This is a genomic window from Brevibacterium sp. CBA3109, assembly GCF_040256645.1.
Lineage (GTDB): Bacteria > Actinomycetota > Actinomycetes > Actinomycetales > Brevibacteriaceae > Brevibacterium > Brevibacterium koreense.
Genome location: NZ_CP158281.1, coordinates 2,175,304 through 2,232,974, shown reverse-complemented (window position 1 = coordinate 2,232,974; position 57,671 = coordinate 2,175,304). Strand labels below are relative to the sequence as shown.

Sequence of the window (57,671 nt, the reverse complement as noted above, 5' to 3'; positions counted from 1 at the left end):
ACGTCGAGTCGTCCCGACTCCGGCACTCCGTCTTTGGTGTGCTTGTCATCACTCTCGCGGCAATCTGGTTCCCGCTGAAGTCCCAGTCCGTTGCGAGTTATTTGGTGCCAGAGGGGTATGAGCGTTCAGGCACGGTGAAGGACTGAGGCGATGGCCTCGCCGAGGAGGCGGACTCCGGGCTCGATGGCCTCACAAGCGATGGCGGCGAAGCCGAGGCGGAAGAAATTGAGGTTGGTCTCCGGCGAGAGGAAGAAGGGGTCTCCGGGTTCGATGACGACGCCTCGGCGCAGGCATTCTTCGGCCAGTTCGCGGCAGTCGAGTTCCGGTGGAGCCTGGATCCACACGCTGACACCACCGGCCGGGAACGGCACGGTCCAGGGCAAGTGCTCCTCAAGCGCGCTGGTCAGGGTCTCCCATTTCTTTCGCAGTTGGGTTCGTCGGCGTGAGATCGTGCGGTGGAACTGTCCGGAGTCGATGAGCAGTGCCATGGCGCGCTGAGTGTGGCCCGGGACGTGGCGGATGGAATAGCGCCGATGGGTGCGCATGCGCTCGATGAGCTCGGGTTCGGCGACGATGTAGCCCAACCGCAGTCCGGGGGCGAGGAATTTGCTGAAGGAACCCAGGTAGATGACATGGTCGGAATGGGGGAGGGCTTTGAGCGCGGGGGTGGGTTTGCCCTGGTACCGGAACTCGGAGTCGTAGTCGTCTTCGATGATGAGGGAATTGGTCTGGCGCATGTGTGTCAGCAGCTGCAGTCTGCGGGACGGGTCGAGCGTGACGTTGGTGGGGCTGTGATGGCTGGGGGTGACGTAGACGATGTCGAGCTGTTCCTCGGGCGGGATCATTCCCTGGGCGTCGACGGGCAGAGGGATCAGTTGGCCGCCGACACGGGTGAAGGCGTGTTTGGCATCGACATAGCCGGGGTCTTCGACACCGACAGTGGTGTCGGGTCCGACGAGCAGTTGAGCCAGGAGGTCGAGTCCCTGTTGGGATCCTGCGGTGATGAGCACATTGTCGGCGTCGACGTGGATGCCGCGACTGGGCAGCACGCGCTGACACAGCAGTTCTGTGAGCAGCGGGTCGTCTTCGTCGATGGCGTCGCGGACCGAGAACGGCAGGTGCTCAGGGTCCATGGCGGTTCGCAGGGCCTTGACCCAGGCGAGCCGGGGGAACTCTTCCGGGTCGACTTGGCCGGCGACGAATGGGTAGGGATACGACTGCCAGTTCTTCGTCTTGGTGATCTCCGGCAGATGCCTGTCCGGGATCGGGCGGATCTTGGACTCCCAGTCGATGGGCCCGTCGGAGAGGCGAGCCCGGTCATGCGTCTTCGGTTCGTCGTTGAGCAGGTTGGTGTTGATGAAGTGTCCGCTGCGAGAGCGCGCTTCGATGAGTCCGGTGGCGACGAGCTCTTGGATTGCGGCATTGACCGTATTGCGGGAGAGTCCGAGCTCGTGGGACAGGGCGCGTGACGAGGGCAGGGCGATGTCCGGATTCATCACCCCGGAGAGGATCTGATGCTCAAGAGCTCGACGCAGCTGCCGGTAGAGCGGCTCACTCGATTCCAGCGAGATCTCAATCGGTGATCGGGCAGGAGTGCCGTGTGCGGATTCGGGAAGATCGTCGTGGGAGGTCATATAGGCATCAGCTCAGATGGAGATGTCTTTTTCGGGGGTGACATCAGGCGCGTGATAGCGGGGGATGACGACCATCGGAACCGGCAGACTGCGAAGCATCTTGTTGGCGGTCGTGCCGAGGAAGATCGACCGATTCTGGGCCAACCTGTTCGAACCGATGAGGACGATCTCGCCGTCGTCCCAGGTCAGTTTTTCGATCGCCGACTCGACGGATCGGCCGTGCGCGACATCGACCATGACCTCGGTGGCGTCTGCGACTGACTGGGAGGCGCGCAGGAGAAGCGTCTTCGCATGTTCGCGGGCAGCGTGGGTGCTCTCCGCGGCCCCGGAACGGGCGTCGAGGGCGATGAGCGAGATCAACCGCAGGGGTACGTCATGAAGAACCGAGGATTGGACCGCGACGTTGAGGGCCACCTCGGCGCCGGGGCGCATCCCCAGTGCACAGGTCAGACGTGTCAGGCGGCTGGGCGGCAGATAGCCGGAGGGCGCCAAAGCGACCGGAACCGGGGAGGAGTGCAGGAGGGCATTGGCCACCGACCCGACGGTGAATCGCCGCAGGGGGCCGTGACTGGCCGCACCGACGACGATGAGATCGCAGGGACGTGAGGTGGCCTTGTCGATCAGGCCCGCGGCCATGGAATCGGCGAAATGGATCGATGTCGTCGAATCGATGGTCTTCGGGACGAGATCATGGGCCTTCGCCATCCACTGCCGGGCTTCGGTGAGACAGAGCTTCTGGTACTCGCGTTCCGGTTTCGACCCTGCCTGTTCCGGCGGGACGCCGCGGATGACGTGGACCAGGTCGAGTTCGACGGGGTGATGCGCACGCGTGGATCGGGCAAGTGTGAGGGCGAGGGAGACGGCGTCGCGTCCACGCTTGTCCATGGTGATCCCGACGACGTATCGCATACAGTCTCCTTCGACCCGATTCGTTTCTCAGTTGGCGCAGCCTTCCCGTTGACTATAGGACAAGCGGATGACGGTGAACAAAGACTCCTGCGGATACGAGGCCCCCGCTGTCCGTGATCTCGGAAATCATCGAAATCCGCGGCGTTCCGTTCTGTTTTCTATGCGATTGTGTGTGCTGCACGCGACTGGTGCCGATCCAGATCAGGAGGTTACTGACTGTCATCGCCGGTGTCTGCGCTCGCTTCCTCCAGCAGTCTCTTCCGACGTTTGAGGTTGGCCCGGCTGACAGAGAACGCGATGAGCGCGAGCAGGGCGATCTTCGCTGTCGTCCACATCCAGTCGGGGATGTCGAAGGGCAGATGAATGTTGGGCAGCCACCCGAAGAGGAGGTCGAACAGCCAGCCGAAGAAGCCGCCGATGGCAGCCAGCAGGAATCTGAGTGGTTCGAGCACACGTGCCACCCAGTCGAACATCGGTTCGAGCAGCGGCGTGAGATGTCGAGAGAGCCACGCCTTGACCGGTTCGGTGAGGAAGGACAGGAGCGCTCCGAGTCCCAAGAGCGGGATGGCCAGACGCAGGATTGTCGTCAGTCCGGCGATGAGGGCGAATGCTGTCGGGTGTGCCGTGCGCTTGAGATCGCGTGCTTCGGATCGGCTGCCCGTCTCCGGGAGCAGCGGGACGATGTCGTCACCCGAGTGCACCTCTGCCTCACCGGCGCCGCCGAGCGCCGAGGTGGTCACATGGATCTCTTCGCGATTGACCACCTTCCCCTCGACGGTCGGCCTCCGGACGACGATGCGAACGGTGAGCCAGCCGCGCACGCGGGCTTCGACCCCGTTCGCCGCTGTCTCACTGCTGTCGGCTTCGAAAGGATGGTCGACGCCATCGATGTTCAGGGCCAGAACCTTCGTCCGCCAGGGGCAGTGGCGAACCGTGACGGCATAGCCGTGGCGTCGCGCATGGCCAGAATAGGTCGTGACAGAGTGGAGTCGTGGATGCAGCCCAGTCATTGCCCCAACTCTACAAGTCTGGTTGTCGGGAATGAGCGAGGGGGTCTCGCGGAGGAACCGAACGAAAACCGCTCCAAGTCGTACAACGCCCGAATTCTCGGCCGGTTCGTCGATGGAGTTCCCTTTCCCCAGTTGCAATCAGGAAACGTTCCAAAGAACAGAGCACGACACGTGCAGTCGCGTCAGTCTCTCCTGTTAAATTGACGCAGTATGAGCGACAACCCACATTCTCCTGGACCACAGCTGCCTCCACCTCAGCAGCAGGGCGCAGCTAAGAGATCCAAGTCCACACCAATACTGCTCGGCATCGCCGCGGTCGTGACCGTGGTTCTCATCGCGGGAGGCTCCTTCGCCTTCTTCTCCGGGTTCAATCCTTTCGGCGACCCGGAACCTGATTACGCCCAGACGCCCAGCCAGTCCGATGTCATGGATTTCAGCGGATTGAGTAAGGACATGCGCCTGCGCGGCGCACCGATGTCCCGGTCCGCCGAGGCCACTGACGCCACTCCTCAGGTTCTGCGCTTCATCGGTTCGACCGCATCGATTCTCACACGGGTGGGTGAAGGCGATGAACCGTCTTGGACGGTGTCCGTCGCGCATCAGGACATCGACACCAGCGACAAGGATCCGCTGGATGCGTCTCTCGACTCGGAGGAAATTGCAGAGTCATCCGTCGATGAGGCGAAGCTGTTGGGCACACCAGTCGCCTGCCGCCTTTCCGAGGACGCTGTGCAATGCGGAGACCGATCAGTCTCTCTCAGCGACGGATCGATGACGACCGCTGAGCGTCATACAGACGTCGATCCCGATCCTGCGTCGTCAAGCGTGCCCATCGATGTCGACGACGATGGAACTCTGGCCGGCCCGAACGGCAATGCATATGAGGATCTGAGTCTTGGCCCCGAGGCTCATGTCTCGAAGATCGCAGGTTCTCAGGCAGGGGAGACCGGACTGTGGGTGGTCTCCGATGGCCAGACCCTCGCCGCAGTCAACACCGATAGCGTCCTCTGGACGCAGAAGCTCGATCCCTCCGCCGCCGAGGTGACCGGACTCGGCGACAAGCGTGTCACTCCATCTTGGGTAGCCGTCGAGGGCACCTTGATCATCGGCGCCTCGGACGGAGTGAAAGGTCTCGACACCTCCACCGGGGACCAGCTGTGGAAAGTCTCTGCCCCAACCGAGGGTTTCATGGTCGCCGGGAGCCAGCTGCGGATCCAGCACGAGGGCGCGGTGAGCACTTTCGACTTCACGGACTCGTCGAAGGACAGCGTGGTGACTGCTGACAAGGGATTCGATGAGAACATCACGGTGCTGCCGGCACCGAAGCTCCCCTCGAAGGACGACGTCCGAAACGCGACCCTGGACGTTCCTCCTGCCTGCGCAGACTTCGCTATGCGAACGGATTCGAAGCAGGCCTTCACTGATGGCAAGACCGCAGAAGGAGAATTCAGAGAGTCGGTCGCCATGCACGACATCACACCCTCGATAGGGACGCCGAAGCCGCTGGTAGCCATCGAATTCGTCTGCTATTCGGGTGGGAACTTGGTGACGGATTCGGTCGGCGTCTACGACCAGAAGCTCGATCTTGTCACTTCGATCGAGCCGTGGAGCGGGGACTCTGACTTCCACCAGCTTGCAGACTTCAAACGGAGCATCTTCTCCACAATCGACCTGACCGGGCCTTATATGACAGCCACTCTGGACAATATCGCCGTCTACGGGGACGAAGATTACAACGCCGCTGAACGCAAAGGCGCGGCGGAACTGCGATTCGCTTGGTCGAAGGGCGGGTATGAACCTCAAGATGTTCTGTTCACAGCAGATGGAAAGTCTGTTCGGGTCCCGAAGGTCGAGGACGTCCAGAAGTTCGTTGATGCTGCCTCTAAGGGTGACGACGAAGCCGCCGGCGCTATGGCCACCGAAGAAGTGATGCAAGGGCTGAATGAGGTCATCGGTGACGAGTCATCCAGTGACCCGCTGACCTATCGCAACCTGGCCCTTCAAGACGGGGCAACGGTCGACACCTGTGAGCTGATGGGTGTCGTGTCCGAGGAGTTCGGGGATTACACCATGAGCAATGGGGTGCCTCTGATGGAGGGAATCGGTGGTTTCGGAGCTGATTCCCTCAAAGCCGGTGACGTGATCTGCGGACTGAAAGCGCAAGGCGAGACGATTGATCCGGATGACGACGGCAGCTGGTACACAGCACATCTGCTGCTCAGAGGAAATGAGGCAGGAGCGGTCAAGGTGTATTCGGTGTCTGCGTATACGGGGTGACTAGTAAATCGGCAGAAGCGATGCCGGGGCGAGGGCGAGAGCATGAATCCGGACCGAGGCGCCAGCAGTATTCGACCGCTTCTCAGCGGCGGTTTGCTGGCTCATCCCAATCGGGGGTGTAGGAGTTGGGGTCTGAAGCCGCCGGTCTCGAGCAGGCTTCGGGCGATGTAGTTGGTCAGGTTGCGGAACCCGAGTGCGGAGCCGCGCAGGTGTTCGAGCCGTCCGTTGAGCGCCTCGGTCGGCCCGTTGCTGGTGCCGGGTCGTTCGAAGAAGGCGAGCACGTCAGTGGCTCGCTTCTTCAGGGTCCGGCCCAGGGTGGTGAGCTCGGTGAGCACCTTGGGGACGCCGGCGCTGAGGTCGGTGATCAGCTTCTCCATGAGTTCGCGGCCACGTTGCCGGTCCTCGTGGCGATAGGCGGCGATCATGCGCTGGTAGACACCCCAGGTCGCCTCGACCTCGACGTGAGCGTCATCAACGAACAGCGCGCGTAGCCTGTCGCTCTGCTTGTCGGTGAGCAGGTCCGCGCCGGTGTGCAGCGTGCGCCGCGACTTGTAGAGCGGGTCGTCCCTGAACCCACGGTGCCCGTGGATCGCGAGTTGGACCCGGCGCCGGCACCTGTCGAGGGCGTCACCGGCCAGGCGCACGACGTGGAAGGGATCCATCACCGTGACCGCGTCCGGGATCTCCTCTGCAGCGGCGGTCTTGAACCCGGTGAAGCCGTCCATCGCGACCACCTCGACCGCGTCACGGAAGGCGTCGTCGCGGTCGGCGAGCCAGGTCTTGAACGCCGCCTTCGACCGGCCTTCGACCATGTCCAGCAGCCTTGCTGGGCCGGCGCCATCGCGGACCGGGGTGAGGTCGATGATCACGGTGACGTACTTGTCGCCACGCCTGGTGTGGCGCCAGACGTGCTCATCGACGCCAATGATCTTCACGCCCTCAAACCGCGTGGGGTCGTTGATCAGCAGCCGCTTGCCTTCAGCCAGGACCGCGTTGTTGGCGGTGTCCCACGCGACCCCGAGTCCCTCGGCGACACGGGCGACGGTGAGGTGTGCGACCACGATCCCTTCCAGCGCCCACCGCAGCCCGGTGCGCGAGAGCTTCGCGCGTGGCTCCGCCGCGGCGCTGATGTCTTGGCGCCACACGTGTCTGCAGTCGGCACAGCGGTAGCGGCGCACTACAACTTCCAGCACGGTCGGTCGCCAGCCCAGCGGCTCGTGGGCCAACCGCCGGATCACGGTGTCACGAGCAGCGCCTTCGCTGCCGCACCGTCGGCACCACTGATCTGGTTCCACCACGCGGCACGCGAGGACCGCACGATCCGGTTCAAGTCGTTGTCCGGTCACGCTCAGACCGAGGCCGTCGAGTCGAGCGAAGGCGGTCAGGTCAGGGCGGCCGAAGCCGGCCGGCGGGGTAGCGTCGGACACGTCGAGGTCTTTCGGATGGATGGCGTAGGAACCTCCGTCGTCGGGAGACCTCGACGTCTATCTGCGGACCGACGCGCCCGGCCGACCTACACCGTCATCTGAGAAGACCCCTGAAACGTCTTCGACGACGACGGGACCGGCGAGGAGGAGGGCGCGGTGAGCTAAAGGAATGGAGCTTGCTCGGCTTCGACGCCGCCGCAAGCTCCGGTGAAACGATCGGTACTGGTCGGTCGTCGTCGGTCACCACCGGATGGCGGCGTCCCCCACGCTCGGCGTTTGCGCAGGTCAGCGGTCCGTTCGCCCAGTGGGCGCATCAAGCGATAGACGCAAAGCCGACGTGATTAGGTCGTCGATTCGATTCCGACAGGCGGCTCCGGCGAACAGCCCCTGACCTGCGGAAACGCAGGGCAGGGGCTGTTCGGTTCTGGTGGTCGCGCGATGCGCTGGCCTCACGGCTCTGCCCGACACCGACGTCGCTCTCCTCTGCGACGGACCCTCGCCGGCTGAGCGCTTGCGGCCGGCATCCTGTCCGTGTGCCGATAGGCCTCGCACCGCTCGGCAACGCAGCGTGGCGTTGCGTCGCGACCTGGCGACGGCTCGGCGGGGCGCGATCGTCTCGTGCGTTGGCGGACTACGGGAGCTTGGACGCGAGGACGTCGGCCGCCAGGATCTCGGGTGCTGCGCTGAGGAGGTGCTGGTTGGCCATCAGGGCTGCGACGATGGCGCCGTTGGCGTGGGCGTCGCGAGCGGCCTCGTCGGGGAATGCATCGAAGATCCAGAAGGTGTCGGCGTGGGTCCTGACCGCGAACCAGACAATCGTTCCTACTTCTTCGTTGGCGAGTGCGACAGCGCCGGCGAGCAGATCGGCGACCGCGTCGTGCTGTCCATCGGCCGCGACGATCTTGGCGACGAAGGCGTACGGAAGTGATGCGGGTGTGGACATGAGGGACTCTCCTTGACGTCGGGGTTCTTAGTGGGACGAGTTCAGCGTATGACGAGCGAGGGCCGGTGGGTAGTGGCGTATACGGCAGTATTGCTATTGTTTACGTCATGCGTATCGGACTTATCGCGATCGACGGCTGCTTCGGTTCGGCTATCGCGTCGATCATCGACATCGTGCGGGTGGCCGACGGAGCCCGCGGCGATGTCGACCCGCGGATCGACCCGATCAAACTCGCCATCCTCGGACCGAAACGGCGAGTGACCACGACGGCATCGATGACCCTGTCGGTGGACCACCCGCTGTCGGAGTCCGCAGAGTTCGACGTGGTCGTCGTCCCTGCGCTTGGAACCCTTACGGCCGCCGCTACCAACGACGCCCTCCAGAGCCGAGATGCTCGTTCGGTCATCGCCTCGCTCGGGCGCCTCGACGAGGCGACCACCCGGATCGCCGCGGCGTGCACCGGCGTGTTCGCTGTCGCCGAGACCGGACGGATGCATCATCGGCGGGCGACGACCAGCTGGTTCCTGGGGCCGGAGTTCCTGAAGCGCTATCCGACCGTCGCCCTCGATCTCGACACCATGGTCGTGGTCGACGGGAACCTCGTCACCGCCGGCGCCGCGTTCGCCCACATCGACCTCGCGCTCTCACTCGTGCGATCGATCAGCCCCGACCTGGCCCAACATGTCGCCAAGCTCCTCATCATCGACGAGCGCCCGTCGCAGGCAGCCTTCGTCGCCTACGAACATCTCCGGCACGAGGACCCGATCGTCGTCGAGTTCGAACGCTTCGTGCGCGCCCGCCTGGACGAACCGTTCAACGTCGCCTTCGTCGCGCAGTCGCTCGGCACCAGCCGGCGCACCCTCGAACGACGAGTCCGTGCGGCGCTCAACCTCACTCCGCTCGGCTTCGTCCAACGGCTTCGCATCGAGCGAGCTCGGCACCTCTCAGTAACCACGGACCTCACCTCCGCCGAGATCGCGCTACGGGTCGGCTACGCGAACGCCGAGACTCTGCGCTCCCTCCTGCGTAGGGAGCGACGCCGTTCCTGACCTATCGCCATGACTGTAGCCGGTGTGCTAGTGCTCGACTGGAACCAGCTCTCAGCACGTCGCGTCGACGCTCCTGCGTCGCCCCTGGACGACCCACTCGACACGCCCGCAGCACAGGCCATGTGACGTGTCCCGGCTTCCCGGACGGTCGGGGTTGGGTGGCTGTGATGTCGCTGCGTTCTCGTCGAGAGGATCAGCAGACCCGATCAGAGTCGATTGGGATAAGACGCGAAGGCGGTCAGGTCAGGGCGGCCGAAGCCGGCCGGCGGGGTAGCGTCGGACACGTCGAGGTCTTTCGGATGGATGGCGTAGGAACCTCCGTCGTCGGGAGATCTCGACGTCTATCTGCGGACCGACGCGCCCGGCCGACCTACACCCTCATCTGGGAAGAGCCGGTTTGCTCCAAACTATTGTCCAAGATCATAGAATGCGTTGAAGCAGTTCATTCGCAATTACAGCTTCCGCTTTGCGTTTGTGGATGCAGATATTCCGAGTTCACTCGGAATATCTGCATCGCTGTCGTCCTCCTCCACTGATGGGCGCAACCCCTTATGTGATCTCGTGGAAGCTGCCGGGTAGCTGGCTGTCAATGCCTAGGCGGCCTGGACGTCTTTGGCCTCGCCCAGGCTGTACGGGCGGTCCTTTGGTGCAAGTACCAATGGGCGCGTAACCTGGACGTCATAGGAGCGAGCAACATCGAGAGCCGAATGTCAGTCGACAAGCTCCCGCCCCGACGCTGCTCTCCACGCAATGTGGTCAAGAGCGCGAGGATCGACATTCATCGTCTTCGCGGTTTCTGTGATCAGCTCGACCGCCCGCTGCCCGTCAAGCTCAGTCTGTTCTCCCAGAGCGTGCGCAAGGAATCGGAGAATCATTCGGTCAGGTTTGACGGAGGGCATGCCCGCCAGGATGAGCAGATAGTTATAGGTCACACCGGAGCTTTGGCTGGGGAGCCGCTTCCATTCGCGCAGAACACCATTGTCGAGCGGGCTGTCCTTCACTTGGGAGACCAGGTCGGGAACCGTATCGATCTCGAGTTTGCTCATGAGCTCGGTCGCCTGTTCGATGATCTCAGCTTTCAACGGCGCGCCCGGCCGAGTATGAGCAGGTTTGAGATTGTGGGCGATCGACGTTGCCCACTTCCGTGCGCCACCAGCGTTCCGGATCGAGTCTGCGAGAGCTTTCGCTCCATCCCGTTCTCCACCTGACGCTTTGTATCGTTCGATCACGTTGACAACTGACGAGTAATGAGAACCCGTGGAATAGAGAGAATCGATAATACACAGCGCCAGGCTGTTCGGGTAGCCGTCCGGCGTTGTCCAAAGGTGTGGATCGCCGAGGTGGGTTTCGCAGTATTCGACCAAGGTCTTGATTTCGGTTTCGGTGACAGCCATGCTTCAATCCGTTCTCTTGGAAACTGGTTGCCGCTAACGCTACATCTGACCTCTGACATGAGGCCGCGGGGATACGCTCAACAGCGTTCCGGCTGCATCTGCCCACTCCAACGACCCCGTTTGGTGAAACCGCACCACCCTACTACTGTCGTGATCAGTGTGGTGGGGAGGAGTAACGATGCGCATCAAATTCGGGTGGAACTTCGACAGGGCGCCATGGGCGTCGGATCGCAGCACCGGCACGACGGTCGTCACAGGTCCGCTCGGCCTTCTCGGCGTCCTGCAGACCCGGCTGGGGACAACACGTCCGAGCGTCAACCGTCCGATCCGCATTGCACAGTACCGATCGCTCATGGCCGAGGCCGATCACCCTTGGTATCAACGTTCCTTCGCCGACGATCCGTGGAATACCGCCCACCATCTTCTACGACTCCGTGATGATGCCGTCGAAGCCGGCTGGCAGCCGACCCCAGACGGTGAGACCTACACCGAGCACCCACGACTCGACGCTCTGGCCGCGGTGGAACGACTAGTGCGCCTCGGACCAACCCACGACTCGAGCGCGAATCTCGCACCCGGCAGGGCCGATGATCTGCGCGAAGTTCTCACTCTCCTCCGCCAGCATGGCTCGAGCTGGCCGCTGGGCATCGACACGATCGAGTTGCAGGACCGAGCGACCGATCTCCCGAACACATGGCAGACCATCCTCGAAGTCCTGGACGCCGCAGGCGTGACGATCACCGAGGCAGCTCCAAAGTCCGGAGTGCCCGAGCTGACCATCGTCCGCGGGCCAGATGAATGGTCGACCGCCGAGGCGGCCGCGCGCTGGCTGTCCAACACCTCTGACCACGACAAGCTCTGCATCATCGCCGGAGACTCCACCAGCATCCTCGACCACGAACTCTCTCGCCGAGGCACCCCGACACTCGGCATTCCCCGCTCCTCGGCAACGAGTCCGGCCGGACAGGTCCTGCCGGTCTTCCTCAGCGCCGTTCTGCCACCTACCGATATTCGTCGCGTCGCGGAGTTCCTCAACCTCTCCTTCGGTACCCCGGACGCGGAATCACCGGCGAAGGCTCTCATTCCCCGCTCGGTCTCCACTGCGCTCCTGAGCGCGCTGACAAAAGAACCGGGAATCTCCGGTGATCCCGACTCTGCCTGGATGTCAGCACTGGGCGACCTCCAGGACCGAGCCGCCGCGGCACCTGAAACCAGAGCAAAGGCAGCAGAGACCGCACACACCATCGACAGCCTCATCCGTCTGACACCACCGGTCATCGACAACGAACTCCTCGTTCTCACAACACTCCATCCAGCGCTGAATTGGCTTGCAGATCGTCTGCGCGCACTCTCGCACCGCCCCGACGACACGGTGCCAGACAGCACGAGGGTCGAAGCCTTCATCACGGGGGCCGCCGGCCACGTCGACTCGTTCCGTGAGGCGCTGGCCCACCTGCCTGCAGAAGAACTTCGCGTCCGTGAGCTCTTCGACATCGCCGACGCCTGCGCGCCCACACCATCACACACCACCGCAGAGGCGATCGCGGCGAAGTGGACAGTGGTCTCCGATCCGTCCGAAGTTCCAGCCGACAGCGACACGATCCTCTGGTGGTCCTCTCACCGCAGCGAGGGCGATGAGACTGAAGTGTGGGATCCCGAGGAGGCCAATGCTTTATCCCTCGCCGGCGCTCGGATCTCGACCGCGACCGAAAGGGAACGCCTCCACCAAGCCGCTGCGTTGCGTGGCATTCGCACGGCGGCCACGGTGATCTGTTTCTGCCCCGATCGCATTCGCGGCCAGGAGACGTCGCTGCCTCCCTCCCTCTCCCGTTTGGCCGAGGACATCGCCGTCACCCATCCCGAACGATTCACCACCACGGGCGTTGATGCGGTCCTCGACGAGGCCTCAATCACCCGCCCGGTCTCCACACTGCATGAAACCGGAACCTGGAGACTGGGTGAGGTCGCTGCACCCCTCGACGAGGTGGCTGCACAGACCATCACCCCGCCGAGCACCGTTTCTCGTTCCCTGGACGGCGACTTCACCCATCTCCTTCCCGAAAGGCTGTCCTTCACCCAGATCGAACAGCTGCTCAGCGACCCACTGGGCTGGACACTGGAGCGCGCCCTCGGTATCAAACGCGGCTTCTCCTTCGACGTTCCGACCGGCAATCGCATGATCGGCACGTTCGTTCACGCAATCGTCGAGGAACTCGTCAGCAGGGGAGAACCGGCGGATGGGGCAGTCCCGTCAGCCCGGGAGATTACTGAGATCTTCGACCGGTTCGTTCCGCGTTTCGCCTCCGAGCTGCTCCTTCCTGGGCAGAAAGCTCGGCTCGGGACGATCCGCTCCACCGTGCTGGCCTCACTGGCAACCATGTTCACCACTGTGCAGGAACGCGGCATCACCCTCACCGGCGCTGAGACAACCTTCACCCACGTATGGGAGCTCACCGCCGATGGCGCGCCTTGGACCGTGGAGTTGGGTGGAATGCGCGACCTGGAAGGGGCAATCGACGATGCCCGCCCCGTGATCATCGATCTCAAATGGGCGAATTCGGGCAAGCGATACCGCAACATGGTTGATGACGGCGAAGCCGTGCAGCTGAGCGTCTACTCCCACACGGCCGAAGGCAGTGGCGACGGGAACCCGATGACCGCCTACTTCCTGCTCAAGCAGGGTCGTTTCGTCTCCACCGGCTCCGCTCTTGATCCGGACTACACCGGCGGATCAGGCGAGACGGATGATAGTGGGGCCAACCTCGGCGGGGACCCGACTGGCCTGTGGTCGCGCATTGAGGCTTCCGTCGAAGACGCCCTGACGAAGATCGCCACTGGACGCTTCGAATCGCTGAGTGCCGATGTCTACGCCGACTTCGGCATCAGACCGGGGGAGAAGAACACGGAACTGAGCAAAGCGATCAAGTCGATCAAAGAGGCGATAGGCGAAGAGGGCCGACTCTTCATCGACAAACCGCAGACATTCAGTGCCTTCAACCTCATCTACGGCATCGCTGGAGACCACTCATGAGCGTTCACGTCATCACCGCCTCGGCCGGTTCGGGAAAGACCTACAAACTCACCGAGGTTCTCTCTGCGCGGCTGACGGACAAACCCGCCGATGGCGGTACCCCATTGCGGGCCAGCGAGGTCATCGCAACCACCTTCACGGTTCGTGCCGCAGCGGATCTGGTTGAGAAGACACAGAAGCGGCTCCTCGACGACGGGAACATTACCGCGGCTGAGGAGATCGGCACGGCACTCATCGGGACGATCAACTCGTGCTCCGGCCGGCTCGTCACCGATTACGCGATCGATGCCGGGTATTCTCCCGAGCTGCGCGTGCTCGACGAGACCGAGCAGGCAATGGTCTTCACCGCGGCCGTTGATGACGTCATTGCCGGCGCCGAGGCGACCCACCGGGATCTTCTTCTGCGCACCGGTCACAATGGCAGCCCAGGTGAGGCCAACCAGTGGGGACACGGTCCCGTCGTGTGGTCCGATCTCGTCAAGTCCGTCGCCGCAGCCGCACGGGCAAACCACCTCGGCGAGGCAGAACTGCGAGAGTCCGCAGAAGCCTCGGCGGGGCTCTTCCTCTCGGCGCTGCCCGAGCGACGGAGTGATGGTCGACAAACCTGGCGAGACTGCTTGGCCAGCGATATCGACGAGCTCCGTGGTGCACTACGCATGGCCCAAGGCGAAGAGTCTGACCCGACAGTGGAGCCACGGGTGACGGTGGCCAAGGGAAGCATCGGCAACGTCGAAGGCAGCATCATCACCCTTGACCGTTTCCTCCGCGACCTCGACACCCACACCGAGGCTGACGATCCCTTCGCACGGATTCCCTGGTCGACGTGGGCCAAGGTCGCCGAAGCGAAATACCCGAAGGCCCCTGGCGGAAAAGAGCCGGGCAAGGTCCCCAAGCAGGTGCTCGAGCCATCGAGTGCCGCTCTTGTCACCGGTGAACTGTTGGCCAACGCTGCCTTCCGCGACGATGTCGAGGCCCTCATTCGCCTCGTCATCGACACTGCGATCGCTTCACTGAGCGCCTATGAGGAGCACAAGAACCGGCTGGGAGTCATGGACTTCGTCGACCAGGAGGTCCGTGCCCTCGACCTGCTGCGGAGGAACGATCGGGTTCGGCGTTCCGTCGCCTCCCGGTTCCGGCTGCTGGCGGTTGATGAGTTCCAGGACTCCTCGCCGATCCAGCTGGCGATCTTTATGGAACTGGCCGAACTCGTCGACGAAGTCGTCTGGGTCGGAGATCGGAAACAGGCGATTTATGGGTTCCGTGGGGCGGACCCGGAGCTGATGAACGACGTCTTCTCCGCCCTCATCGATGGAGAGACCGAACTGGGGACGGCGACGACGGAGAACCTCGGCGCGTCATGGCGGTCGACCGACCCGCCGCTGGAACTGTCGAATGCGATCTTCAGTTCGGTCTTCGCTGAACAGCCCGAGGGAGAAGTCGTCCTCAGCGTTCCGCCCCAGCGCCAGGCCCACCGAGCGATCGGTGGCCGTGAGCTTTGGGTGCCGAATACTGACAAGGGCGGGGCCACACGCTCGAACAGCAGAATGGTGCAGGCAATTGCCGAGGGTGTTGTCGACTTCCTCTCCCGCTCACCACAGTTGCCGGGCCGTGACGTCGGCGTCGGTGACATCGCTGTCCTCGTGCGCACGAACACTCAGGTCGAGAGGTTTGTCGACGAGCTCCACACGCGAGGAATCCCCGCCGTCGGTTCGACCACGGATCTGCTCGCGACTAGGGAAGGCCAGCTCGTTGCCGCCGGCCTGGCCGCCGTCGTCGATCCCGAGGACGGCGTTGCGCTCGCCGAACTCGTTACGCTGCTGGAAGATCACGAAAGCCATGACACGTGGTTCGACGACGCCGTACACATCACCGACAAGCAGCAGCGCCGGACTCAACCGGCAACCTGGTGGTCCGATCCCGCGCTCGCCGCACTGGCAGAGCTGGCAACTCATGCTTCTCAGCACACATCGGTCGAGCTGCTGCTCGCCGTCATCGATGCCCTTGACCTGCCACAGCGGATCAAGGCGTGGTCGACCCCGGAGACGAGGCTTGCCACCCTCGATGCGCTCAGCCAGATCGCCGCGGAATACGAGGACGCCTCTCACCAAACACGGATGCCGGTGACACCGGCAGGACTGCTCGAACACCTCGACGAGGCTGCACGAGCATACGAACAGACGACAGCTCATGATGCCGTGCTCGTGACTACGATGCACCAGTCGAAGGGCCTGCAGTGGCCGGTCGTCATCGTGGGAATCTCCGGTGCCAAGGATTACGGCCACCGCGAGGTCACTGTGGAGAAGGCTCCGGTCTTCGACGCCAGGCGTCCCCTCGCGAACCGATCCCTGCGGCTGTTGCCGAGAATCCTCAGCAATTACGGGCCGTTAAAGGAACGGTTGGCGCAGACCGGCACGGTACGTCGCAGCACCGAATCTGAACGCAATGAGACAGCACGCCTGCTCTACGTCGCCCTGACCCGAGCCGAATGCCACAGCATCATGGCCTTCGGTGATCCCACCGGTCAGAACAATGTGCTCGGCGCGGCAGCCGATGAGGAGCTGTTGACCTGGGATCTGCCGGAAATCGGCGATGATTCAACTCCCGCTGCCAATGAAGCAGGGGAGGTGCGGATCGCGAATCGTCGTGCAACAGGAATCGGAAGCGAGTCAGTCCATACAAGTCTGCCGATCCGAATCGGTGCATATCCAGTTTCTTCCGAAGCTCCACAAGAGACGGTGCCACCACCGCAGTCCTTCTACGCCCTTACCGATATCCCAGTGCGCCGGCTCGCACAGGAGGTTGTCGGTCCTCCTGCCCACTTCACTGCCAGCCGCGTTGGGTCAGCGGGCAGTGATGCCGAGGTGAGTGTCCTGGCGAACCTGGGGGAGCCGCTCGTCGACAAGGGCGGGAAGGACTCGGACCGCATCGGTGATGCGGTGCATGCCTATCTTGGGTTGCCGTTGGCATCCTTGCCTGAGGCGGCAGCGAGCGAGGCCGCTGAACGAATTCTCGACCGGTGGAATGCCGGCACAGTTCTCTCGGCGGAGGTACTAGTCGAGATCGGTCGACGCTGGACCGCGTGGATCGAGGCAACGTTCCCCGGCGCCGAGGTGCTCACCGAGCAGCCGATCGCCTGGCGTAACGATGGCGAACAAGTGATGGAAGGGTGGATCGACACTCTGCTGAAGCTCCCGACCGGCGAGCACGTTCTCGTCGATCACAAGAGCTATCCAGGCACCGACCCCATCGGTCATGTCCGCGAGAACTACCTCGGGCAGCTAGAGACTTATTCACGCGCGATTGGGCCACTCGTAGGACGTCCCTCCCGGGTGCTCGTGCACCTGCCGTTGTTGAGCACCGTGATCGCGGTCAGAACGTTTCTCCGGACTCGGTGAATGGAACCTAAAGAATTCGTGTCATGGTGCGGAACCGGTGAATGAGAATCAATAACAATCTGCTCGCATGAGACATCTTCACTAAGTTGGCGGGCGCGACCAGGCCGGGCCCTGCCTTTCGAATGAGATTCGTTCCAATCGAGTACTGCCGACATGCGCGTCATAGCCTTCGACGTGAGATCCAGCGACGAGGTCGTGCGATCGCGAAAAGACATGCCGCACATGGATGACCTGATGATCTGATGGCCTGTGTTCGTGCGTCCTCGCCGATTCCTGCGCTCTTGCCGCTGGCTCACTTGGATGGGCGTGTGAACGTCGATGGCGCGGTGAGCGAGGATAGTGGAACCGCACTAAGTGAGGCCCAGCGGGCAGGTTTTGAGAAGTTCGTCATCGTGCTGAGACAGGAGCACTCATACAGGAAGATGCCGCAGTGATTCCCGGCTTTCTACCGCAACTTGTACCGCCGGTATCCAGCGTTGGGGGAGGTGCTGATGACCAGCTGGGGCTTCCGCGAGGTGATCGCTTCCGGTGCTGTAGACATCATCCAGCCGGACGTCTCCCACGCAGGAGGCATCACCGAGACACGGAAGATCGCGATGATGGCCGAAGCCTACGATGTCACGCTCGCCTCCTGCCTGCAGGTCGATGCCGGCAGCTACAACGCGTTCATCCAGGAACAGAGCCTGGGCATCCACTACAACACGAGCAACGACCTGCTCGACTACGTCACCGACCCCGCGGTCTTCAACTATGAAGACGGCATGATCGACATCCCGTCCGGGCCTGGGCTGGGCATTGAGGTCAATGAGGAATACGTCATCGAACGTGCCGCTGAGGGACACCGCTGGCGCAACCCCATCTGGCGTCACAGCGACGGCTCCTTCGCGGAATGGTGAGTAGCCGGATTCGGTAAGAGAGAGGGACGTTCAAGGATGAACTCACAGACTGCAGTGACAAAGCAACGTCGTGCTGCCTCGCCGGGGCGAGCCCGGTGGTGGATCCTCGGCTGGCTGCTGGCTGCTGGCAGCGATGATGATCAACTACATGGATCGATCGTCGTTGTCGATCGCAGCCCCGCATATGATCGACGAACTGGGGCTGACCGCTGCCGACATCGGGCTGCTGGGCACGCCGTTTTCCCTGACGTACGCGTGCTTCCAGCTGCCCGGCGGATGGCTGACTGATCGACTTGGCGTAAAGCCGGTCTACGTCATTGCACTGGGCTTCTGGTCGCTGGAGACCTCAGTCATGGCATTCGGCCACCACCTGTGGCACTTCATGATTGCACGCGTCCTGCTGGGCGTCTTTGAAGCCCCGGTCTCACCCACCTCGGCGAAGATCGTCTCCGAATGGTTTCCGCCGAGAGAACGTGGAGCGGCAGTCGGAGTCTACGACTCGGGAAGCAAATGGGGCCCGGCAGTGGCACCACCGATTCTCACCTTCCTCATCCTCGGGTTCGGGTGGCGTGCCATGTTCGTCATCCTCGGCGTGCTCGGCATCATCGTGGCGGTTGGGTTTTGGGTCTTCTATCGTTCCCCGGAACACGACCGCAGGGTCTCAGCGGCTGAACTCGAACACATCCGAGCGAGAGAAGAAGACAACAACGCTCCGACAGGCCACATCCCATGGCTGCGTCTCTTCACCAAGCCACAGACCTGGGCGATGGTGCTGGGATTCGTCGCTGTGGTGTGGACCCTCAACATCTTCGTGACTTTCCTCCCGCTGATGCTGGGCGACATCTATTCCGTCGCTGACGAGGAGCTTGGGTGGTACACGGCGATCCCGTTCGCCGTCGGCGGCATCGGCGGAATCCTCGGCGGCTGGTTCACCACGAAGTACTCGAGGATGCGGGCTCATCTGGCGCCTCTTGCCTGCAAGCGGCGGATCGCTGCAGTCTACGGTGGGGCGCTCGCCATCTGTTCGATTCTCGTCGGAGTCACCACCGGCCACTTCGCTTTGCAACTGGCGGCGATGAGCCTGGCGCTGTTCTTCTGCGGAGCACTGAGTGCCGTGGGGTGGTCGATTCCCGCTGATGTCGTGACCGGAAGTCGTGTCGCATCGTTGGGGTCCATCCAGAACTTCGGCGGCTACTTCGCCGGCTCGCTCTCGCCCTGGCTCACCGGCGTGCTGGTGACGACAACGGGCTCCTACCTCATTCCATTCGTCCTCGGCGCCGTTGTTGCGGTGATCGCGGGGATCGCTTATCTGCTTCTGCTGCGTGCCCCGATTCGGGTAGACAGCGCCGCCACAGAGATCGGAGACACCAGCTCATGACGAAAATCGCTGAGCACACGGCCACGCGGCCGACACGGATGCGCTACATCATCGCGCTCCTGCTTTTCATCACCGTCGTCATCAACTACATGGACCGGGCCAACCTGTCCATCGCGATGCCGGCGTTGTCCCAGGAGTTCGATCTCACCACGGGCCAGCAGGGACTTCTGCTCTCGGCATTCGGGTGGACCTATGCCGCGATGCAGCTGCCCGGCGGGTGGCTCGTCGACCGGGTGAGGCCGCGGGTGCTCTATGCCTCCTGCCTCGTGCTGTGGTCCCTGGCCACACTGTTCATGGGTATGTCCGGCGGGTTCGTCGCTCTCATCATCCTCCGGCTCTTGGTCGGCGGGTTCGAAGCTCCGGCATACCCGATCAACAACAAGGTGGCCACGGCGTGGTTCCCGGAGCGTGAGCGCGGACGAGTCATCGCCTTCTACACCTCGGGGCAGTTCATCGGCCTGACGCTGCTCACCCCCGTGCTGTCCTGGCTGCAGACGGTGCTCACGTGGCACTGGGTGTTCATCCTCACCGGTGTCGTCGGCATCATCTGGGCTTCTATCTGGTGGTTCGTCTATCGCGAGCCGCGTGACAAGTCGGGAGCCAACCAGGCTGAGATCGATCTCATCGCCTCCGGTGGGGGACTGGTCGATGTCGAATCCGGTACGACGAAGGGGACCAAGCCGAAGCTGAAGTGGTCGGATGTGAAGGTGGTGCTCTCTAGACGGAAGCTGTGGGGCATCTACCTCGGCCAGTTCTGTCTGACTTCGACCCTGTGGTTCTTCCTCACCTGGTTCCCCACCTACCTCGTCGACTACCGCGGCATGGACTACATCGAGTCGGGCTTCATGGCATCACTTCCGTTCATCGCCGCCCTGGTCAGCGTACTGCTTTCCGGGTGGGTCTCGGACCTCATGGTCAAGAAGGGACTGACGCTGGGCACTGCCCGCAAGCTGCCGATCATCATCGGCCTGGCGCTGACAGTGTTCATGCTCGGAGCGAACTACACGGAGTCGACTGCGTTGGTCATCGTGTTCATGTCGATCGCGTTCTTCGGCAACGGGTTCGCCTCGATCACGTGGTCGTTGGTGTCTGCATTGGCGCCGGAACGGCTGCTCGGTCTGACCGGAGGCATGTTCAACTTCATCGGCAACCTCTCTTCGATCGCCACCCCGATCGTCATCGGCTTCCTCGTCACCGACATCGACTTTGCCCCAGCGTTTGTTTACATGGCTGCGATTACCATCGTGGGTGTGTTGTCGTACGTGTTCCTAGTTGGGAAGGTTGAGCGGGTGGAGGAGTGAGTGGCGGTTCGCCGCTTCGGCGGGTGCGACGAGTTCTCGCTCGCGTGAATTCGTTATTCGCCTGCAATTAGTTGGTGAGAGTCCCAGGTGGCCTAGGGACCGCTGGAGTCGTGAGGTCATCGAGCTGGGGTCATGAAGTCATCGAAGTGATGGTGAAACTCAATCCGTGAAGCGCGGCTGTCCCAAAGACATTGCAGCATGAAGAATTCGATGTAGCGAGGGAAACTTCTAAATAGCCGAAGAAGTCCGCATATTTCTGCAGGGCGGGCGTAAACCGTTGGCGCTGAGCCAGCTCTGCAGCTCGTCCTCTTTCGACCGAGTCTCCGTTTCGGTGATACCGGAAAGGGGCCGTTCGTCGATTAGTTCCCCATCCCGAAGGTAGATGACACGATCGGCGCGAGCCGCCACCACGGGATCATGGGTGACCATGATGATCGTCGTGCCATCCTCATGGACGGAGGAGATGGCGTCCATGACGTCTTCCGTCATCGAAGAGTTGAGGGCACCTGTGGGTTCATCGACGAAGAGCACCTGAGATCCCACCGACAGCGAGCGGCAGATTGAGGCTCTTTGCAACTGGTCCCCGGATGCCTCGGTGATTCCATGGTTCGCAATATGACTGATTCCGAACCTCTCCATCAGAGCATCGATGCGCCCTGGGACGCTGCGATCTTTTGTACCCGCAGCCTTGAGCGTGGGAAGCAGGATGTTGTCTCTGATGGAGAGGTTGTCCAGGAAATAGCTCTGTTGGAAGATGAAGCCCATCTGATGCAGTCGCATCTGACTCGCTTCCTTCTCGCTCAGTCCGGTGAGATCTCGTCCGGCAAGTTCGACGGAGCCCTCGGTAGGTCGATCAAGCCCGCTGAGCGCGTAGAGAGGGAACTCCAAAGTTACCAGGCTGCGCGGAAATCTGAGTTCCGCGCACACACGAGGTCAGTGCTGACATCTGCTCACGCCATCGGGACGGAAGCCAATCCACGATTGTCCGAACTGCTCGCTGTGGATGTAAAACGGAGTATTGACAAGGAGCATTTGCGGCGCCAGCTGGCGCAACTCGAGACTGAGATCAACTTTCTCACGACGTTTGAGGATGCCTCGTTTGGTTTGCAGGAGCAGTCAATACATCTGATACCCAAGTTACTTGAGGAAGCAGCTTGGATCTACGCTGATGCACTCCACCTGGCAATTCTTGTGCTGGATGAAGGCGGGGAGTCTGAAGCAAACGATCTCCGCGAGCCGAGGGCAGTTGTGGATGCGCTTCTTAATGATTCTGCGGTGAATCTAGAACCTCGGCTTCTGCCTGGCTATGACGAAAGTGACGTATCCGGAAGCTCGAGCGCGGCGCATGCTACGTGGCGCGACGCATACGAGCGACGCGAACAATTGCTTCTTGCGAGCGCAATTGTGACCGGACAGCCCCTACCTAATTCGCTGGCAGAGATTGCGGCTAGATCGCTGAAGTGGGTCAGCATCAGACGCTTTGAAGACCTGGTGACCAGAGTCGTGGTGTCTTGGGACTGACGATGCCGTGAAATTCCGGTATATCGGTTAGATCCTTGGGCATAGAAAAAGTATAGGCTACAAGCGTGCGGATCGACCCCCGGGATGATCGCATTCTTCTTAACAGGTTGGGAGCACAGGGAAATGACACTGAGGGTATCTGGAGACACCGTTCGTTGGGTAGTCCTCCTTGAGCTTTCGACTTGCGAGCGTTTAAGGCATGGAGGGACGCCCCGTAGGCTCCATTCGGAGGGTCGCTGATGTTGCAACAGACTCGGCTCACTGGGGGCGTGTGCTTTGGTGACCTCCCGCTAACTATTACCGGGCTTCAACCCGTGAATTTCTTCTTTGGCTCGAATGGCTCAGGAAAGACGACGATCAGTCGTGCTTTCGCAGGCGACGAGTCCCTCGACATTGCGCACGACTGGAATGATTCGGTTCCAATGGCGATCACAGTCTACAACCGAGACTTTGTGGACCAGGTACTGCGCGAATCAAGTCGTATCCCCGGGGTTTTCGTACTCGGAGAGTCGAGCGTGGATGCTGAGGCGAGACTCGAGGCTATCGAGAAGGATGGAGGAGAACGGCAACGGGCCCACGACAAGCTGGACCAAGCCAAACACAGTCTCACGGATGCCACGACGAAGCAGGACATCGCAAACGACGACCTCAAGAGCGCTGCGTGGACCAAGTACAAAGCTATGATCGCCGAACACGGTGCCTTGACTTCTGCCTTCACCGGCCGGGGAGGCATAGGCAATGATAGCAAGAAGCTTCTAAAAGAGTTGCTCTCAATGGACGAGCCGTCCGATGACATTACACCTCCGACGATCGATGAACTACTCGCGGATGCTGAGGCGATCTTTGCAGACGACGCCACTGCCCGCTACGAGTTGTCACAAGTTCCTTTATTCACTGCCGAAGTTCACGACGGCCATGCCCTGCTGGGTGAGAAGGTCGTGGGGAGTTCGGAGGTGTCACTTAGTGAGCTTGTGGAACGACTCGGGAACAGTGACTGGGTGTCTGAAGGCCGAGGGTATCTACGTGATGCGAACGGGCTGTGTCCATTCTGTCAGCAGGAGGCTCCTAAGGATCTCGCTGTCCAACTCGCCACGATGTTTGACGACCACTACGCCGCCCAGATCGAGAAACGCGATGCCTTCGCCTCGGCGTTCCGTGAATGGGCCGACAACGTCACGAAGGCTGAGAACGTATACGGGGAGGATGCCAAAGCCCAGTTGGATCCGGTGCGCTACCGTGACGCTAGGGCGGCCCTGAAGGTGAAAATCACCAGGAATCTGGCTGAGATCGACAAAAAAGAACGCACGCCTTCTGAAAAGGTTACCTTCTACGCGATTGATGAGCAGGTTGATGCTCTTAACTCAGTGATCGACGAGGCCAACACAAAGATTCGGGATCACAACCGTTTAGTTCAGTCGCGACGCGGCGAACGGCCCAAACTGGTCACGAGATGTTGGCGCTATCTCAGTGAAGTGCTTTTGAAAGATGAACTTGCTAAGTACCGACGCAAAGCACCAGGGCTCCAGACCGGCGTAGACGTGACTCAAGGAAGGGCGGATCGTGCAGCTAAAGAACTTCAGAGGCTCGACCAGGAAGTCCGCGACCTGCAACGATCAGTCGAGTCGTCAAAACCTGTCATCCACCAGATCAACCACCTCCTGAGAAGGTCGGGTTTCACCTCTTTCGAGATCGTCGAATCCAAAGAACTCCAAGACGGATACATGCTTTCCCGAGACGGCGTCGCACTACACGAGCGGTCCCTGAGCGAAGGGGAGAGAACGTTCATAGCATTCCTCTACTACTTCTATCGGCTCGATGGGCGAGAACCTGCCGAGGGTGCCGGCCGCACCATCGCAGTGATCGACGATCCGATCTCGAGCCTCGACAGCGACGTGCTATTTATCGTCGGTGCATTAGTGCGGAACCTCATTAACCGCGCGCTGTCTGGTCAGGATCGCATCAGTCAGGTCATACTGCTGACCCACAACGTCTACTTCCACAAGGAAATCACCCATCTTAGACACGGTGATTCTGAAGCTGGACGCGGTTATTACGTCATTCGCAAGCACCTTTCGGCGCCAAGTGATATCGAGCCCCACTCCAAAAATCCAATCACCACGGAATACCAGCGGCTCTGGGGCGAAGTTAGACGGGCCGTCGATGGCGAACAGACGAGTATCGTCGGGCTCGAAAACATCTTAAGGCGGATCTTGGAGAGCTACTTCAGGATTATGGGCAATGGCATCTGGGAGGAGGAACTGGTTCCGCTGCTGACAGCGTCTGAACGACCCGTCCTCCGTTCCCTGTTCACCTGGGTTAACGAAGGCTCACACTCCGTCTTTGAAGACGTTCACTACTCACCTGGCCCGGCTTCGCTGCAGACTTATCTCGATGTCTTCCGACGGGTATTTAGGGAGGCACGGCACGAGGCCCACTACAACATGATGCTCTACGGCAAACAAAGTCTGAACATGTCCGCCGAAGAAGCCAACACGGAGAACTCGGAGTCGTCCGATACAAACTAGCGCTGACAACGCTTGCAAGAAAGGAAAGGTGCCCCATGGCCAAGCGACTGTCCACCGGACGCAATGAGGTCGGAATGTTGTCCGATCTTAAGGAGGTAGCCGAAGAAGTCGGCCTTGAAGTTCTGGGCTTTGAGATCGAGTGGATTGTTGAGACTAACGACAAGAGCACCCGCAAGCGTCCGGACGTCGAAGTTCGACGGGCAGACGGCAATAGAGAACTTCTGGTAAGTGGCGAAGCGAAGCGGCCAGAGACGGTGAAGGGTCTCCACGCATTTGTCGAGTCCGAGGTTACAGATGCTCTGGACAAAGCCAAGCGGAAGGGCGGGCGATTTGCCTTCACCACAAACTTCCTGGAGATTGCCTTCTTCGACGTCGACGCGTACGACGGCACCGATTATCTTGCGACGGTTGCCGGGGACCGGGTAGCACTGGCGGACGAGAAGGAAACCCTTGTCGAGGATTGGTGGGCTAATCTGACGCAAATACGACGTGAGGCGTTGATGCGCCCGGGCTTGACAGACTTTTTCCGCCAACTGAATGTAGCTCGGACCCTGAATGCACCGGTAACTGTAGCCGGCAAGGACGAGGCATACTTCACAATTTTCAAATCCTCAACCGATGCCATTGTCAGTGACGCATTACCCGAGTTCATGGACCGCCTGGGCCGCATGGCACTGCCGCAGCAGGTATTTGACGAGGCCAAAGACCGCGACTTCGACCTCACCAAAACCGATGTGGCACGATATTTCGTCGCACAGGCAACGGCCGAAATTCTGACTTCTGGCCTCTTCTACGAGACGGTGCGGCCAAACTTCTCGCTGAAGCCGATCCTCAAAGGGACCAATCCAAGCACCTCTCAGGCAATGCTCAATGTTTTTCTTGAGAATCTCGACGAGGCTATGCGGATCACAGGTGACTACGAGACTATCTTCACTCTTTCCGAAGGGGCCAGGTTTGTTCTGAGCATCGAGAGTGATTCGCTTCGAGCACTGTGGCTTTCGCTTTTCTCGGTTCTCGACGGAGTCAAGTTCGCGGAGATCAACTCCGAAATTATTGGGGTCATCTTTGAAAGGCTCATTTCGACGGACCGCCGACAAGATATGGGCCAGCATTACACACAGTCCCGTCTTGCTCGGGCAATGACCCGATGGGGTGTTCAGAAGGCCAATGATCACGTCGTCGACTTTTGCGCGGGTGGTGGCACTTTCCTAGTTGAGGCTTACAACGAACTCAGACAATCGAAGACCCATGAGGAGGTGCTCAGCCAAGTCTTCGGCAACGACCTCGATTCCTTCGCCGTCCAACTGTCGACTGTCAATCTCGCTACACGCGACGTATACAAAGGGCATAACTTCCCTGCAGTCTCGAACCGCGACGCCTTTGACATCCGACCAGGAGAACCGGCAGTGGACGTGACTCCACAGAATGGAGCTCCGTATAAGCTGCCATTTCCTGACAAGTTTGACGTCATTCTTGGGAACCCTCCTTATGATGAGAAGGCAGATCGTCCAACTAGGTACCGTAGCGACCTCGCCAGCATCGCCGGAGGCGGCGGAGTAAGCGTGTTGCCTTCCAAGATGTCGGACAACGTGAATCTTGCAGCCTGGTTTATTTTGCTGGGTGCGGCTTGGCTGAGTCCAAAGGGAAGAATCGCACTGGTACTACCTGCTTCCATCCTCCAGAACGAGAAGCACATCAGTCTCCTACGTTGGGCTAGGAACAAATATGACATTTCCGTATGGCACACCGAGTCTGATGTTTGGTTCTCGGACGCCCGTGTGGCGCCCATTTCGCTCTTCATGATTCCGCGGGGACAGGCCCCGGGCGCCTTGGGTAAGTTCGAGTTCGTCAATGTCAAGGAGCCCGTGAGCGGCGAAATAATCAACGTTGCCGGTTTTCCAAGACCTGCCGAGCGGAATGTCGTTCGCGATCTCTCTAACCTCGGTGCTGAGAGCGACGCGTTGATTGAAGGAACGATACCGGATGCTCTCCGCGAATACGAAGGCGCTGCAAACGCCGTTCGCTTAGGGGCCGCTAGCGAGGTCTCCGTTTATAGCGGGAACAAGCTGGGCCACCCCTTCTACAAGATGAGGGACCGGGAGCCGACAAAGACAAGTGATCGTCGGTCACTAACTGCGTTCGACATCCAGACTACGTTGAGCAAGAAGTACCTGACCCCGTTGCTCGGTGCTCCTGGAGATGCTAAGACTGGCGAATACAACCCCAACGACATCGGCTATTGGGTGCTTAGCGCCCCGAAGACTCTACCGAAAGGCGGGCAGCTGGATAAATACATCCGTGCAGTAGAGCGTGCAGGTGCTCTCGACTCGCCAAGTGTCCGGGCGAAAGGAAAAGCTTGGTGGCATGCGGACTGGAGGCGGTCGCGAATCGCCATTGGAATCCATCCACAGTTTCAACCGCAGGTCTGGTGGTCAGACGATGAATTCGTCTCCAACAACAATTTCCACGTCATTACCGTGACTAGAGCAGTTAATCCCGCAGACCAAGAGCTCATCGCCGCCAGCCTCGCGAGTGTGTTTGGAGCGCTTTCTGCCCTGTATAGAAGCAGTGAAGTAGGCGTGGAGGGCGTTCGTTGGTTGTCAACGCGAAACCTACTGGATTGGGTAGCTCTGGATTGGACACTGGTCAGCACAACAGACAAGAAAGCAGTCCTTGAGGCCTACCGCGCTTACCGGAAGACGACCCGAGCGAAGATCTTCGAGATGACTAGCTCTGCAGTGGCTGTGTGGCGAGAGCTGAATGTGGCAGTCGCCCGTGCGGCGGGGATCACCGGTCCCGAGCAACTGGCCGATGAGGCATTTGCAGAGGCAAACTCAACCACACTTCGCCGGCGAAAGCGTGAGATGCAGGCGACCACTGGTCGAACGCGCTCGGGATCTACCGGTGCCGGCAAACTGCTCCGTGACATCACGGGTTACATAGAGGCCCATGCCGAGTTCTTACCGGTGGTGGAGGCGCTCACTGAAGGTGATGACGTCATGCGTCTGCACGTACAAGAGGCTCCCGAAGCCTTATTCGATATTGCCAATGAGTCTGAACAGATCCGCATAGGTAACGAGTTGGCCGAGATCTTGGGCGGCGGTTTCCGGGCTGCTCCAGTTTGGGAGGACGCGACTGTAGACCAACTTCGCCGAGTTGACTTTGCTGTACTGGGACAATTTGTGCAGTTGGATACTAGTGGGGACGTCATGCCGGGTTATGAGTTAATCGCGACGTCGGTCAGAGAGCAACTGCAAAAGACGTTGGGTAAGGCTGTGAAGAAGCGATTAACCTAGGACACAATCAGTCGATCCTCAAGTTGTGGGAGGAGGTTCGACGCCCTTCGGGATCACCTCTAACTATCACCCCTGGCACCTACCGAGAGTTAGTCCTCGGAAAACTGATGATGCATCTGAACAAAGGTAGGTAAGAGTTGCCTGCTGATTCCTGTCAGCTTCGGTCGAGACGCTGGTGAACACGCGGGTCCAGACGGGTTGTGATCTGGTGATTCTACTTCTCAATTCGAAAATTGCTCGTTGGAACACTGATGTCGTTAGCGCCAATACTGTACAAAGAACAGGTAGCGACGTGCCGATGCTTGGCGGTGTGAGCCGCGTAGGAATGTAGGGTGCTTTGGTTAGCGCCCGTGGAGCAATCGGGTCGAATCGATAGCATGCCGTAGGCGGCGGAGTAAGACGGACTTCATCCACGCAGCCGAGTTGTGGCGGTGGGAGGAGTTCCTGATAAACGTATGTAGGGCTCTCGTGTCTTTGCTAGTGACTTTGTACTGGCAGATTGAAATGATCACGGGGTGCTCATCGGACACGATCTTGGAGGGTACAAGTCCCAGCAGAGCACGAACATAAAACATCTGGAAGGGTGTTGTCCTTCGGTGAGCTTGACATGCTCTTTACCGAAGAGTGCTAGAGCATCGTTGACGAATTCGTGTCCGTCGGCCTCCACCCGTTTGGTCAACACCGAATGCGTCGACGAAGTCCACGATGCAAGTCAACTGGGCTCGCGCTGGGGCGCGGAACCGTGCCCCAATTGCTCATGCTGCGGCGTAAATATCTGCTTTGGCCGATGCGCCGCGATATTCGGACCTGACTTTCGCGTTCGGAGGTATCGAAGAGAAACTTCTGATTTGGTGCGAGCCCGTCGTAGGCTCAGCGGATTATCTCAAGTGACCATTCCGGATTATGCTGGGCCCAACATGGTTCACTACGTTGTGCCGCCGCAATTTCTGGTGTTCGTGAATATTGTTCGTCAAAACTGCTGAATTGTTTAAGATGCTTCTCAGCGGTTGGCGGTTGTCGCGACCAGGTTCCCATGCAATCTTCAGGTCTTCGGCCCCAGACGAATAGCAAGATCGAGCGGTTTCACCGGACTCTGGCCGACGGGTGGGCCTCCGCGAAATTCAATGACAACGACAGTGAGTATCGTCAAGTGCTACCGGCCTGGATCCATTAGTACAACCTCCACACGCCCCACAGTGCGATCGGAAACCAGCCACCCATCAGGCGATTACCCAACCTCGATGGGCAGTACAGCTTGGATCCGCCTCAGACCAGTGAGCCAGCCGAGTACCCATCTGGCAACTCCGAGCAGAGGTACTTCAACGCCTCGTCGATCAGGTCTAAGAGGTCCACAGCATCTACCGCGACGGACTTTATCTGGCCGGACGCCTCAAAGCGCAGGGTGCCGTCGCCCACGAACCCTGGATTTACGTTTTGCCTAGTTCCTTGGACACCTTTAGGGCCGGGGACGCCATCAATATTGGACGAGTCCTTGAGTCCGCGCTCGACCACCGGTAGCCAGACATCGTCATTTGGGGTGTTACGACCGCCAGCACCACGGAAGGTGACGAGTTTCATGAGGTCTGGCCGGGCGTGGCCGAGGTGTCGTTGGAAGGCCTCGATACGGATGGCGTCGGTCATCTCTTTCGCGAGAATCCACGCCTCGGCGCGTGTGTCTCGAGTTTCATCCAGAGAGAAGTCGATACCCAGTCGGAAGTTTATTTGTCGAAGGCCTTCAACCCAGCGAGCTTCAGCGATCAGGCACCGGTCCTCGTCGCCGTTGAGTGCCGCGAAGCCCTGGACCAGTGCCAGTCCGCTCGACCCCTTGGAGACGGTGGCTCTGGAGTGCCACCCGCACTTACTCAGATCGTGCTCGAGTCGGCGCGAGACCAGAATCGCGAGGAACTTTTCCTGGAGCGAGTCAAGTTTGGCAGCTCCAGTGGCGGGGCGGAAGACTGAGTCGATGATGCCGTCCCACCTACGCAACGTCTCCGCCGCTATTCGTGCAAGCAGCGCGGCAACCTGGTTGGAAGACTCCGACCAGGCGGCAAAAACGTCGGCGAGGGCGCGGAAGGTCCACCGGGGGTAGCTATCGACGAGCATTTGGTCTCCGGCCATGCCGATCATGACGAGAGCCCCGTCGGTCGAGGATTCATAACGAATCCTCTGGTTCTCCGGGAATTGGTGGGCGACCTTGACTTCTATCGCGACCTCATCGCCGTCAGACGATTCAAGCAGAAGGTCAATGGAGCCCTGTATGCGCTTTTCCCCTTTCAGCTTCGAGAACGAGTGTTCGCGGTGAGCGGCGATAGGCACCATGTCAATAATGTCTCCCCACGGCATTGGATCGCGGTCGGTGAGCTCCTGGAGAAGGTCGGACACGTGGACCTCTGTTGTCAGGATCCTCTCGAATCCCCTGAGTCGACTTTCTGTGAACATGACCCTCACGATCTTCCTATTTGCGTCGTACGGCGCGAAAATATCGCCGCAGGACTTGCCTGTCGCGAGGGCGATCACGGGCGAATTGCAGCACGTGGCTTCGCGCCCTTCTCATGCAATCGCTCGCGCCGACCTGGAACGCTCTCGACAATAATCACCGTACTCCTCGCGAGTGCCTTACTTGGTATGAGGAAGACGCCCTTGGTCGAAACAGGCCTCCGCCAAAGGCGCCCCGTCCTAGATGCGGAGGGGCATGGGTGACGTTTTCCTGATCCTGCATGGTTATTTGCCTCTTACGCTCCATCGATTCAAATCCTCAGGAAGTTGGTGTTCTCTCGGATTAGTGTTCAACTCCATTTCGATCACGAGCGGTTTACTCGTGTGAAGGATCCCGAGGTGCAACCGAACAGTGACGGAGTTCGTGGTTTCGAGTAACTTCCTGTGGCTGAGCAATAATCCTTCTACGTCTACTCGCAGGGGTACTACGCCGGGACCTGAGATCAAGACGGCTTCACGCTGCCGATCGATATATTCTTTTCGTGGTGCCTTCGTCTCGGACTGAAACCAATCTGGCGTCACATTGAGCGTGAACGAGAGATCACCAACTTCTATGATTCCGTCCATAGCGTGAGTGGGCAACGTGACGAGATCTCGACCATCATGCTCCACGAAGAAATCGGCGGTACCAAATGCGTGAACGCTCTCTTCCCGCCGATAGTCATTCGCGGCGTTCTCAGCTGAGGCTAGCGGAGGATAATGGACCGCGGAAAAATTGGATTCCAATACCGTAGCTGCGGGCACGCGTATAGCTGGAGCGAGCATGCGTAGAACTTCATCCCGTCGTGCCGTCCGTGTTCCGGTGCCTTCACGGATGGGAATCTCCAAGCTTGGCTTGGGACTTCCAGTTTTCACGACGTAGGGCGCCCGGTCCGACGAAAAAGCGATACCAACTACTGATTCGTTAGATATCGGCACATCAATGTGTCGAACCATTTCAGCAGGAACTTGATCAAACTGACCGACTATTTGGCTCCACCAATCCAGAATGTCAGTGTCGGAGGTGTCGTGGATTGAACCGTCTTTCTCATCGATCCCTATTACGTAGATCACCGCGTCACCTGCGGCACGATTGAGGCTACCGGCGAGCTGACGCGCTTTATTATTGCTTGGCCACGCCCGCTTACACTCAATCAGATCGTTCTCTGTCTTCTCGCCTTTGCGGATCCGTTCAACGGCCGCCAATACTTGGGTCTCGAGATCGATCGCTCGCATAAGCTCAACGTTACAGTTGCGGATGGGTGAACACGGGTCATGACCACGAGCAACTTTTGGTCGCTGCCAATCAGAGTTGGCCGAGTCAAAGTCAGTTCGGATACTGCACGTGGTGGGTTTTCCATTCCGGCGTTGGAAGTGGAGAACCCACCACTTACTACGTAAGTTTGCTGGCTCACACTGTCAGCACAACCTTGCCAGTCGTCTCTCGCCCCTCCAGAGCCCGATGAGCATCCGCAGCCTCAGCCAGCGGGAACGTGGCGCCCACGCGGAAATTCAGCCAGCCGTGTTCAATCCCGTTGAAGAGCATCGCTGAGCGCTTAGCCAACTCCTCCGATGAACGCACGAACCAAGCCAGCGAAGGCCGCGACAGGAAGATGCCGCCGGACGAATTCAGCCGCTGAATATCAAACGGCGGCACCTGGCCTGACGCTCCGCCGAAGAGCACCATCGAACCGAGTGGCTTAAGCGACGCGAGCGAGGCATCGAAGGTGGTCTTGCCGACGCCGTCGTAGGCAACCTCGACACCCTCGCCGTCGGTGAGCTCCTTGACCTTCGCGGTGATGTCGACGCCTTCGCCGTAGAGGAAGACCTCGTCGGCGCCGGCCTTGCGCGCCAGCTCAGCCTTCTCCTCGGTGCTCACTGTCGAGATGACGTTGCCGCCCAAGTGCTTGATGATCTGGGTGAGTAGCAATCCGACACCACCGGCACCGGCATGGACCAGAGCAGTATGGCCGGGCTTAATCTCATGCGAGCTCGTGGCCAGGTATTGCGCGGTCAGACCCTGCAGCGGCATTGCGGCGGCGACCTCGGTGCTCACGCCCTCGGGCACGCGCAACAGGTTGTCGGTTTTGACGACGACCTGGGTCGCATACGAACCCGGACCTTCGTGCCAGGCGACGCGATCGCCGGCGGAGAAGCTCTCGACACCTTCGCCCACCTCGGCGATATGACCGGTGCCCTCAGACCCGACGATGTGCGGGTAGCTCATCGGGTACGTGCCGGAACGACGGTAGGTGTCGATGAAGTTCACGCCCGCGGCCTCGACGTTGACGAGGACCTCGCCAGGACCGGGCTGAGGAGTATCGACCTCATTGAACTCGAGAACCTCGGGTCCACCTGCTCGCATCGCCTGAATAGCCTGGGTCATCACGCCTCCTGCATATAATTTAATGTGCTGGTATATTTATACATATGAATGATCTTACGGTTGCCGTCTCCGGTGCTACCGGATACGCCGGGGGAGAGGTCCTCCGGCTGCTGAGCACTCACCCTCATCTCAACGTCACCACGGTGTGCGGACATTCCTCCGTGGGCGAGACGCTCGGCCGACATCAACCCCATCTTGCCCGATATTCCGACTTCGTTGTCAAGGAGTCCACCGCCGAGGTGCTCGCCGGCCACGACGTCGTCATCCTCGCCCTCCCGCACGGTCAGTCCGGAGCAATCGCCGCCGAGCTCGAGCAGTCGAGTCCCGAGACGCTCATCGTCGACCTTGCCGCCGACCACCGTCTCATCAGCGCCGCCGCCTGGGAGAAGTTCTACGGCTCGACTCACCAGGGCACCTGGACCTACGGGCTGCCCGAACTGCTCACCGCCGGCGGCACCAAGCAGCGCGACGCACTCAAGGACACGAAGCGCATCGCCGTGCCCGGCTGCAACGTCACCGCCGTGACCCTCGGGCTCGCCCCGCTCGTTCAGGCCGGGCTCGCCGCACCTGCTGGGCTCAACGCAGTCCTGGCCAACGGCGTCTCCGGAGCCGGCAAGGCGCTCAAGCCGCATCTGACCGCGGCCGAGGTCCTCGGCGATGCGAGCCCCTATGGCACTGGCGGCACCCACCGGCACGTGCCCGAGATCGAACAGAACCTCAACGGCGTCCTCGGCACCGACGCCGCCGAAGGGCCGACCCGCATCTCCTTCACCCCGACACTCGTGCCCATGTCCCGCGGAATCCTCGCCACCATCACCGCCGTGCCGGGGGAGTCTGCACCGAGAACCGCCGAGGGCCTCCTCGACGCAGCGGCACTGAAGGACGAGTTGGGCCAGGCCTTCGCACAGGCCTACGCCGAGGAGCCCTTCGTTCGCGTCCTGCCCGAAGGCCAGTGGCCGCGCACCTCGTCGACCACCGGATCGAACCTCGCGCACATCCAGTTCACCGTTGATGAACGCGCGGAGAGAATTCTCGTGGTTGTGGCCTTGGACAACCTTGTCCGCGGCACCGCCGGCCAAGCCCTCCAATCCATCCACCTGGCCCTTGGTCTCGACGAGACCACCGCGCTTCCGCTTGAAGGAGTCGCCCCATGAGCGTGACCGCACCACTTGGTTTCAGTGCCGCCGGCCTCACCGCCGGCCTCAAACCCAGCGGGACCAAAGACCTCTCGCTCGTCATCAACACCGGCCCCGACACCGCTGTCGCCGCCGTCTACACCTCGAACCGTTGCAAGGCCAACCCCGTCCTGTGGTCCCAGAAGGCCTCGGCGAATGGTCAGGCCCGTGCCGTGGTCCTCAACTCCGGGGGAGCGAACTGCTACACCGGTGACTTCGGATACGAGACGACCACGCTGACGGCGCAGACCACCGCCGAACTCCTCACCGAGTCAGGCACCGACACCCAGGCCGAGGACATCCTCGTCTGCTCGACTGGGCTCATCGGCGTCGGCGGTCAGGACTTCCGCGACACCATCATCACCAACCTGCCGCCACTGGTGGCCGCGGCCGAGGACACCGTCGAGTCGGGTGAGGCCGCCGCCGAGGCGATCATGACCACCGACACGGTGGCCAAGACCGCAACCCGCGAGGGCAGCAGCGGGTACACGATCGGCGGCATGGCCAAGGGCGCGGGCATGCTCGCCCCCGGACTGGCCACCATGCTCGTCGTCATCACCACCGACGCGAAGGTCGAGCAGTCTGTGCTCGACCAGGCTCTGCGGGCCTCGACGAGTAACAGCTTCGACCGCCTCGACACCGACGGGTGCATGTCGACGAACGACACCGTCATCCTCATGTCCTCCGGCGCCCACGACGCGGCAGTCGATGAGGACGAGTTCACGAGCCTGCTGCGCGAACTCTGCCTCGACCTCATGCACCAGCTCCACGTCGACGCCGAGGGGGCGCATCACGACATTGCGATCACCACGCAGGGTGCGGCCAGTGAAGCCGACGCCGTCGAGGTCTCTCGCTCGGTGTCACGCTCGGCCCTGTTCAAGGCCGCGATCTTCGGTCAGGACCCGAACTGGGGACGCGTCGTCGCCCAGGTGGGAACCACCTCGGCGGAATTCGATCCAACGCAGATTGACGTGTCGATCAACGGCACCGAGGTGTGCCGAGCCTCGGGTCCCTATGAGGACCCGGAGAAGGTCGTCTTCGAGCGCAACGTCGACGTCGTCATCGACCTGCACGCAGGTGACCACACCGCCACGGTCTGGACCTCGGACCTCACCCACGATTACGTCGAAGAGAACAGCGCCTACTCCACATGAGCAACCCACACGACATGTCCACGAAGTCCACGGCCGCCCGCCTCGCCGCCGCCCAGGTCAAGGCCGAAGCCCTGACCGAGGCGCTGCCGTGGATCAAAACCTTCGCCGGTGCCACCATCGTCATCAAGTACGGCGGCAACGCGATGATCTCCCCGGAGCTCCAGCAGTCCTTCGCTGACGACATCGCCTTCCTCCGCTTCGCCGGAATCCGACCCGTCGTCGTCCATGGGGGAGGCCCCCAGATCACGAAGATGCTGGCTCGCTTGGGTATTGAAAGCGAGTTCAAGGCAGGGCAACGGGTCACCAGTGTTGAGGCTGCCGAGGTCATCCGCATGGTCCTCTCCGGCCAGGTCAACCGCGACATCGTCTCCCGCATCAACCGCAACGGCAATGCCGCGATCGGTCTCTCCGGTGAGGACGCGGACCTGCTGTTGGCGAATAAGACCCACGCCGAGGTTGACGGTGAGGTCATCGACCTTGGCCGGGTGGGCGAGATCGCCGAAGTCAACACCACAGTGCTCACCGAACTCCTCGACGCCGGACGGGTACCCGTCATCTGCTCGATCGCCTCGGAGATCGGTGGGGAAGCAGGGCAGCCGCTCAACATCAACGCCGACCTCGCGGCTTCTGCTGTGGCGAAGGCACTCAAGGCCAACAAGCTCATCATGCTCACCGATGTACCCGGCCTCTACGCGAACTGGCCCGACACCTCGAGTCTGATCTCGCGCATCGGACCGAAGAAGCTGCGCGAACTGCTGCCCAGCCTCGACGCGGGCATGATCCCGAAGATGACGGCAGCGCTTGAGGCCATCGAGCACGGGGTGCAGCAGGCCCACATCATCGACGGCCGGATGGCGCATTCGCTTCTCCTCGAGGTCTTCACCTCCGAGGGCATCGGCACCATGGTCGAAAACGGTGTGGTCGAACCCGCACCCCTCGGTGACGGGCACAAAGGCGAAGCACACGAGGCAACACAGCACGATGCAACCCAGTCCGATGCAACCCAGGAGGAGAAGAACGATGAGTGAGACACCGACCGCGAACACAGGCCAGGCTCAGCCCTGGCGCGATGACTTCTCCCGCGTCCTCTCACCGGTCTTCGGCTCACCCCAGCTCGACCTCGTCCGCGGGCAGGGCGCACACGTGTGGGACGCCTCGGGCAAGGAATACCTCGACCTGCTGGCCGGCATCGCCGTGAACTCCTTGGGCCACTGCCATCCGGCGTGGGTCAAGGCCATCAGCGACCAGGCCGGGCAGCTGGGTCATATCTCGAACTTCTTCACCTCTCCTGCGCAGATCGCCCTGGCGAAGAAGATCCACGAAGTCCTCGACCTGCCGACCGGCTCGGCAGTGTTCCTGTCGAACTCAGGTGCAGAAGCCAACGAGGCGGCCTTCAAGATGACACGCCGTGCAGCCGGGGGCGGTCGACCCACGATCGTCGCCGTCGACGGTGCCTTCCACGGCAGGACCATGGGAGCCCTCGCCCTGACAGCCAAGGCGGCCTATCGTGAACCGTTCGCTCCCGGAGTCCCCGGAGTCGTCCACGTTCCCTACGGTGATGTCGAGGCGCTCGCCGCCGCGATCGACGAGACCTGTGCGGCCGTGTTCATCGAACCCATCCAGGGCGAAGTGGGTGTGCGCCAGCACCCGGCCGGCTACCTGCGTCGGGCACGCGAACTCACCACCGCCGCCGGTGCACTCCTCGTCCTCGACGAGGTCCAGTCAGGGATGGGACGGACCGGGTACTGGTTCGCCCACCAGGAAGACGAAATCGGCGAGGGCGTGACCCCGGACATCATCACTTCGGCGAAGGGCCTGGGCGGCGGCATGCCGATCGGTGCCACGATCACCGTGGGAGATGCGAACACGAAGCTCCTCGAAGCCGGACAGCACGGAACGACCTTCGGCGGCAACCCGATCGCCAGCGCTGCGGCCCTGGCCGTGTTCGAGACGATCGAGTCCGAGGGCATCCTCGAACATGTGCGCGAGATGCACGACTGGCTGAAGTCCGCACTCCTCGAGATCCCCGGCGTCGCCTCGGTGACGGGCAAGGGCCTGCTGCTGGGAATCGAGCTCACCGCCGGTGCATCGGGTGAGGTTCCGGATTCGAAGGCCGTGGCAGCACGCGCACTCGAAGCAGGGTTCATCATCAACCCGGTCGCCCCTGGCCGACTGCGCCTTGCACCTCCCCTCATCATCACGGAAGAGGATCTGAAGCCCTTCATCGCGGCCCTGCCCGCACTCATCGCCGGCTGAAGACGCCACCCCGCCCACATCCCGAACAGCATTGAGCGTCATCGGCGCTCGCCATACCGATCTCAAGGACGAACCATGACACGGCATTTCCTCAAGGACACGGACCTCACCCCGGCCGAGCAGGCCGAGGTCCTCGACCTCGCCATCGAACTCAAGGCGGCACCGTACTCGCGCACCCCGCTGGCCGGACCCCAGACCGCGGCCGTGATCTTCGACAAGACCTCGACCCGCACCAGGGTCTCCTTCGCTGCGGGCATCGCAGCACTCGGCGGCCAGCCGCTCATCATCAACCCCGGTGAGTCGCAGCTCGGACACAAGGAGTCGATCGCCGACACCGCCCAGGTGATGTCACGCATGGTCTCGGCCATCGTCTGGCGCACCTACGCGCAGTCCGGTCTCGACGAGATGGCCGAGTACTCCAGCGTCCCGGTCGTCAATTCGCTCTCCGACGACTTCCACCCCTGCCAGATCCTGGCCGACCTGCTCACGATCCGCGAACACCGCGGCGACGTGGCCGGTCAGACCATGACCTACTACGGCGACGGCGCGAACAACATGGCGAACTCGTACGTGCTCGGCGGGGTCAACGCCGGCATGCATGTGCGCATCGCAGCACCGGCCGACTACCAGCCGGCCGCGGAGATCATCGACGAGGCGAACGAACTCGCCGGTGTCACCGGCGGATCCGTCACGGTCACTGACGACCCGGTCGCCGCCGCCCAGGGCGCCGATGTCCTCGTCACGGACACCTGGGTGTCCATGGGCCAGGACGCGGACGGCCGCGACGACGAGTCGTCACCGTTCGTGAAGTTCCAGGTCACGCAGGAACTCATGGACTTGGGCAATGACCCGATCTTCCTCCACTGCCTGCCCGCATACCGGGGCAAAGAGGTCACGGCCGAGGTCATCGACGGCCCCGCCTCGGTGGTCTTCGACGAAGCAGAGAATCGTCTGCACGCGCAGAAGGCACTGCTGGCATTCCTCCTGGAGCGATGATGACCGAGAAGACCACGTCACCGGCGAACTCTGCCCCCCTGACGAAGACCGCGCGGCAGCAGAAGATCATCGATCTCATCACCCGCACATCCGTGCATTCCCAGATCGACCTGGCCGAGAACCTCGCCACGATGGGCATCACCGTCACCCAGGCAACGCTGTCCCGCGACCTCGCCGAGGTGGGGGCCGTGAAAATCCGATCTACCTCCGGATCCGTCTACGCCGTCCCCGGTGAGGGAGGCGACCGCAGCCTGCAGCAGTCCACGGGCGACAGCCTCGACGCGAAACTGCCCCGGCTGCTCGAAGAACTCCTGGTATCGGCGGCAGCGCAGGACAACACCGTCGTCCTGCGCACCCCACCCGGGGCGGCCCAATACCTGGCCTCGGCGATCGACCGCTCCTCGATGACCGGAATCTTTGGCACAATCGCAGGAGACGACACTGTTCTGGTCATCGCCATGTCCTCCGTCGGGGGACAGGCGCTGGCCGAGACATTCCTGGAATATGCGGCTGGAAACGCCGTCGAGACCTGATACACCTGAGAACTGATACACCCAAACCTGATCAACCCAGACCCGGCCGACCGGGAACTGGAGCACCGAACCGATGGATTCAAACCGTCAGTGTGAGAGCGCCGACGGTGGGGAAGGACCTTTTGTGAGCGAACGACTGAGCCTATGGGGCGGACGATTCTCGGACGGCCCGGCCGATGCCCTGGCCGCGCTGAGCAAGTCGACGGACTTCGACTGGCGCCTGGCCCACTATGACATCGCCGGTTCGAAGGCCCACGCGAAGGTGCTGCACAGGTCCGGTCTGCTGAACGATGATGAACTTCAGGGCATGACCGAGGCACTCGACGAGCTTGGCCGCCGCGTCGAAACCGGCGAATACGTCGCCGCCGAATCCGACGAGGACGTCCACTCCTCACTCGAACGCGGACTCATCGAGATCGCCGGAGTCGACCTGGGCGGAAAACTGCGTGCCGGCCGGTCCCGCAATGACCAGATCGCGACCCTGGGACGCATGTACCTGCGCGATCATGCTCGCGACATCGCCAGCCTGGTCCTCGATGCCGTCGAGGTTCTCATCGCCCAGGCCGAGGCCCACCCCGAGGCACCGATGCCCGGCCGCACCCACCTCCAGCACGCTCAGCCCGTGCTCCTGGCCCACCACCTGCTGGCCCATGCCTGGCCGCTGCTGCGTGATGTCGGAAGGTTCGTTGACTTCGATGAGCGTGCCGGCATCTCCGCCTACGGTTCCGGTGCCCTGGCCGGATCCTCGCTGGGCCTCGACCCACAGGCAGTGGCCGCCGATCTTGGCTTCAACGACTCGGCAGAGAACTCGATCGACGGCACCGCAGGCCGCGACGTCTTCGCCGAATACCTGTTCATCACCACCATGATCGGCATCAACCTCTCACGCCTGTCCGAAGAGGTCATCGCCTGGGCGACCAAGGAATTCTCCTTCGTCACCCTCCACGATGCGTACTCGACCGGGTCCTCGATCATGCCGCAGAAGAAGAACCCCGACGTCGCCGAACTGGCCCGCGGCAAGTCCGGCCGCCTCATCGGTGACCTCACCGGACTGCTCTCGACCCTCAAGGCCCTGCCACTGGCCTACAACCGTGACCTGCAGGAGGACAAGGAACCGGTCTTCGACGCCACCGACACCCTCGAACTCCTGCTCCCGGCCTTCACCGGCATGGTCGCGACCCTGAAATTCGACACCGAACGTATGGCCTACCTGGCCCCGCGCGGTTTCGCCCTGGCCACGGACATCGCCGAATGGCTGGTCCGCAACGGTGTGCCATTCCGGGTGGCGCACGAACTCTCCGGAGAATGCGTGCAGCTGGCCGAATCGCGCGACGTCGAATTGTGGGACCTCTCCGATGAGGACTTCGCGGGGATCTCGGAACATCTCACCCCAGCCGTGCGTGAGGTGCTCACGACTCTGGGCTCGATCGATTCCCGCAACGCCAAGGGTGGGACGGCCCGGTCGGCCGTCGAGGCGCAGATCGCCAACGCGAAGGCCGAGGTCGTTCGCCTGCGTGAGTTCGCGGGGTCTGCTCGCAGCGTGTGAGACCAGCAGCTACGACTGCTGGGTCTTATTGTCCAAATTCACGGTCTCATCCCGATCGGGTGGGTCGACGATCGAGCGTGCGCGTCTGGAGACGGCGGGGACGATGAGAACTGTCAGCACGAGCAGCCCGGCCGGGATGACCGTATCGGCGAGGGCTTGACGCGGGACGGGCAGCGTGCACGGTCGTCCATCGACGATGAGATCGCGGGTCCATGCTGGCTTGTTCACTTCGGCGCCGTCGACGATGCACCTCAGAGAGGAGTTGATGGTCGGGTACCGGTCAGCGCCGATGTGGAATTCGACAAAATCGTCGACACCAGGCTGTTCGACTTCGACCGCCACGAACTGGGTGATCTTACCGTGCAGTTCGAACGGGATCAGGCTGCGCTGCCAGGCCACGACGATGCCGAGAACGATGAAGAGCACACAGAGCAGGAGGTGGATGAGCAGCGCAGCGCTCGGCCGTCTGCCGGCTGCCCCAGTGTGATCAGAAGAGGCTGACAAACTTCGCCCCCATCGCGATCATGACCAGCCCCAGGACAACGAGACCCGATGCCCTGGCCAGGACTCGGCCTACACTGCCGGGTACAGCGGGAGCGAGGGTCCAGATCAGACCGACGAACGCCGCTCCCAGCGACTGATGGACGATATCGAGCAGATCCGCGCTCGGATCGCCGAACAAGAGATACTCGACGCCGATGCCTGCGCCGATGGCTGTGAGCGTGGCGAGAACGACAGGCAGATCGGCAGTCTTCGGTTCGAGGGAACGCCGGACGCGGAGCACCGCAGCTGCAGAAGTGAACACAGCAAGGAGGATCAGCCCGCCGCCGGCACCGGCGACGAAATGCGCCGCATAGTCGTACCGTGCCGATATGACGAAATACCCGGATGCGCCTAGCAGCGCCAGGCAGCAGAGGGCGAAGACGCGCAGAGGCACGAGGACGAACACGGTTCGCCGAAGACCCTCCCGGCGGACTCCGATGATGCTCATGCGCACTGCCTCTCATGTGAACGACGCTTCGACGTGTCGCCCAGTGATCGTGCCGACGGACGCACGGTGACGGCAGGGCAACGAGGCCAGCGAGCATCTTACGATCGTTGAACAGCGGCACCGCGCGGACTGCAGTGCCTTGATTGGAAGTCTATTCCTCGCAGTCATCGGGGCACGTCATCCCGGACGAGGATTGCGGTAATCCGCAATTCTGCGGCGGCTGCTCTGTGCCGCCGTGTCTGTTCCACCGGCGAGGATCGGTCGTGGCGGCAGTCGTGCACAGGCTCTCCAACGCGGCCGTCAGCTTCTTCGACAGTCGTGCTCCCCCCAGCGTCGTCGGCCTCGTCCTCCGTCTCAAAGTCAGCGAGACACCTGCGTTCCAACCCCTCGAAGACGAGAACGAGGAGAGGAAGGTTCCGCTGCTGACGGTGTTCAAGCGATACGAGCGTCAGGGTTTCGGCGCACTCTTCGCCACGATGACGATCTAGGGCCCCCAGAGTCTGACGACGGTTTGGGGCGTTTCAATTGCAGTGGCGGCCGGAGAGGACGAATCCGATTGCCTCAATTGGAAAGCCGTCGCAGCGTTGACGCCGCTGATCGTCACATTCGTCGTTGCCCGCCTCAGTGACAGGTTCGGACGCAAGCGCACGCTCATCAGTGCTCATTCCATCGCCGCAGTTCTTGCGCTGCCATTGGTGCTGCCCATCGTCAGCGGTGACATCAACCACTACGCACTCGCGATCCTCCTCGGCAACGGTATCGTCCAGGGAATGTGCTTCGGGCCGATCGCGGCCGCCCGCGGTGCAGGACTCTCGCCGATGATCGCCTCGGCGCTCATCACGATCCCCGGCACCGGCCCTGACCTCATCGGCGGAGTCTGGTCGCTGGTGGCCCCCGGCGGAATCGTGGCAGTGGCCGGGGGACGCCCTTTCGATGAGACCTCCGCGGAACCGATGCTCGACAACAGCGACCTGGTTCTGCAGTTCGATGAACCGCACGAGGCATCGGAGAGCGAACTCACTGTGCCGGTGACACAGATAGTCGAGAGCTGACGTCGCCTAGTGCGTGAGCGTGGCAACCCAGTGCTTGAGCGTGGCAGGCACCGGCGGGGCGTGCCCCTCCGCCATGGGGGTCGCCCCCGCCGCTGCCATGTCCGGCCTCCTGAGCCGACCGCTGAGCAGGCAGGTCCGTGACCATGATCGGCGACCCCGTAGAATTGACCCCGTCGGTGCCGCACCGACGCACCACACAGATTCGAAAGGACCGAAGTGACCGACATCTTCAGTGAACTCAAGGCCCGTGGCCTCGTGGCGGTTTCGACCGACGAGGCTGCCCTGCAGAAGGCTCTGAACGAGGATTCGCTGACCTATTATGTTGGTTTCGATCCCACCGCCCCGAGCCTGCACATGGGCAACCTGGTCCAGCTCATCACAGCCGCTCGACTGCAGAAGGCCGGGCACAATCCACTGGCCCTGGTCGGCGGCGCGACCGGCCTCATCGGCGATCCCCGGATGTCGGGGGAGCGGACGCTCAACCCGCAGGAAGTCGTCGAAGAGTGGGTGGAGAAGATCCGGGCACAGGTCGAGAAGTTCCTCGACTTCTCCGGCCGGCATGCCGCGCAGATCGTCAACAACTATGAGTGGACATCCGAGATGTCGGCGATCGACTTCCTTCGCGACGTCGGCAAGCACTTCCCGATCAACCGGATGCTGGCCAAGGAATCCGTGTCTGCCAGGCTCAACAGCGAGGCCGGGATCTCGTTCACGGAATTCTCCTACCAGGTGCTGCAGGGCAACGACTACCTCGAGCTCCACCGTCGGTACGGCTGCTCCCTGCAGACCGGTGGATCCGATCAGTGGGGCAACCTGACCTCCGGCGTCGATCTCATCCGCCGCGTCGAATCGCATAGTGTCCACGCCTTGGCGACACCGCTGATCACCAAGGCAGACGGAACCAAATTCGGCAAGACCGAATCGGGCACAGTGTGGTTGGACCCGAGCCTGACCAGCCCGTACGCGTTCAGCCAGTTCTGGCTCAACGCCGATGATCGCGACGTCGTGAAGTACCTCAAGGTGTTCTCATTCAGGCCACTGGAGGAGATCGAAGCGATCGAGGCCGAGTTCACCGCGGCACCACATACCCGCCTGGCGCAGAAGGTGCTGGCCGAGGATGTGACGACGCTGGTTCACGGCAAGGAGCACTACGAGCAGGCGATCGCAGCAGCCGCAGCGCTCTTCGGCGGGGGAGAGCTGGCCAGCCTCGACGCCGGCACACTGAAAGCGGCGACGGCCGAACTGCCACGCGGCGACGTCAGCACCACCGAACTGGCAGAGGGGCTGCCGGTCGCCGATGCCTTCGTGGCAGCGGGCATCGTGAAATCCAAGGGCGAGGCTCGTCGTGCCATCAAGGACGGCGGTGCCTACGTCAACAACGTCAAGGTCACCGAGCAGGACCAGACCCTGACCCCCGCCGAGGTGCTTCCCACCGAAGGCGCAGGAGTCATCCTCCTGCGTCGGGGCAAGAAGACCCTGGGAGCCGTTGACATCGTCAGCTGAGCATCATGCATTCCACCGACACCGTGTCCTTGAGCAGTTCGAGGGCACGGTGTTGTCGTATCCACGCAAGTCACCACGTCGAAACGAGGCCATCACAATGAGAACACTGCTCAACATCATCTGGTTCATCTTCAGCGGGCTGTGGCTGGCACTTGGCTACTATCTCGCCGGCATCATCTGCTGCCTCCTCATCGTCACCATCCCGTGGGGGATCGCAGCATTTCGGATCGGCAACTACGCCCTCTGGCCCTTCGGCCGCGAAGTCATCGAAACGAAACCAACCGGTGTCGCAGCGACTCTGGGCAACATCATCTGGCTTGTGGTCGCAGGAGTCTGGCTGGCTATCGGACACGTGGTGACATCGATTCCGCTGTTCGCCTCGATCATTGGAATCCCCCTGGGATGGGCCAACATCAAGCTCATCCCCGTCTCCCTCATGCCACTGGGCAAGGAGATCGTCGACAGCGACTCCCTGATGCCCGGATATCGCGGAGCCTGATCGTCTGTGGACCATCCGGCGGGGCACGTACAGTCGACGAACCCCGCCAATCCGGGCAACAAGACGGCCACATAACCCCTGGTGATGGGCGTCACGCCCGGTTTTCCGATTTCGAGTTGCGTGGCAGTCCTGGCCTGGTCTAGAGTTGTATCTCGTTGCCCCGCAGAAAACGAGTTCTTCTCGAACAGTTTTCACCGGGTGTGACCAGCACAAACACAGTTTGGTTGGGTCACACGAGGAAGCGGGTAGCAGCAACATAATTGAAACTGACACCCCTGGTGAACACGGCCATTTATGGTTTGTGGTGACGGGTGAGTGTGTGTGGTTTGAGAATCCAATAGCGTATTTGTTTGAACAGATAGTGATGCCAGAAACATTTTTTCTGGTAAGACAATCACATGTCCAGACACCAGTGTTCGTTCCCCTCGCCGGGAATGGGCACTTTGTTGTGTGTGGGTATGAAATTTTTAGGTCAACTGCGATCACCCCGTGATCGTTGCTTGACTGTCTTGCCGGGGTTATAAACGCAACATAATTTTTTTATGGAGAGTTTGATCCTGGCTCAGGACGAACGCTGGCTGCGTGCTTAACACATGCAAGTCGAACGCTGAAGCCCCAGCTTGCTGGGGTGGATGAGTGGCGAACGGGTGAGTAACACGTGAGTAACCTGCCCCCGACTTCGGGATAAGCCCGGGAAACTGGGTCTAATACCGAATATGACTCCGACTCGCATGAGTTGGAGTGGAAAGTTTTTTCGGTTGGGGATGGGCTCGCGGCCTATCAGTTTGTTGGTGAGGTAATGGCTCACCAAGACGACGACGGGTAGCCGGCCTGAGAGGGCGACCGGCCACACTGGGACTGAGACACGGCCCAGACTCCTACGGGAGGCAGCAGTGGGGAATATTGCACAATGGGGGAAACCCTGATGCAGCGACGCAGCGTGCGGGATGACGGCCTTCGGGTTGTAAACCGCTTTCAGCAGGGAAGAAGCCACCTTCGGGTGGTGACGGTACCTGCAGAAGAAGTACCGGCTAACTACGTGCCAGCAGCCGCGGTAATACGTAGGGTACAAGCGTTGTCCGGAATTATTGGGCGTAAAGAGCTCGTAGGTGGTTGGTCACGTCTGCTGTGGAAACGCAACGCTTAACGTTGCGCGTGCAGTGGGTACGGGCTGACTAGAGTGCAGTAGGGGAGTCTGGAATTCCTGGTGTAGCGGTGAAATGCGCAGATATCAGGAGGAACACCGGTGGCGAAGGCGGGACTCTGGGCTGTAACTGACACTGAGGAGCGAAAGCATGGGGAGCGAACAGGATTAGATACCCTGGTAGTCCATGCCGTAAACGTTGGGCACTAGGTGTGGGGGACATTCCACGTTCTCCGCGCCGTAGCTAACGCATTAAGTGCCCCGCCTGGGGAGTACGGTCGCAAGGCTAAAACTCAAAGGAATTGACGGGGGCCCGCACAAGCGGCGGAGCATGCGGATTAATTCGATGCAACGCGAAGAACCTTACCAAGGCTTGACATACACCAGACCGGCCTGGAAACAGGTTTTCCTCTTTGAGGTTGGTGTACAGGTGGTGCATGGTTGTCGTCAGCTCGTGTCGTGAGATGTTGGGTTAAGTCCCGCAACGAGCGCAACCCTCGTTCTATGTTGCCAGCACGTAATGGTGGGAACTCATAGGAGACTGCCGGGGTCAACTCGGAGGAAGGTGGGGATGACGTCAAATCATCATGCCCTTTATGTCTTGGGCTTCACGCATGCTACAATGGCTGGTACAGAGAGATGCGAGACCGCGAGGTTTTAGCGAATCCCTTAAAGCCAGTCTCAGTTCGGATCGTAGTCTGCAATTCGACTACGTGAAGTCGGAGTCGCTAGTAATCGCAGATCAGCAACGCTGCGGTGAATACGTTCCCGGGCCTTGTACACACCGCCCGTCAAGTCACGAAAGTCGGTAACACCCGAAGCCGGTGGCCCAACCCTTGTGGAGGGGGCCGTCTAAGGTGGGACTGGCAATTGGGACTAAGTCGTAACAAGGTAGCCGTACCGGAAGGTGCGGCTGGATCACCTCCTTTCTAAGGAGCACACATAAGAACCCCGACAACAGACACCGATTGTGTGTCTGGTTGGGCAGCTCAAGGGTGGAACATTGCTATTTTCGCTCATCCGACCTGCGTGGTCACGGTATGTTCCGTGTTCGCGGGGGTTGTGTGGTGGGCTAGAACAAGTACGTTATTGGGTCCTGGAATCACAGGCCCCACAACGATGCGCACTCTTTTGAGGGTGTGGTGGTTGTGGTGTGGTGGTTTCAATCTAACGGACCGACCCAGGTCATGGTCATACTGCTGTAGCAGTGTGGGTGTGGGTGGTGTTTGGTAGTGGTTTGAGAATCGTATAGTGGACGCGAGCATCAACAACACACTTGTGTGTGTTGTTTATGTAATGTGATTTTTCTTGTGAAATCCGAAAGTGTTTTTTTCGCGCACACAATTATCGACTGACTTCATTGTGGTTGGTATGAGTGTGTAAGAGCGCATGGTGGATGCCTTGGCATCAGGAGCCGATGAAGGACGTGGAAATCTGCGATAAGCCTCGGGGAGCCGATAAACGGGCTGTGATCCGAGGGTGTCCGAATGGGGAAACCCCGCCACATGAGAGTGTGGTGACCCGCATCTGAATATATAGGGTGTGTGGGGGGAACGCGGGGAAGTGAAACATCTCAGTACCCGTAGGAAGAGAAAATAAAATATGATTCCGGGAGTAGTGGCGAGCGAAACTGGAAGAGCCTAAACCTTGTCAGTGTCAAACGTGCTGGTGTTGCTGGCTTGGTGTTGTGGGGTATGCGTGTTCGGTCCAGCATGACCGGAACGTTGATGTGTGCTGCGTGTAGTCGAAGCTGGTGGGAAACAGTACCGGAGTGGGTGAGAGTCCCGTAGACGAAACATGTGGCCCCAACGTTGTGCATATACCCGAGTAGCACGGTACTCGTGGAATGTCGTGTGAATCTGCCAGGACCACCTGGTAAGGCTAAATACTTCCTGATGACCGATAGCGGATAGTACCGTGAGGGAATGGTGAAAAGTACCCCGGGAGGGGAGTGAAATAGTACCTGAAACCATGTGCTTACAATCCGTCAGAGCCTCCTTGTTGGGGTGATGGCGTGCCTTTTGAAGAATGAGCCTGCGAGTTAGCGGTGCGTGGCGAGGTTAACCCGTTGTGGGGTAGTCGTAGCGAAAGCGAGTCCGAATAGGGCGTTTCAGTCGCGTGTCCTAGACCCGAAGCGGAGTGATCTAGCCATGGGCAGGGTGAAGCGTGTGTAAGAGCGCGTGGAGGCCCGCACCCACTTCAGTTGAAAATGGAGGGGATGACCTGTGGTTAGGGGTGAAAGGCCAATCAAACTCTGTGATAGCTGGTTCTCCCCGAAATGCATTTAGGTGCAGCGTTGCGTGGTTCTTGCCGGAGGTAGAGCTACTGGATGGCTGATGGGCCCCACCGGGTTACTGACGTCAACTAAACTCCGAATGCCGGTAAGGTTCAGCGTGGCAGTGAGACAGTGGGGGATAAGCTTCATTGTCGAGAGGGAAACAGCCCAGACCATCAACTAAGGCCCCTAAGCGTGTGCTAAGTGGGAAAGGATGTTCAGTTGCGAAGACAACCAGGAGGTTGGCTTAGAAGCAGCCATCCTTAAAAGAGTGCGTAATAGCTCACTGGTCAAGTGATTGAGCGCCGATAATGTAGCGGGGCTAAGTACACCGCCGAAGTTGTGGCAGCATCCCAATAAGCCGTAATGGTGGGGTGTTGGGTAGGGGAGCGTCGTGCTGGCAGTGAAGTCGCCGTGTGAACGAGTGGTGGAGCCGGTACGAGTGAGAATGCAGGCATGAGTAGCGAAAGACGGGTGAGAAACCCGTCCACCGGATGACCAAGGGTTCCAGGGCTAGGCTAATCCGCCCTGGGTAAGTCGGGACCTAAGGCGAGGCCGACAGGCGTAGTCGATGGACAACCAGTTGATATTCTGGTACCGACGCATAACCGTCAATACCAAAACACGTGATACTAACCATGTCACATGCCCGTGATGTCTTCGGATGTCTGGTTGGTGTGTGGTGTGGGACCTGAGTGTGGAGTCGGTAAGCGCGAGGTGTGACGCAGGAAGGTAGCCAGGCCACGCGATGGTAGTCGTGGTCTAAGGTCGTAGCACGTGGGGGTAGGTAAATCCGTCCCCACATTGAGTGTGAGAGCTGATGGGCGCCCCATTTTGGTGGGGTGATCTGGTGATCCTATGCTGCCGAGAAAAGCATCGGCGTGAGGTTGTGTGTTGCCCGTACCCTATAACCGACACAGGTGGTCAGGTAGAGAATACTAAGGTGATCGAGAGAATCGTGGTTAAGGAACTCGGCAAAATGCCCCCGTAACTTCGGGAGAAGGGGGACCATCCCGGTGAAGCCAACTTGCTTGGTGATGTGCTGGTGGTGGTCGCAGAGGCCAGAGAGAAGCGACTGTTTATTAAAAACACAGGTCCGTGCGAAGATGTAAGTCGATGTATACGGACTGACGCCTGCCCGGTGCTGGAAGGTTAAGAGGACTCGTTAACCCCTTGAGGGGGGTGAAGCGGAGAATTTAAGCCCCAGTAAACGGCGGTGGTAACTATAACCATCCTAAGGTAGCGAAATTCCTTGTCGGGTAAGTTCCGACCTGCACGAATGGCGTAACGACTTCTCTGCTGTCTCAACCACGAACTCGGCGAAATTGCATTACGAGTAAAGATGCTCGTTACGCGCAGCAGGACGGAAAGACCCCGAGACCTTCACTATAGTTTGGTATTGGGATTCGGTGTGGTTTGTGTAGGATAGGTGGGAGACTGTGAGACCTTCACGCTAGTGGGGGTGGAGTCGTCAAGTGAAATACCACTCTGACTATACTGGATTTCTTAACTTCGGACCCTGATCGGGTTCAGGGACAGTGCCTGATGGGTAGTTTAACTGGGGCGGTTGCCTCCTAAAGAGTAACGGAGGCGCCCAAAGGTTCCCTCAGCCTGGTTGGCAATCAGGTGTCGAGTGTAAGTGCACAAGGGAGCTTGACTGTGAGACGGACGTGTCGAGCAGGAGCGAAAGCTGGGACTAGTGACCCGGCCATGGCTTGTGGAAGCGTGGTCGCTCAACGGATAAAAGGTACCTCGGGGATAACAGGCTGATCTTGCCCAAGAGTCCATATCGACGGCATGGTTTGGCACCTCGATGTCGGCTCGTCGCATCCTGGGGCTGTAGTCGGTCCCAAGGGTTGGGCTGTTCGCCCATTAAAGCGGTACGCGAGCTGGGTTTAGAACGTCGTGAGACAGTTCGGTCCCTATCCGCTGCGTGCGTAGGAAATTTGTGGAGGCCTGTCCTTAGTACGAGAGGACCGGGACGGACGAACCTCTGGTGTGCCAGTTGTACCGCCAGGTGCATGGCTGGTTGGCTACGTTCGGGAAGGATAACCGCTGAAAGCATCTAAGCGGGAAGCCTGCTTCGAGATGAGATTTCCAACCCCACTTGTTGGGGGTGAGGTGTCCTATAGATTATGGGTTTGATAGGCCGGGTATGGAAGCATCGTGAGGTGTGGAGTTGACTGGTACTAATACGCCGATCACTCATACAATCCTTTATTGTGGTTGGTGTGTGTGAGTAACATGTGTAGGGTTTCACGAGACGTTCTTTGTGATGAGTCACGTTATGTGTGGTGTTCGCGTTCGCTGTACGGTTCTTGGACCGCTACTGACTCTTTGAGGACTGTGTGTTCTTGGGGTGGTAGTTGGTTTGTTGGTTTTGCGGTGGTGATAGTGGTGGGGAAACGCCCGGTTAACCGTTCCGATCCCGGTAGCTAAGCCCATTCGCGCTGATGGTACTGCAACTTGGTGGTTGTGGGAGAGTAAGTGACTGCCGCAATATTCTTTGGGAGGGGGAGTGCTCGCTGATTTGGTTCAGCGAACACTCCCCCTCCTTCTTTATTTATGGGGGGGGGGGGGGGGGGGGGGGGGTCCGTCGTTTGACGGACCCCCATTTTTATGCTCTTTTGCGCCGGTGCGCACTCCCGATGTCACGTGCCAAAGACAGCCCAGACGACCCAGCCTGGGCTCATGAATTTGGTTCACAGATCCATGCACGGAGCGCTTGGAGTGAAGTAGGGTAGTGCGAAGTTTCTTCGAGGCACCCGCATCCTTCGGCTGCATCGATATACAGCTGTAACAGGTCGGTTTGTAGTCTGTGCAGGTCCCATCGGTAATGTGGACCGCACACAGCATAGGAAGGCAACGCACATGCTCAATCGCTTGCACGATAGCCTCAGGCTTCGAACGAATCCTGCGATCTTCTTCTCATCGGCCGCAGTCATCATTCTGTTTGTCCTTGGAACCATCTTCTTCACCGATGCCCTCGACGCAGGAGTCTCGGTTGCGTCGGATTGGCTGCTAAGAAACCTGGGATGGTTCTACATCCTCGGTGTCACAGTCTTCCTGGTGTTCCTCATCTACATCGCAGCGTCGCGATACGGGCGGGCGAAGCTTGGTCCCGACAACGAAGCACCCGAGCACTCCAACGGCGCCTGGTTCGCCATGCTCTTCGCCGCTGGCATCGGATCCATCCTCATGTTCTGGGGCGTCGCAGAACCGGTCAGCCACTTCGGTGACCCTCCCCGGGCGTCCCTTGGAATCGAACCGGGCAGCGTCGAAGCCGCGGTGGATGCCATGAACTTCACCTATTACCACTTCACGCTGCACACCTGGACGATCTTCACCCTGCCGGCGCTGTGCTTCGCCTACTTCATCCACAAACGCAATCTCCCGCCGCGCGTCAGCTCGATCTTCCAACCCATCCTGGGTGAACGCATCCACGGACCGATCGGTAAGACCATCGACGTCGTGGCGATCATCGGCACTGTCTTCGGAGTCGCCGTATCCATCGGGCTCGGAACACTCCAGATCAACGGTGGTCTGGCCCAGGTTCTCGGAATTCCGGAGAACGCGCTGTGGCAGCTCATCATCATCGGCGTCGTCTGCGGACTGGCAACGATCTCTGTGTCGCTGGGCCTGGACAAGGGCATCAAGGTGTTGTCCAACATCAACATCGTCGTGGCCATTCTGCTTCTGATCTTCATCATCGTCCTCGGCCCGACCCTGTTCATGGCGCGAGGCATCTTCGAGTCGCTTGGCACCTATATCCAGTCCCTGCCCGAACTGGCCCTGTGGAACGACACCTTCGCAGACACAGGTTGGCAGAGCAGCTGGACCGTGTTCTATTGGGCATGGACCATCACCTGGTCACCGTTCGTCGGCATCTTCATTGCACGGATCTCCCGTGGCCGGACGATTCGCCAGTTCGTCATCGGCGTCCTGGCCATCCCGTCAGCGTTCTCCGTGATCTGGTTCGGCGTGTTCGGCTATGCGTCCTTCGACATTGAGATGAACAAGGGTGGAGGTCTCGTCGACCGTGTCGTCGGAGACGGTGACATCCCCGGAGCCCTGTTCGCATTCCTTGAGCACTATCCGCTGTCGGGAGTGGTGTCGATCATCGCCATCATCATCGTGGTCATCTTCTTCGTCACCTCGGTGGATTCCGCGGCACTCGTCGTCGACACGATGAACAACGGTCATGAAGACTTCAACCCGCTGCCTCAGCGCATCTTCTGGGCGCTGGCCGTTGCCGTCGTCACCGCCGCGCTGCTGGTCTTCTCCGGATCCGGGGGCCTCGAAGCACTCCAGTCCACGATCATCCTCGTGGGTCTGCCCTTCTTCGTCATCGCCTACTTCCAGATCTACGCCCTGATGCGAGCTCTGCGCGAAGACGCCGGTGACCTTCCCCGGGTCCGCATGCGCAGATGGAAGAAGGTTCTGCCACCCGAGGAAGTCGAACGCAGAGAGGGCGACGACGAGTTCGGTCACGAGTATGACGATGAGGTCGAAGTCGTCACAGCTCCCGAACCAGTCGAACCGGCGCCAACATTCCGCGATCCCTATGCCGACCCGGCCAAGGGCAAAGGCAAGGGCAAACGGCCCTCAACCCTGGCCTCCCGCACCGGCAGCGCAGAAAAGTCCAGCAGCGAGGGAACAGGTCAGGAGTGAGGGAACAGGTCAGGAGTGAGCAGCTCTCGGGTTCACACCCGCTGAACGACCTGGACTCACGACCATGACCGGTTCCTTAGACGACAACGGGGCTGAACCGATACTTGAATCGGTTCAGCCCCGTTGTCTATGCGATGACGCTGGCTCTTGCGCAGCCTCGCGACTGGGTCAGTTTCCTGCCTTGATCATCTCTGCACACTTCTCACCCATCATCATGACCGTGATGTTCGGGTTGACCGTCGTGATCTCCGGCATTGCGGAGGCATCGACGACGCGCAGGCGGTTGACGCCCTTGACCCGCAGCTGAGGGTCCAAAGGCGAGGACTGATCATCGGCGGCACCCATCCGTGCCGTGCCCACTGGGTGGTAGACGGTGTTGTGGGTGCGGGTGATGTAGTCCTCGATCTGCGCATCGGTCTGGACGTCCTTGCCGGGGAACAGCTCTTCACCGGCCCACTCGGACATGGCATCCTGCGAGACGATCGCGCGGGCCTTGCGAATTCCGGCGATCATCACCCGCATGTCGTGGCCCTCAGGATCGGTGAAATACCGAGGATCAACGTGCGGCTTATCCCTGAAGTCACGTGAGCGCAGGCGCACCGTTCCGCGCGAACGGGCATGCGTGACATTCGGTGTCAGGCAGAACGTGTTCTCCGCGGTCGGGTACCCCTGGCGGAGAGTATGCATGTCGAATGGCACAGAACCGTAGTGCATCATCAGGTCGGGGCGATCCAAGCCCTCCTCGGTGGGGGTGAAGATGCCGGCCTCCCACCACTGAGTGGAGTCTTCGACCATCGGCTTCTTAGCCTCCCAGGAGATCACACCCTCGGGATGGTCCTGCAGGTGTTCACCGACTCCCGGCGAATCCACGCGGACGTCGACTCCGACCTCGGCGAGGTGATCCTTTGGTCCGATGCCCGAGAGCATGAGCAGCTGAGGCGTGTTGATCGCACCGGAGGAGACGATGACCTCGCGTTTGGCCTCGATGCGCTTGGTATGACCGAAGGCATTGTTGACGACGAGGACCCCTGTGCAGTTCTCCTCGGCATCGAACTCGAGCTCCTTGGCCTGAGTGTCGGTGAGGATCGTGAGATTCTCACGGTCGAGGATCGGGTGCAGGTAGGACACCGAGGACGACGAACGCGTGCCGTCTGCCTTGCGGTTGACCTGGAAGAAGTTGGCACCGTTGATGACTGTTTTACCCTCGTTGAACTGAACCCGGGGGATGCCCTCCTGTTCACAGGCGTCGAGCAGGGCAATACCGCACGGATCGGCCGGTGGCACATTCATCAGGTGCACGGGACCGTCATGGCCGTGGTGGTCACCTGGGAGCTCGTTGGTCTCGAGCTTCTTGTACAGGCCGAAGGTGTCCTTCGAGCCCCATCCGGTGGCGCCGAACTTGGTTTCCCAGTCGTCCAGGTCCTCCCGCGGCGCCCAGAAGGCGATGCACGAGTTGTGAGACGAGCAGCCGCCGAGGACCTTCGCGCGGGCATGGCGCATGAACGAGTTGCCGTGCTCCTGCTTCTCGATGGGGTAGTCCCAGTCGAATCCGGACTCGAGCAGTTCCATCCACCGGTTGAGGCGCAGAACCATGTCTTGGCCGACATCGGTCGGGCCTGCTTCCAGGAGGCCGACGCTGACCTCGGGATCCTCGCTGAGGCGTGCTGCGACGGCAGCGCCCGCGGAGCCTCCGCCCACGACAACATAGTCAAAGCTATGAGTAGTTTCCACGTTCCGACTCTCCTTATTTGCTGTGATCGGGGAACCAGCCGGTGACGGCTGGCTCGAGATTCTGGTAGATGTGCTTGGCTTCCTGGTATTCGGCCAAACCGGTCGGTCCCAACTCGCGGCCGGAGCCCGACTGCTTGTATCCGCCCCACTCCGCCTGTGGCAGGTAGGGGTGGAAGTCGTTGATCCAGATGGTTCCGTGGCGAAGACGCTGGGCGACCAGCTGGGTCTTGCCCGCATCCTGGCTCCAGACTGCTCCGGCCAGGCCGTAGTAGGTGTCGTTGGCGATCTCTACTGCCTCGTCGACTGAGGAGAAGGTCTCGACGGTGACGACGGGACCGAAGGCTTCGTCAGAGACCACGGACATTCCGCGTTCGACCTGGTCGAGGATGGTGGGCAGGTAGTAGTAGCCCTTCTCCAGCTCGCCTTCGCCCCACGTGCCGCCGCAGCGCACGCGGGCGCCTTCGGCGACGCCCTTGTCGACGTAGGCGGTGACCTTGTCGCGGTGGGCTGCAGAGATGAGGGGTCCGGTTTCAGCATTGTCATCGAAGGGCCCGCCGAGGCGGATCTGCTGAGCACGTTCGACGAGGCGATCGACGAACTTCTCCGCGATCGAGTCTTCGACGATCAGTCGGGCTCCGGCGGAGCAGACCTGACCGGAATGGACGAATGCGGCGTTGAGCGCATTGTCGACAGCGGCTTCGAAGTCGGCATCGGCGAAGACGACGTTCGGGTTCTTGCCGCCCAGCTCAAGGGCGATCTTCTTCACGGTCGCGGCTGCGTTTGCCGCCAGGAGACGTCCCGTGACCAGGCCACCGGTGAAGGAGACCATATCGATGTCATCATGTGTTGACAGTGGTGCCCCTGCATCCGCACCGGCACCGAGGATCAGGTTGCCGACTCCGGCAGGAAGTCCCAGCTCTTCAAGCACCTGCAGAGTCAGAATCGCCGTGTGCGGCGTGAGTTCGGCAGGCTTGAGGATGAACGTGTTGCCTGCTGCCAGGCACGGTGCGATCTTCCATGCGGCCTGCAGCAGCGGGTAGTTCCAGGGGGTGATGAGGGCGCAGACGCCGACAGGTTCGTGGACGATGCGGCTGGCGACCGTGTCGGTGCCGGCGTCGACGACGCGGCCTGCGTCGTTGGCGGCAAGCTTGCCGAAGTAGTCGAAGCAGTTGGCGATGTCGTCCATGTCGATCTCGGACTCGACGTAGCGCTTGCCCGTGTCGAGTGACTCGGCGCGTGCGAACTCGGCCTTGCGCTCACGCAGGACCGACGCGAATTTGAGGAGAAGATCGCCCCGCTCGCTGGCGGGCACGCTTGACCATACACCCGAGTCATAGGCCCGACGGGCGGCAGCGATTGCGAGCTCGGTGTCGGCTGGGCTGGCTTCGTCCACCTCGGCGACGAAACTGCCGTCGGCAGGATTGTGGATCTCTCTGATCCCGCCGCTCTGGGCCGAAACCCACTGTCCATCGATGAAAAGCGTGTTGGGCACGATGTCTCCTATTCCTTGATGGTGTTTGTTGTTGAGATTGAGGCTGTCTGGTCCACCCATGTCGAAGTGGGAGTCAAAGCTGTCAGCATGCCTCCTCCTTGCGCTGGTGGTGACGCTTCCGAAAGCCACGATATGCGAACAAGGGCATTCGATGCTCAATCGAATGAACCGGATCACAGAAAGCCGACGATACGGTGCGCACATGCGGCCTTGCACGACGCCCGGTGCCCTCGCCTATGTCTGCGCTGCGCCCGGTTCCGCGGCTGCCCTGTGGGGCCTCATCGTGCGATCTGTGCGCGGAGTTTCCGGTGACAATGAGCACAATTGTCGGAAGGTCGATAGGAGAGTTGAAAGAGCAGGTAATCCCGCGATGGTGCCTAAGCTGCGCTCCATCATTAGGACGTGCTTTCCGGAGATGATCAATTGCGGATGTAGTTTTAAGGGGTGATAAAACCATTGATGCGGAGGCGGACGAGGATTGGACCACAATGCTCGAATCTTCCACACCAGCCTTCATGAATCCCCTACTGACCGCGATGAGATGACCGTGCGTCCCGTAGCCCTTTGCCCACGGGGCGCTTCGCCATGATTCTAACAGAGCGCTTAACAGCGATCCCGAGCTGTTGTTGGCACCTAATTCCTATTAGGGGAGTGTTCCGCCTAATCATGCACCCTCTGGCCGGCGGTCGAATCGAGGCGACCGCCGACCAGGCATTGTGCGGCTTCGGCCTGGCCGGTGACTGCGAAAGACAGCGAACCGCGGATACCGAGGTGCGCCGCTGGCATTCAATACGTGTTCCCACCCACAGGACTTACCCGTTTCGAGTGGACTAGAATGGTGCGGAATCATTGAAAAGACTTTATAGGGAGAATCGTGGCCCCAGGGGATTCGCGAGACAGCCAGCACAACCGCCGCTCGGACGGCGGGCGCCGCTCAGACCGCGACAGCAATCACAATCGTCGACAGGACTCCCACCAGTCCCGGGACGAGCGCGGGTCACGTAACTCCGATCGTCGCGACGACCGCCGAGGCGGATACCAGGGTAATCGCAGCAATGACGGTGAGCGTCGTGGGGGCTACCAGGGTAACCGGAGCAACGACGGTGAGCGTCGTGGCGGTTATCAGGGCAATCGGAGCAATGACGGTGACCGTCGTGGCGGATACCAGGGCAATCGCAGCAATGACGGTGACCGTCGTGGCGGATACCAGGGCAATCGGAGTAACGACGGCGAGCGTCGCAGCTTCGGGGCCGACCGTCGTGATGACAGTCGCGGTGGTTACCAGGGTAACCGGAGTAACGACGGCGAGCGTCGTGGCGGTTATCAGGGCAATCGGAGTAACGATGGTGAGCGTCGCGGGGGCTACCAGGGTAATCGCAGCAACGATGGTGAGCGTCGCAGCTTCGGGGGCGACCGTCGTGATGACCGTCGCGGTGGTTACCAGGGTAACCGGAGTAACGATGGTGAGCGTCGCAGCTTTGGTGGCGACCGTCGTGATGACAGTCGCGGTGGTTACCAAGGTAACCGGAGCAACGATGGTGAGCGTCGCGACGACCGCCGTGGCGGTTACCAGGGTAACCGGAGCAATGACGGTGAGCGTCGTGGTGGTTACCAGGGCAATCGGAGTAACGATGGTGAGCGTCGCAGCTTCGGGGGCGACCGTCGTGATGAGCGTCGTGGTGGTTACCAGGGCAACCGCCGCGATGATCGCGGAGGAAGTCGACGTCGTGACGATGACGGCGGAGACCGCGGAGGTTCCGGTCGGAACAATAACGACCGCAGGGCCACGCGATCTACTGATACCGG

General features: G+C 60.7%; 37 protein-coding genes, 3 rRNA genes and 2 pseudogenes (1 of these 42 running past the window's edge). 26 read left to right on the top strand and 16 right to left on the bottom strand.

Annotation, left to right across the window (positions count from 1 at the left end; all coding sequences use genetic code 11):
• Window positions 1-125 precede the first annotated feature (125 nt).
• The 3 genes from AAFP32_RS10240 to AAFP32_RS10230 all read right to left on the bottom strand — a co-directional run bounded on the left by AAFP32_RS10240 (window position 126) and on the right by AAFP32_RS10230 (window position 3,553).
• The gene (locus tag AAFP32_RS10240; protein ID WP_350269048.1) at window positions 126-1,634 is read right to left on the bottom strand and encodes a PLP-dependent aminotransferase family protein; all 1,509 of its coding nucleotides are present in this window, start codon (window positions 1,632-1,634) and stop codon (window positions 126-128) included.
• A gap of 12 nt (window positions 1,635-1,646) precedes the next feature.
• Window positions 1,647-2,543, bottom strand: coding sequence for a universal stress protein (locus AAFP32_RS10235; RefSeq protein WP_350269047.1), 897 nt, complete (start codon window positions 2,541-2,543; stop codon window positions 1,647-1,649).
• Window positions 2,544-2,752: 209 nt separating this feature from the next.
• Window positions 2,753-3,553, bottom strand: coding sequence for a hypothetical protein (locus AAFP32_RS10230; RefSeq protein WP_350269046.1), 801 nt, complete (start codon window positions 3,551-3,553; stop codon window positions 2,753-2,755).
• A gap of 210 nt (window positions 3,554-3,763) precedes the next feature.
• Between AAFP32_RS10230 and AAFP32_RS10225 the strand changes: the two genes are divergently transcribed.
• Window positions 3,764-5,830 (top strand): hypothetical protein, encoded by a 2,067-nt coding sequence (locus AAFP32_RS10225; RefSeq protein ID WP_350269045.1) that lies wholly within the window; start codon window positions 3,764-3,766, stop codon window positions 5,828-5,830.
• A 101-nt stretch (window positions 5,831-5,931) separates the two neighbouring features.
• Here AAFP32_RS10225 and AAFP32_RS10220 read toward each other — a convergent pair whose 3' ends face one another.
• Together AAFP32_RS10220 and AAFP32_RS10215 are read right to left on the bottom strand one after the other, a co-directional pair.
• Window positions 5,932-7,257 (bottom strand): ISL3-like element ISPfr2 family transposase, encoded by a 1,326-nt coding sequence (locus tag AAFP32_RS10220; protein WP_350269044.1) that lies wholly within the window; start codon window positions 7,255-7,257, stop codon window positions 5,932-5,934.
• A 631-nt stretch (window positions 7,258-7,888) separates the two neighbouring features.
• Window positions 7,889-8,200 carry a putative quinol monooxygenase gene (locus tag AAFP32_RS10215; RefSeq protein ID WP_014909223.1) on the bottom strand — a complete coding sequence of 104 codons (312 nt, stop codon included), beginning with the start codon at window positions 8,198-8,200 and terminating at the stop codon, window positions 7,889-7,891.
• Between the two features lie 107 nt (window positions 8,201-8,307).
• Between AAFP32_RS10215 and AAFP32_RS10210 the strand changes: the two genes are divergently transcribed.
• Window positions 8,308-9,249: a GlxA family transcriptional regulator gene (locus AAFP32_RS10210; protein WP_242783246.1), complete on the top strand. Its 942-nt coding sequence runs from the start codon at window positions 8,308-8,310 to the stop codon at window positions 9,247-9,249.
• A 710-nt stretch (window positions 9,250-9,959) separates the two neighbouring features.
• Here the strand turns inward: AAFP32_RS10210 and AAFP32_RS10205 are convergent.
• Window positions 9,960-10,643, bottom strand: a complete 684-nt coding sequence (locus tag AAFP32_RS10205) for a hypothetical protein (RefSeq protein WP_350269043.1) — start codon at window positions 10,641-10,643, stop codon at window positions 9,960-9,962.
• Window positions 10,644-10,821: 178 nt separating this feature from the next.
• On the opposite strand from AAFP32_RS10205, the gene AAFP32_RS10200 reads away from it, so the two are divergent.
• The 5 genes and pseudogenes from AAFP32_RS10200 (at window position 10,822) to AAFP32_RS10180 (ending at window position 20,644) form a co-directional block, all read left to right on the top strand.
• Window positions 10,822-13,674 (top strand): PD-(D/E)XK nuclease family protein, encoded by a 2,853-nt coding sequence (locus tag AAFP32_RS10200; protein ID WP_350269042.1) that lies wholly within the window; start codon window positions 10,822-10,824, stop codon window positions 13,672-13,674.
• Window positions 13,671-17,069 (top strand): UvrD-helicase domain-containing protein, encoded by a 3,399-nt coding sequence (locus AAFP32_RS10195; protein WP_350269041.1) that lies wholly within the window; start codon window positions 13,671-13,673, stop codon window positions 17,067-17,069. Before AAFP32_RS10200 ends, AAFP32_RS10195 begins: the two co-directional genes overlap by 4 nt.
• Window positions 17,070-17,542: 473 nt before the next feature.
• A pseudogene (locus AAFP32_RS10190) lies at window positions 17,543-17,965 on the top strand (enolase C-terminal domain-like protein); the annotation flags it as partial.
• A 70-nt stretch (window positions 17,966-18,035) separates the two neighbouring features.
• Window positions 18,036-19,343 (top strand): MFS transporter, encoded by a 1,308-nt coding sequence (locus AAFP32_RS10185; RefSeq protein ID WP_350269040.1) that lies wholly within the window; start codon window positions 18,036-18,038, stop codon window positions 19,341-19,343.
• A complete protein-coding gene (locus tag AAFP32_RS10180; protein ID WP_350269039.1) occupies window positions 19,340-20,644 on the top strand; it encodes an MFS transporter in 1,305 nt (434 codons plus the stop codon). The genes AAFP32_RS10185 and AAFP32_RS10180 overlap by 4 nt, the downstream gene beginning before the upstream one ends.
• Before the next feature lie 116 nt (window positions 20,645-20,760).
• Here the strand turns inward: AAFP32_RS10180 and AAFP32_RS16695 are convergent, their stop codons facing one another.
• Both AAFP32_RS16695 and AAFP32_RS10175 read right to left on the bottom strand, forming a co-directional pair.
• Window positions 20,761-20,844 carry a hypothetical protein gene (locus tag AAFP32_RS16695; protein WP_420883393.1) on the bottom strand — a complete coding sequence of 28 codons (84 nt, stop codon included), beginning with the start codon at window positions 20,842-20,844 and terminating at the stop codon, window positions 20,761-20,763.
• A 28-nt stretch (window positions 20,845-20,872) separates the two neighbouring features.
• A complete protein-coding gene (locus AAFP32_RS10175; RefSeq protein WP_350269038.1) occupies window positions 20,873-21,532 on the bottom strand; it encodes an ABC transporter ATP-binding protein in 660 nt (219 codons plus the stop codon).
• Window positions 21,533-21,625: 93 nt separating this feature from the next.
• Between AAFP32_RS10175 and AAFP32_RS10170 the strand changes: the two genes are divergently transcribed.
• The 4 genes and pseudogenes from AAFP32_RS10170 to AAFP32_RS10155 all read left to right on the top strand — a co-directional run.
• Complete coding sequence (locus AAFP32_RS10170) at window positions 21,626-22,165, top strand: hypothetical protein (protein WP_350269037.1); 540 nt, start codon at window positions 21,626-21,628, stop codon at window positions 22,163-22,165.
• Between the two features lie 314 nt (window positions 22,166-22,479).
• Window positions 22,480-24,690 (top strand): AAA family ATPase, encoded by a 2,211-nt coding sequence (locus AAFP32_RS10165; RefSeq protein WP_350269036.1) that lies wholly within the window; start codon window positions 22,480-22,482, stop codon window positions 24,688-24,690.
• Between the two features lie 35 nt (window positions 24,691-24,725).
• Entirely contained in the window at window positions 24,726-27,986 is a 3,261-nt protein-coding gene (locus AAFP32_RS10160; protein WP_350269035.1) for an HsdM family class I SAM-dependent methyltransferase, read from the top strand.
• 1,051 nt (window positions 27,987-29,037) lie between these two features.
• Window positions 29,038-29,238, top strand: a pseudogene (locus tag AAFP32_RS10155) (integrase core domain-containing protein); the annotation flags it as partial.
• 14 nt (window positions 29,239-29,252) lie between these two features.
• On the opposite strand, the gene AAFP32_RS10150 reads toward AAFP32_RS10155, so the two are convergent.
• From AAFP32_RS10150 to AAFP32_RS10140, 3 genes are all read right to left on the bottom strand, one after another.
• On the bottom strand, window positions 29,253-30,503 hold the full coding sequence (locus AAFP32_RS10150; RefSeq protein WP_350269034.1) for a hypothetical protein: 1,251 nt from the start codon (window positions 30,501-30,503) through the stop codon (window positions 29,253-29,255).
• 204 nt (window positions 30,504-30,707) lie between these two features.
• A complete protein-coding gene (locus AAFP32_RS10145) occupies window positions 30,708-31,697 on the bottom strand; it encodes a hypothetical protein (protein WP_350269033.1) in 990 nt (329 codons plus the stop codon).
• A gap of 175 nt (window positions 31,698-31,872) precedes the next feature.
• Window positions 31,873-32,847, bottom strand: a complete 975-nt coding sequence (locus AAFP32_RS10140) for a quinone oxidoreductase (RefSeq protein WP_350269032.1) — start codon at window positions 32,845-32,847, stop codon at window positions 31,873-31,875.
• A gap of 44 nt (window positions 32,848-32,891) precedes the next feature.
• On the opposite strand from AAFP32_RS10140, the gene argC reads away from it, so the two are divergent.
• The 7 genes from argC (at window position 32,892) to argH (ending at window position 40,507) form a co-directional block, all read left to right on the top strand.
• The gene (gene argC, locus AAFP32_RS10135; RefSeq protein ID WP_350269031.1) at window positions 32,892-34,001 is read left to right on the top strand and encodes an N-acetyl-gamma-glutamyl-phosphate reductase; all 1,110 of its coding nucleotides are present in this window, start codon (window positions 32,892-32,894) and stop codon (window positions 33,999-34,001) included.
• A complete protein-coding gene (gene argJ, locus AAFP32_RS10130; protein WP_350269030.1) occupies window positions 33,998-35,176 on the top strand; it encodes a bifunctional glutamate N-acetyltransferase/amino-acid acetyltransferase ArgJ in 1,179 nt (392 codons plus the stop codon). Before argC ends, argJ begins: the two co-directional genes overlap by 4 nt.
• Window positions 35,173-36,204 (top strand): acetylglutamate kinase, encoded by a 1,032-nt coding sequence (argB, locus tag AAFP32_RS10125; RefSeq protein WP_350269029.1) that lies wholly within the window; start codon window positions 35,173-35,175, stop codon window positions 36,202-36,204. The genes argJ and argB overlap by 4 nt, the downstream gene beginning before the upstream one ends.
• Entirely contained in the window at window positions 36,197-37,432 is a 1,236-nt protein-coding gene (locus AAFP32_RS10120) for an acetylornithine transaminase (protein ID WP_350269028.1), read from the top strand. Before argB ends, AAFP32_RS10120 begins: the two co-directional genes overlap by 8 nt.
• A gap of 75 nt (window positions 37,433-37,507) precedes the next feature.
• Window positions 37,508-38,428 carry an ornithine carbamoyltransferase gene (gene argF / locus AAFP32_RS10115; protein ID WP_350269027.1) on the top strand — a complete coding sequence of 307 codons (921 nt, stop codon included), beginning with the start codon at window positions 37,508-37,510 and terminating at the stop codon, window positions 38,426-38,428.
• Complete coding sequence (locus AAFP32_RS10110) at window positions 38,428-38,961, top strand: arginine repressor (RefSeq protein ID WP_350269026.1); 534 nt, start codon at window positions 38,428-38,430, stop codon at window positions 38,959-38,961. Before argF ends, AAFP32_RS10110 begins: the two co-directional genes overlap by 1 nt.
• 124 nt (window positions 38,962-39,085) lie before the next feature.
• On the top strand, window positions 39,086-40,507 hold the full coding sequence (gene argH / locus AAFP32_RS10105) for an argininosuccinate lyase (RefSeq protein WP_350269025.1): 1,422 nt from the start codon (window positions 39,086-39,088) through the stop codon (window positions 40,505-40,507).
• Window positions 40,508-40,516: 9 nt separating this feature from the next.
• Here the strand turns inward: argH and AAFP32_RS10100 are convergent, their stop codons facing one another.
• Together AAFP32_RS10100 and AAFP32_RS10095 are read right to left on the bottom strand one after the other, a co-directional pair.
• The gene (locus AAFP32_RS10100; RefSeq protein WP_350269024.1) at window positions 40,517-41,011 is read right to left on the bottom strand and encodes a hypothetical protein; all 495 of its coding nucleotides are present in this window, start codon (window positions 41,009-41,011) and stop codon (window positions 40,517-40,519) included.
• Complete coding sequence (locus AAFP32_RS10095) at window positions 40,995-41,498, bottom strand: hypothetical protein (RefSeq protein WP_350269023.1); 504 nt, start codon at window positions 41,496-41,498, stop codon at window positions 40,995-40,997. The genes AAFP32_RS10100 and AAFP32_RS10095 overlap by 17 nt, the downstream gene beginning before the upstream one ends.
• Window positions 41,499-41,761: 263 nt before the next feature.
• Between AAFP32_RS10095 and AAFP32_RS10090 the strand changes: the two genes are divergently transcribed.
• From AAFP32_RS10090 to AAFP32_RS10055, 8 genes are all read left to right on the top strand, one after another.
• Window positions 41,762-41,986: a hypothetical protein gene (locus AAFP32_RS10090; protein ID WP_350269022.1), complete on the top strand. Its 225-nt coding sequence runs from the start codon at window positions 41,762-41,764 to the stop codon at window positions 41,984-41,986.
• A 42-nt stretch (window positions 41,987-42,028) separates the two neighbouring features.
• Window positions 42,029-42,550: a hypothetical protein gene (locus AAFP32_RS10085; RefSeq protein ID WP_350269021.1), complete on the top strand. Its 522-nt coding sequence runs from the start codon at window positions 42,029-42,031 to the stop codon at window positions 42,548-42,550.
• Window positions 42,551-42,766: 216 nt separating this feature from the next.
• Window positions 42,767-44,053 carry a tyrosine--tRNA ligase gene (gene tyrS / locus AAFP32_RS10080; protein WP_350269020.1) on the top strand — a complete coding sequence of 429 codons (1,287 nt, stop codon included), beginning with the start codon at window positions 42,767-42,769 and terminating at the stop codon, window positions 44,051-44,053.
• A gap of 97 nt (window positions 44,054-44,150) precedes the next feature.
• The gene (locus AAFP32_RS10075) at window positions 44,151-44,552 is read left to right on the top strand and encodes a YccF domain-containing protein (protein WP_350269019.1); all 402 of its coding nucleotides are present in this window, start codon (window positions 44,151-44,153) and stop codon (window positions 44,550-44,552) included.
• A gap of 539 nt (window positions 44,553-45,091) precedes the next feature.
• Window positions 45,092-46,625: ribosomal RNA gene (locus tag AAFP32_RS10070) — 16S ribosomal RNA — on the top strand.
• Window positions 46,626-47,065: 440 nt separating this feature from the next.
• Window positions 47,066-50,184, top strand: a 23S ribosomal RNA gene (locus AAFP32_RS10065).
• A 168-nt stretch (window positions 50,185-50,352) separates the two neighbouring features.
• Window positions 50,353-50,471: ribosomal RNA gene (gene rrf, locus AAFP32_RS10060) — 5S ribosomal RNA — on the top strand.
• The 16S, 23S and 5S rRNA genes sit together here, the layout of an rRNA operon.
• Window positions 50,472-50,842: 371 nt before the next feature.
• Entirely contained in the window at window positions 50,843-52,642 is a 1,800-nt protein-coding gene (locus AAFP32_RS10055; RefSeq protein ID WP_350269018.1) for a BCCT family transporter, read from the top strand.
• Window positions 52,643-52,810: 168 nt separating this feature from the next.
• On the opposite strand, the gene AAFP32_RS10050 is transcribed toward AAFP32_RS10055, so the two are convergent.
• The 3 genes from AAFP32_RS10050 to AAFP32_RS10040 form a co-directional block, all read right to left on the bottom strand.
• The gene (locus tag AAFP32_RS10050) at window positions 52,811-54,373 is read right to left on the bottom strand and encodes a GMC family oxidoreductase (protein WP_350269017.1); all 1,563 of its coding nucleotides are present in this window, start codon (window positions 54,371-54,373) and stop codon (window positions 52,811-52,813) included.
• A 13-nt stretch (window positions 54,374-54,386) separates the two neighbouring features.
• Window positions 54,387-55,865, bottom strand: coding sequence for an aldehyde dehydrogenase family protein (locus tag AAFP32_RS10045; RefSeq protein WP_101618807.1), 1,479 nt, complete (start codon window positions 55,863-55,865; stop codon window positions 54,387-54,389).
• Between the two features lie 997 nt (window positions 55,866-56,862).
• A protein-coding gene (locus AAFP32_RS10040) for a hypothetical protein (RefSeq protein WP_350269016.1) crosses the window boundary here: on the bottom strand, window positions 56,863-57,671 show its 3' portion. The gene runs 148 nt beyond the window's last position; only the last 809 of its 957 coding nucleotides appear in the window; the start codon falls outside the window, past its right edge; its stop codon occupies window positions 56,863-56,865.

Coding starts and splice junctions, on each gene's coding strand:
- AAFP32_RS16695 (WP_420883393.1), bottom strand. CDS start 20,844: ATGCTGCAATGTCTTTGGGACAGCCGCGCTTCACGGATTGAGTTTCAC.
- AAFP32_RS10160 (WP_350269035.1), top strand. CDS start 24,726: ATGGCCAAGCGACTGTCCACCGGACGCAATGAGGTCGGAATGTTGTCC.
- AAFP32_RS10140 (WP_350269032.1), bottom strand. CDS start 32,847: ATGACCCAGGCTATTCAGGCGATGCGAGCAGGTGGACCCGAGGTTCTC.
- AAFP32_RS10180 (WP_350269039.1), top strand. CDS start 19,340: ATGACGAAAATCGCTGAGCACACGGCCACGCGGCCGACACGGATGCGC.
- AAFP32_RS10075 (WP_350269019.1), top strand. CDS start 44,151: ATGAGAACACTGCTCAACATCATCTGGTTCATCTTCAGCGGGCTGTGG.
- argJ (WP_350269030.1), top strand. CDS start 33,998: ATGAGCGTGACCGCACCACTTGGTTTCAGTGCCGCCGGCCTCACCGCC.
- argC (WP_350269031.1), top strand. CDS start 32,892: ATGAATGATCTTACGGTTGCCGTCTCCGGTGCTACCGGATACGCCGGG.
- AAFP32_RS10240 (WP_350269048.1), bottom strand. CDS start 1,634: ATGACCTCCCACGACGATCTTCCCGAATCCGCACACGGCACTCCTGCC.
- AAFP32_RS10095 (WP_350269023.1), bottom strand. CDS start 41,498: ATGAGCATCATCGGAGTCCGCCGGGAGGGTCTTCGGCGAACCGTGTTC.
- AAFP32_RS10205 (WP_350269043.1), bottom strand. CDS start 10,643: ATGGCTGTCACCGAAACCGAAATCAAGACCTTGGTCGAATACTGCGAA.
- AAFP32_RS10215 (WP_014909223.1), bottom strand. CDS start 8,200: ATGTCCACACCCGCATCACTTCCGTACGCCTTCGTCGCCAAGATCGTC.
- AAFP32_RS10230 (WP_350269046.1), bottom strand. CDS start 3,553: ATGACTGGGCTGCATCCACGACTCCACTCTGTCACGACCTATTCTGGC.
- AAFP32_RS10225 (WP_350269045.1), top strand. CDS start 3,764: ATGAGCGACAACCCACATTCTCCTGGACCACAGCTGCCTCCACCTCAG.
- AAFP32_RS10235 (WP_350269047.1), bottom strand. CDS start 2,543: ATGCGATACGTCGTCGGGATCACCATGGACAAGCGTGGACGCGACGCC.
- AAFP32_RS10195 (WP_350269041.1), top strand. CDS start 13,671: ATGAGCGTTCACGTCATCACCGCCTCGGCCGGTTCGGGAAAGACCTAC.
- AAFP32_RS10145 (WP_350269033.1), bottom strand. CDS start 31,697: ATGCGAGCGATCGATCTCGAGACCCAAGTATTGGCGGCCGTTGAACGG.
- argB (WP_350269029.1), top strand. CDS start 35,173: ATGAGCAACCCACACGACATGTCCACGAAGTCCACGGCCGCCCGCCTC.
- AAFP32_RS10120 (WP_350269028.1), top strand. CDS start 36,197: ATGAGTGAGACACCGACCGCGAACACAGGCCAGGCTCAGCCCTGGCGC.
- AAFP32_RS10210 (WP_242783246.1), top strand. CDS start 8,308: ATGCGTATCGGACTTATCGCGATCGACGGCTGCTTCGGTTCGGCTATC.
- AAFP32_RS10110 (WP_350269026.1), top strand. CDS start 38,428: ATGACCGAGAAGACCACGTCACCGGCGAACTCTGCCCCCCTGACGAAG.
- argF (WP_350269027.1), top strand. CDS start 37,508: ATGACACGGCATTTCCTCAAGGACACGGACCTCACCCCGGCCGAGCAG.
- AAFP32_RS10055 (WP_350269018.1), top strand. CDS start 50,843: ATGCTCAATCGCTTGCACGATAGCCTCAGGCTTCGAACGAATCCTGCG.
- AAFP32_RS10200 (WP_350269042.1), top strand. CDS start 10,822: ATGCGCATCAAATTCGGGTGGAACTTCGACAGGGCGCCATGGGCGTCG.